This is a genomic window from Prosthecobacter sp. Pr1 (assembly GCF_057652315.1).
In genome coordinates this window covers 57,672-114,485 of the sequence record NZ_JBYFBS010000008.1, presented here as the reverse complement: position 1 = coordinate 114,485, position 56,814 = coordinate 57,672, and the positions used below count along the sequence as shown (strand labels likewise).

General features: G+C 59.7%; 52 protein-coding genes and 1 tRNA gene (2 of these 53 running past the window's edge). 32 read left to right on the top strand and 21 right to left on the bottom strand.

All coding sequences use genetic code 11. The features are described from left to right. Positions 1–615 carry the 5' portion of a D-alanyl-D-alanine carboxypeptidase family protein gene (locus AC24GY_RS14975; protein WP_422321962.1) on the bottom strand. 354 nt of this gene lie to the left of the window's left edge, so the window shows 615 of its 969 coding nt (coding positions 1–615); its start codon is at positions 613–615; the stop codon falls past the left edge of the window. 107 nt (positions 616–722) lie between these two features. Here AC24GY_RS14975 and AC24GY_RS14970 point away from each other — a divergent pair, with 107 nt between their 5' ends. Next, positions 723–1,139: a ketosteroid isomerase-related protein gene (locus AC24GY_RS14970; protein WP_487684457.1), complete on the top strand. Its 417-nt coding sequence runs from the start codon at positions 723–725 to the stop codon at positions 1,137–1,139. An 827-nt stretch (positions 1,140–1,966) separates the two neighbouring features. Here AC24GY_RS14970 and AC24GY_RS14965 read toward each other — a convergent pair. Continuing rightward, positions 1,967–4,162 (bottom strand): prenyltransferase/squalene oxidase repeat-containing protein, encoded by a 2,196-nt coding sequence (locus AC24GY_RS14965; RefSeq protein ID WP_487684454.1) that lies wholly within the window; start codon positions 4,160–4,162, stop codon positions 1,967–1,969. A gap of 245 nt (positions 4,163–4,407) precedes the next feature. Between AC24GY_RS14965 and AC24GY_RS14960 the strand changes: the two genes are divergently transcribed. Continuing rightward, a complete protein-coding gene (locus AC24GY_RS14960) occupies positions 4,408–4,587 on the top strand; it encodes a hypothetical protein (RefSeq protein WP_397386004.1) in 180 nt (59 codons plus the stop codon). A gap of 9 nt (positions 4,588–4,596) precedes the next feature. Next, positions 4,597–5,214, top strand: coding sequence for a hypothetical protein (locus AC24GY_RS14955; protein ID WP_487684451.1), 618 nt, complete (start codon positions 4,597–4,599; stop codon positions 5,212–5,214). A 29-nt stretch (positions 5,215–5,243) separates the two neighbouring features. Here AC24GY_RS14955 and AC24GY_RS14950 read toward each other — a convergent pair whose 3' ends face one another. From AC24GY_RS14950 to nuoF, 5 genes are all read right to left on the bottom strand, one after another. Further along, the gene (locus tag AC24GY_RS14950; protein ID WP_487684448.1) at positions 5,244–5,690 is read right to left on the bottom strand and encodes a hypothetical protein; all 447 of its coding nucleotides are present in this window, start codon (positions 5,688–5,690) and stop codon (positions 5,244–5,246) included. Between the two features lie 269 nt (positions 5,691–5,959). Further along, positions 5,960–6,592: a hypothetical protein gene (locus AC24GY_RS14945; protein WP_487684445.1), complete on the bottom strand. Its 633-nt coding sequence runs from the start codon at positions 6,590–6,592 to the stop codon at positions 5,960–5,962. A gap of 110 nt (positions 6,593–6,702) precedes the next feature. Next, positions 6,703–7,071, bottom strand: a complete 369-nt coding sequence (locus AC24GY_RS14940; RefSeq protein ID WP_487684442.1) for a hypothetical protein — start codon at positions 7,069–7,071, stop codon at positions 6,703–6,705. Between the two features lie 350 nt (positions 7,072–7,421). After that, complete coding sequence (locus AC24GY_RS14935; RefSeq protein ID WP_487684439.1) at positions 7,422–7,736, bottom strand: hypothetical protein; 315 nt, start codon at positions 7,734–7,736, stop codon at positions 7,422–7,424. A 301-nt stretch (positions 7,737–8,037) separates the two neighbouring features. After that, entirely contained in the window at positions 8,038–9,432 is a 1,395-nt protein-coding gene (gene nuoF, locus AC24GY_RS14930) for an NADH-quinone oxidoreductase subunit NuoF (protein WP_487684436.1), read from the bottom strand. Positions 9,433–9,609: 177 nt separating this feature from the next. On the opposite strand from nuoF, the gene AC24GY_RS14925 reads away from it, so the two are divergent. The 4 genes from AC24GY_RS14925 to AC24GY_RS14910 all read left to right on the top strand — a co-directional run bounded on the left by AC24GY_RS14925 (position 9,610) and on the right by AC24GY_RS14910 (position 14,983). Then, positions 9,610–11,562 (top strand): DUF1549 and DUF1553 domain-containing protein, encoded by a 1,953-nt coding sequence (locus AC24GY_RS14925; protein WP_487684433.1) that lies wholly within the window; start codon positions 9,610–9,612, stop codon positions 11,560–11,562. Between the two features lie 150 nt (positions 11,563–11,712). Then, positions 11,713–12,225, top strand: coding sequence for a hypothetical protein (locus AC24GY_RS14920; protein ID WP_487684431.1), 513 nt, complete (start codon positions 11,713–11,715; stop codon positions 12,223–12,225). Beyond that, positions 12,222–13,523, top strand: coding sequence for a ParA family protein (locus AC24GY_RS14915; protein ID WP_487684428.1), 1,302 nt, complete (start codon positions 12,222–12,224; stop codon positions 13,521–13,523). Before AC24GY_RS14920 ends, AC24GY_RS14915 begins: the two co-directional genes overlap by 4 nt. 2 nt (positions 13,524–13,525) lie before the next feature. Then, entirely contained in the window at positions 13,526–14,983 is a 1,458-nt protein-coding gene (locus tag AC24GY_RS14910; RefSeq protein ID WP_487684425.1) for a hypothetical protein, read from the top strand. A 173-nt stretch (positions 14,984–15,156) separates the two neighbouring features. Here the strand turns inward: AC24GY_RS14910 and AC24GY_RS14905 are convergent, their stop codons facing one another. After that, positions 15,157–16,761: a sialidase family protein gene (locus AC24GY_RS14905; protein WP_487684422.1), complete on the bottom strand. Its 1,605-nt coding sequence runs from the start codon at positions 16,759–16,761 to the stop codon at positions 15,157–15,159. Between the two features lie 368 nt (positions 16,762–17,129). Here AC24GY_RS14905 and AC24GY_RS14900 point away from each other — a divergent pair, with 368 nt between their 5' ends. Next, positions 17,130–18,527 (top strand): hypothetical protein, encoded by a 1,398-nt coding sequence (locus AC24GY_RS14900; protein ID WP_487684419.1) that lies wholly within the window; start codon positions 17,130–17,132, stop codon positions 18,525–18,527. 117 nt (positions 18,528–18,644) lie between these two features. Here the strand turns inward: AC24GY_RS14900 and AC24GY_RS14895 are convergent, their stop codons facing one another. After that, positions 18,645–21,809 (bottom strand): NACHT domain-containing protein, encoded by a 3,165-nt coding sequence (locus AC24GY_RS14895; protein ID WP_487684416.1) that lies wholly within the window; start codon positions 21,807–21,809, stop codon positions 18,645–18,647. A gap of 109 nt (positions 21,810–21,918) precedes the next feature. On the opposite strand from AC24GY_RS14895, the gene AC24GY_RS14890 reads away from it, so the two are divergent. From AC24GY_RS14890 to AC24GY_RS14875, 4 genes are all read left to right on the top strand, one after another. After that, a complete protein-coding gene (locus tag AC24GY_RS14890) occupies positions 21,919–22,689 on the top strand; it encodes a hypothetical protein (RefSeq protein ID WP_487684413.1) in 771 nt (256 codons plus the stop codon). 192 nt (positions 22,690–22,881) lie between these two features. Next, positions 22,882–23,520: a histidine phosphatase family protein gene (locus AC24GY_RS14885; RefSeq protein WP_487684409.1), complete on the top strand. Its 639-nt coding sequence runs from the start codon at positions 22,882–22,884 to the stop codon at positions 23,518–23,520. 124 nt (positions 23,521–23,644) lie between these two features. Further along, positions 23,645–24,313 (top strand): hypothetical protein, encoded by a 669-nt coding sequence (locus AC24GY_RS14880; RefSeq protein WP_487684406.1) that lies wholly within the window; start codon positions 23,645–23,647, stop codon positions 24,311–24,313. A 58-nt stretch (positions 24,314–24,371) separates the two neighbouring features. Next, positions 24,372–25,727 carry a DUF1501 domain-containing protein gene (locus AC24GY_RS14875; RefSeq protein WP_487684403.1) on the top strand — a complete coding sequence of 452 codons (1,356 nt, stop codon included), beginning with the start codon at positions 24,372–24,374 and terminating at the stop codon, positions 25,725–25,727. 524 nt (positions 25,728–26,251) lie between these two features. Here the strand turns inward: AC24GY_RS14875 and AC24GY_RS14870 are convergent. The 5 genes from AC24GY_RS14870 to AC24GY_RS14850 all read right to left on the bottom strand — a co-directional run bounded on the left by AC24GY_RS14870 (position 26,252) and on the right by AC24GY_RS14850 (position 29,835). Beyond that, a complete protein-coding gene (locus AC24GY_RS14870; RefSeq protein WP_487684401.1) occupies positions 26,252–27,118 on the bottom strand; it encodes a hypothetical protein in 867 nt (288 codons plus the stop codon). A gap of 49 nt (positions 27,119–27,167) precedes the next feature. Beyond that, complete coding sequence (locus AC24GY_RS14865; protein ID WP_487684398.1) at positions 27,168–27,704, bottom strand: dihydrofolate reductase; 537 nt, start codon at positions 27,702–27,704, stop codon at positions 27,168–27,170. Then, the gene (locus tag AC24GY_RS14860; protein ID WP_422320141.1) at positions 27,705–28,682 is read right to left on the bottom strand and encodes an MBL fold metallo-hydrolase; all 978 of its coding nucleotides are present in this window, start codon (positions 28,680–28,682) and stop codon (positions 27,705–27,707) included. It abuts the gene before it with no gap. A 127-nt stretch (positions 28,683–28,809) separates the two neighbouring features. Further along, entirely contained in the window at positions 28,810–29,667 is an 858-nt protein-coding gene (locus tag AC24GY_RS14855) for a 50S ribosomal protein L11 methyltransferase (RefSeq protein WP_487684394.1), read from the bottom strand. A gap of 93 nt (positions 29,668–29,760) precedes the next feature. After that, positions 29,761–29,835, bottom strand: a tRNA-Gly gene (locus tag AC24GY_RS14850). Positions 29,836–29,961: 126 nt separating this feature from the next. Between AC24GY_RS14850 and AC24GY_RS14845 the strand changes: the two genes are divergently transcribed. After that, positions 29,962–30,810 (top strand): aminotransferase class IV, encoded by an 849-nt coding sequence (locus AC24GY_RS14845; RefSeq protein WP_487684391.1) that lies wholly within the window; start codon positions 29,962–29,964, stop codon positions 30,808–30,810. A gap of 25 nt (positions 30,811–30,835) precedes the next feature. Here the strand turns inward: AC24GY_RS14845 and AC24GY_RS14840 are convergent, their stop codons facing one another. From AC24GY_RS14840 to AC24GY_RS14830, 3 genes are all read right to left on the bottom strand, one after another. Then, the gene (locus AC24GY_RS14840; RefSeq protein WP_487684389.1) at positions 30,836–31,237 is read right to left on the bottom strand and encodes a hypothetical protein; all 402 of its coding nucleotides are present in this window, start codon (positions 31,235–31,237) and stop codon (positions 30,836–30,838) included. Between the two features lie 256 nt (positions 31,238–31,493). Next, complete coding sequence (locus AC24GY_RS14835; protein WP_487684387.1) at positions 31,494–32,411, bottom strand: hypothetical protein; 918 nt, start codon at positions 32,409–32,411, stop codon at positions 31,494–31,496. Between the two features lie 95 nt (positions 32,412–32,506). Further along, positions 32,507–34,822, bottom strand: coding sequence for a glutamine amidotransferase (locus tag AC24GY_RS14830; RefSeq protein WP_487684384.1), 2,316 nt, complete (start codon positions 34,820–34,822; stop codon positions 32,507–32,509). A gap of 54 nt (positions 34,823–34,876) precedes the next feature. Here AC24GY_RS14830 and AC24GY_RS14825 point away from each other — a divergent pair, with 54 nt between their 5' ends. The 7 genes from AC24GY_RS14825 (at position 34,877) to AC24GY_RS14795 (ending at position 41,334) form a co-directional block, all read left to right on the top strand. Next, positions 34,877–35,212 (top strand): hypothetical protein, encoded by a 336-nt coding sequence (locus AC24GY_RS14825; RefSeq protein ID WP_487684381.1) that lies wholly within the window; start codon positions 34,877–34,879, stop codon positions 35,210–35,212. A gap of 98 nt (positions 35,213–35,310) precedes the next feature. After that, positions 35,311–38,538, top strand: coding sequence for a preprotein translocase subunit SecA (secA, locus tag AC24GY_RS14820; protein WP_487684378.1), 3,228 nt, complete (start codon positions 35,311–35,313; stop codon positions 38,536–38,538). 60 nt (positions 38,539–38,598) lie between these two features. After that, on the top strand, positions 38,599–39,021 hold the full coding sequence (locus AC24GY_RS14815; RefSeq protein ID WP_487684375.1) for a DUF6979 family protein: 423 nt from the start codon (positions 38,599–38,601) through the stop codon (positions 39,019–39,021). Positions 39,022–39,096: 75 nt separating this feature from the next. Then, the gene (locus AC24GY_RS14810) at positions 39,097–39,957 is read left to right on the top strand and encodes an alpha/beta hydrolase (RefSeq protein WP_487684372.1); all 861 of its coding nucleotides are present in this window, start codon (positions 39,097–39,099) and stop codon (positions 39,955–39,957) included. A 166-nt stretch (positions 39,958–40,123) separates the two neighbouring features. Further along, positions 40,124–40,555, top strand: a complete 432-nt coding sequence (gene rplM / locus AC24GY_RS14805) for a 50S ribosomal protein L13 (protein WP_422320131.1) — start codon at positions 40,124–40,126, stop codon at positions 40,553–40,555. Positions 40,556–40,577: 22 nt separating this feature from the next. Next, positions 40,578–40,970 (top strand): 30S ribosomal protein S9, encoded by a 393-nt coding sequence (gene rpsI / locus AC24GY_RS14800; RefSeq protein ID WP_300932163.1) that lies wholly within the window; start codon positions 40,578–40,580, stop codon positions 40,968–40,970. Positions 40,971–41,073: 103 nt separating this feature from the next. Beyond that, the gene (locus AC24GY_RS14795; protein ID WP_487684368.1) at positions 41,074–41,334 is read left to right on the top strand and encodes a hypothetical protein; all 261 of its coding nucleotides are present in this window, start codon (positions 41,074–41,076) and stop codon (positions 41,332–41,334) included. A gap of 259 nt (positions 41,335–41,593) precedes the next feature. Here the strand turns inward: AC24GY_RS14795 and AC24GY_RS14790 are convergent, their stop codons facing one another. Next, positions 41,594–41,866, bottom strand: coding sequence for an HPr family phosphocarrier protein (locus AC24GY_RS14790; protein WP_395734000.1), 273 nt, complete (start codon positions 41,864–41,866; stop codon positions 41,594–41,596). Between the two features lie 23 nt (positions 41,867–41,889). Next, positions 41,890–42,858 carry an HPr(Ser) kinase/phosphatase gene (gene hprK, locus AC24GY_RS14785; protein WP_487684365.1) on the bottom strand — a complete coding sequence of 323 codons (969 nt, stop codon included), beginning with the start codon at positions 42,856–42,858 and terminating at the stop codon, positions 41,890–41,892. A 133-nt stretch (positions 42,859–42,991) separates the two neighbouring features. Here hprK and AC24GY_RS14780 point away from each other — a divergent pair, with 133 nt between their 5' ends. From AC24GY_RS14780 to AC24GY_RS14745, 8 genes are all read left to right on the top strand, one after another. Beyond that, a complete protein-coding gene (locus AC24GY_RS14780; RefSeq protein WP_422320127.1) occupies positions 42,992–44,206 on the top strand; it encodes a bifunctional 3,4-dihydroxy-2-butanone-4-phosphate synthase/GTP cyclohydrolase II in 1,215 nt (404 codons plus the stop codon). Between the two features lie 4 nt (positions 44,207–44,210). Further along, positions 44,211–44,714, top strand: coding sequence for a 6,7-dimethyl-8-ribityllumazine synthase (gene ribH / locus AC24GY_RS14775; RefSeq protein WP_422320126.1), 504 nt, complete (start codon positions 44,211–44,213; stop codon positions 44,712–44,714). Between the two features lie 4 nt (positions 44,715–44,718). Beyond that, a complete protein-coding gene (nusB, locus tag AC24GY_RS14770; RefSeq protein ID WP_487684362.1) occupies positions 44,719–45,183 on the top strand; it encodes a transcription antitermination factor NusB in 465 nt (154 codons plus the stop codon). Positions 45,184–45,271: 88 nt separating this feature from the next. Next, on the top strand, positions 45,272–46,117 hold the full coding sequence (gene ftsY / locus AC24GY_RS14765; protein ID WP_487684359.1) for a signal recognition particle-docking protein FtsY: 846 nt from the start codon (positions 45,272–45,274) through the stop codon (positions 46,115–46,117). A gap of 186 nt (positions 46,118–46,303) precedes the next feature. Beyond that, complete coding sequence (locus AC24GY_RS14760) at positions 46,304–47,725, top strand: MotA/TolQ/ExbB proton channel family protein (RefSeq protein WP_422320123.1); 1,422 nt, start codon at positions 46,304–46,306, stop codon at positions 47,723–47,725. Positions 47,726–47,759: 34 nt separating this feature from the next. Then, positions 47,760–48,683: a hypothetical protein gene (locus AC24GY_RS14755; protein ID WP_487684355.1), complete on the top strand. Its 924-nt coding sequence runs from the start codon at positions 47,760–47,762 to the stop codon at positions 48,681–48,683. Between the two features lie 6 nt (positions 48,684–48,689). Further along, positions 48,690–50,231: a hypothetical protein gene (locus tag AC24GY_RS14750; RefSeq protein WP_487684352.1), complete on the top strand. Its 1,542-nt coding sequence runs from the start codon at positions 48,690–48,692 to the stop codon at positions 50,229–50,231. A gap of 129 nt (positions 50,232–50,360) precedes the next feature. Further along, positions 50,361–51,569 carry an aminotransferase class I/II-fold pyridoxal phosphate-dependent enzyme gene (locus AC24GY_RS14745; protein ID WP_487684349.1) on the top strand — a complete coding sequence of 403 codons (1,209 nt, stop codon included), beginning with the start codon at positions 50,361–50,363 and terminating at the stop codon, positions 51,567–51,569. A 26-nt stretch (positions 51,570–51,595) separates the two neighbouring features. Here AC24GY_RS14745 and AC24GY_RS14740 read toward each other — a convergent pair whose 3' ends face one another. After that, positions 51,596–52,462: an SDR family oxidoreductase gene (locus tag AC24GY_RS14740; protein WP_487684346.1), complete on the bottom strand. Its 867-nt coding sequence runs from the start codon at positions 52,460–52,462 to the stop codon at positions 51,596–51,598. A 168-nt stretch (positions 52,463–52,630) separates the two neighbouring features. Then, positions 52,631–53,371 (bottom strand): hypothetical protein, encoded by a 741-nt coding sequence (locus tag AC24GY_RS14735; protein WP_487684343.1) that lies wholly within the window; start codon positions 53,369–53,371, stop codon positions 52,631–52,633. A gap of 651 nt (positions 53,372–54,022) precedes the next feature. On the opposite strand from AC24GY_RS14735, the gene AC24GY_RS14730 reads away from it, so the two are divergent. The 4 genes from AC24GY_RS14730 to AC24GY_RS14715 all read left to right on the top strand — a co-directional run. Beyond that, positions 54,023–54,448, top strand: a complete 426-nt coding sequence (locus AC24GY_RS14730; protein ID WP_422320987.1) for a hypothetical protein — start codon at positions 54,023–54,025, stop codon at positions 54,446–54,448. Positions 54,449–54,514: 66 nt separating this feature from the next. Next, positions 54,515–55,756 (top strand): NupC/NupG family nucleoside CNT transporter, encoded by a 1,242-nt coding sequence (locus tag AC24GY_RS14725; RefSeq protein ID WP_487684339.1) that lies wholly within the window; start codon positions 54,515–54,517, stop codon positions 55,754–55,756. A gap of 13 nt (positions 55,757–55,769) precedes the next feature. Further along, positions 55,770–56,438 (top strand): ABC transporter ATP-binding protein, encoded by a 669-nt coding sequence (locus tag AC24GY_RS14720; protein ID WP_487684337.1) that lies wholly within the window; start codon positions 55,770–55,772, stop codon positions 56,436–56,438. Beyond that, positions 56,435–56,814, top strand: the 5' portion of a protein-coding gene (locus AC24GY_RS14715) for an FtsX-like permease family protein (RefSeq protein WP_487684334.1). It continues 787 nt past the right edge of the window; only the first 380 of its 1,167 coding nucleotides appear in the window; its start codon is at positions 56,435–56,437; its stop codon lies beyond the right edge, outside the window. Before AC24GY_RS14720 ends, AC24GY_RS14715 begins: the two co-directional genes overlap by 4 nt.

Here is a 56,814-nt window from a genome sequence, read left to right as displayed (position 1 = left end):
GGTGTAAAAACGCATGGCTGGCCGTGAGACGGCATAGATGGCCAGGCGGGCGATGTCCGCAGCGCAGGAATAGGGCATGGGGCGGGAGTTTTCCAGGCCATGGGGATTGGTGAAGCGGGTGGCGCGTGCGCCTTCGCGCTTGGCCAGCTGGTTCATCTGCTTGACGAACTCCTCCATGGGATGTCCGGCGCGTGCGAGGCGCGAGAGGTGGTCCTTTCCGACGAAGTCGCCGAGGGTGATGGCGGCGACGTCATCGCTGCCCATCATGGTGGCGTAGATGAGGTCACGCAGCGTCACCTGGTCTCCGGCCTGCAGACCGATGCTGCTGGCACCCGTCATCTGGAAGGCGTAGGCAGGAACGGTGGCGAGCACGCCGACGCCGACCTTGGAGGCCTCCGCCCAGTCAAGCGTGACCATGGCCGTGGCGATCTTGGCAAGGCCGCCAACGGGCCGCTTTGACTGCGCGTCTGCGGCGACGTGAACTTTTTTGTTGAAGGCATCGACGACCAACACGGCTGACTGCGCCTGCAGGGCAGCACCACCGGTGACGAACGAGAAACAGATGCCAAGGATCAATGCGCGGGAGCTTAACCACGCCATGCTGGGGGAAAACATAGACGTGTGATGTTTAGCTGTATGAACCATTATCGCAACCGTGGATTTCCCCCGATCATTTTCTAATTTGACGCTGGCGCTGGTGAAATTCATGCTCAGCCCCTCCCATGCCAACACTCCAGCAGCAGGCCCACGCCCTCATCCAGACCTATTACTCCACCTTCAATTCCGGCGACCGTGAGGCATTCCTGGCCCTGCTGACGGAGGACGTGGTGCACGACATCAACCAGGGTGGCGTGGAAACCGGGCGGGCGGCGTTTCGCGCGTTTCTTGAGCGCATGGACCGCTGCTATCGTGAGCAGGTGTGTGATCTCGTGGTATTTGCCAATGAAGACGGCGCCCGCGGCGCGGCGGAGTTTTACATCGAAGGCGAATACCTCTCCACCGATGAGGGTCTGCCCCCTGCCGCAGGCCAGCACTACCGCCTGCGCGTGGGCGCCTTCTTTGATCTCCAAGACGGCAAAGTCCGCCGCGTGACCAACTACTACAACCTCGAAGAATGGCTGCGGCAGGTGGGGGCTTGAAAAAAGTACGATGGGCGCTCCTGCCCTTCGGCCAGCGTTGTCGCAACGCCCAAGTCATGTGCAGACCTCATCCCTGCCTGCCATAACACCCAGAACAGCCAAGTCCTTCGCATGACGAACCTCGGCCCCCTGGAACAATGAATGCGCCAGATTGATGTCCGGTGACAGAAGGCCCATGCAAGGCCACGACGTGGGCGCTTAGAGCCGGGGCGGTTGAAAAAGGGGGGGGGGCGGTGGGGCAGCACCCCACGCTGGGACGAAGGATTCCACGGACGCGCACAGCGCATCCCTACCATCCAGAGCAGCGCGTGCCGCAGGGCTGGTAGGGAACCGCTGCGCCGGGTCCGAAGTTTCGGGTCTGCAGCGTCGCCGGCGCTCAAAAAGGTCCGCCGTCCTTGCAACTCTCGACAGCACAATTCAGAGGCGCTTTGAAAGGGGGGACGCTTTCCCTTGCTTGCCCACGCAGGGACGAAGGAATCTACGGACGCGACACAGCGCGTCCCTACCATCCGGCGCGGCGCATGAGGTGGTAGGGAACCGCTGCGCCGGGTCCGAAGTTTCGGGTCTGTGTCATTGCGCTCAAAAAGGTCCGCCGTCCTTGCCACGCGGAAAGGCAGCCGATGTGGGCCGTTGCCACGATGCTTTGCGGGTATGGGGAAATACCATCATCGATGCAAAACCACCCAGCATCTCAGTCTCTCCTCCAGAGCGTGCGCACAAAAAAAGGGGGATCGTATTGATCCCCCCCTGGTTTGATAATGTGTAGCGAGAGCGATAGCAAAAGGTGGCGGGATCAGGCCGATCCCTCTCCTGTCGAATGCCGAGTCTTACTTGTCCTTGTCGAAGAAGGACGACTCTTCGCGGTCGCCCACTTTCAGGTAACGGTAATACACTTCAAGCTGAAGGGTGCAGAGGCACTGGCGGTAGATGGGGTCGGCGGCATCACCGGCGGGCCAGTTCGGGCGGCCGGCCTTGAAGGAGCCGTCCGCCTGCTGGGCGCTGAGCACCTGCGGGAGGAACTGCTGGTTGTAGAACTTCCAGTCTTCGCCGCCCTGCTGGAAGAAGGCCTGGGTGTAGTAGTACCAGCAGTAGAGATTGCAATTTTTGTTCCAGTCGAGGGGTTCGGCGGTGAGGAAGTCGCGGAGGAATTTGATGCCCTTCTTGATGGCGGTGGTCTTGCCCTTGGCCATGGTCTGGAGGCCGAGGATGCCGACGCCGGAGAGGCTCCACTGATTGTAGTGCGCGTCACGATTCGGGCCGCCGAAGCCGCCGTCCTTGGTCTGCATTTTTTCCAGGTAGTCGGTCATCTTGCCGATGCAGCTGTGGAGGCCGTCGATCTTCAGACCGGTGTTCTTGGCGGCTTTGAGCGCCTGGAACTGCCAGCCGACCACGGAAAGGTCGGCGCCAGCGGCCTTGTTGTAAACGATCTGCTCCTTGCCGCCGTAGGCCCAGGCACCTGCCGGGGTCTGGTTTTCGATGATGACTTTCACACCTTTTTCGAAGGCTTCGCGCATGCCGGGGAGGCTCTTGCTGCCGAGACGGGCCAGGGTGTACATTTCGCCGAGGGCGTAGGTGGCGATGCCATGCTCGTAGGTGCCTGCGCCACCTTTGCCGCCGGCGGCTTCGCCCTTCCAGCCTGTCTCCGAAAAGATGCCGTAGGGGTTCTTTTTGCCGGCTTCGATGAGGAACATGATGCCCTTCATGACGTTTTCACCGTAGAAAGGGGATTCGGGCGTTTCGCAGCGGCCGAGGAAGCACAGCAAGGCGAGGCCGGTGAAGGCGCACCTGTTGCTTTTGCCCCAGGAGCCGTCGGCGTTCTGCTTGGTTTTGAGCCATTCGAGGGAGGCGCTCACAGCAGCTTCACACTCGGGGGAGCCGCCATTTTGACGGAGCTTCTCAAGTCGTTCCTGCGTGGAGCAGCGGCTGCGCATGGAGGGTGGCAGGGTCACGAAACCGCCTGCGGCTCCGAGGCCCTGGCCTTTGCCAAAGCCGCCACCGGCTCCGCCCATGCCGAAACCACCTGCACCGCCGAGGGCACCGCCGCCCATCATGGCGCTGACGTCGGGCATGTCGAGCGAGTCGGGCGGGGCTTCAGGCAGGGTGATGGCCGAATTCGTGCTCGCGCTGACCAGCTTCTTCATCGGCATGGTCTTGTTGATCGAGCTGCGCTTCTTCTGCTGCACCTTGTGCTGCAGATCCGCACTGGCCTTCGCACCCTGCGCGGTGCCGCCACCGGGCAGGAAGTCGACCTGCTTGTCCATGACACCGCTCTGGAAGACGATGAACAAGGCCAAGACGCCGAGACCGGCATGGATCAAGATACTGAGAAGAAGGGAGCTGGCACCGGCCTTCAGCCAGAGCTGCACAAACTTGTTTGGCGGCTTGCCCACTTCGATGTGGGTGAGGGCTGGCGGGTGATAGACCTGGCCTTCGACGTGCTCGGCCACGACGGCGGCGGCAACTTCACCGGCATCGTCGGTCGGGACGGCGGCTGCCACGGGCACGGCCACGCTCGGTGCGGGCATCACGGGAGCACCGGAGGGGGAAGGCATGGAAGGAGCCACGGCGGCAGGCACGGGCATGGCCACGGGGACAGCGGCGCTGGCGGGCTTGGGAGCCGGAACTGGTGCTGGAGCGGCGGTGGGAACGGTGCCGGTGGAAGGTGCGGGCGGCGGCATCATGGCCGGCATGGGCATCTGCGGCATGTAGCCGGGCGGATAACCGGGCATCTGCGGCGGGTAGCCCTGGGGCATGGGGTAGCCTGGGGGATAACCCGGCATCTGCGGCGGGTAACCCTGCGGCGGCGGGTAGCCCTGGGGATAGCCCGGCATTTGCGGCGGATAGCCCTGCGGCATGGGGTAGCCAGGTGGGTAACCCTGCGGCGGTGGGTAGCCCTGAGGATAACCCTGCGGCGGAGGATAACCCTGGGGATACCCCTGCGGCAGCGGCTGTGTGACACCAGGAGGTGGTGGCTGCTGCGGATTTTGAGGATTCTGCGGGTTACCAGGCTGCGACGGATTCATTTCAATAAAAACTGTTGATGCACATGTATATACACGGTGGCCAGCGCTTCCGACAAGATGAATTTACAGCTCGCATGAACGAACAGTGCGGACGCGCTGAAGAGGAAACGCTCCGGGTGGCCGATTCTTAGCCGGCAAGACCGCCCATGGGCCCCCTTTGGACCCGCCGAAGGATGCCCACCGGAACGCGAATTGTCATTTGCACGACGAGCCTCTTCCGATAGGATGCCGGACCCCGATCTCACATGAAAACCGCCTCGTTCATCCTCTGCGCCGCCGCCCTCGTCCTCGCCTCCACTTCCTGTGGAAAGCACTCCTGGAAGGAAACCCAGGTGCTGCACGAAGGCATGCACAAGGCGCACGACGAAGGCCATGGCGAATCCCATGCCAAGGAAGCCGAGCACGGCGAGAAGAAGGCCCACTAAGACTCCTGCATGCGCCGCTACGCCTTCATCGGGCTGCTTGTTCTGGTGATCGTGGCGACCAGCTGTGTGATGCTGCGTACCTGCTGGGCGCGCATCGCTCCCGCCATTGCCTCCACCGGCGGCAAAACCCTGCACGTCCGCCTGCCGGATGCCGGGAAGACGCACCTGCAAAAGGACAAACGCTGGGCGGCGGATCAGCTCGGCACCTCCACCGGCACGCTGGGCAGCCACGGCTGCCTCGTCTCCAGCGTGGCCATGGCCTGCTCAGACCTCGGCGTGGAGCTCACGCCCAAGGAACTCAACACTCGCCTGAAAAAAGCCGAGGGCTTCCTGCCGCAGGGCTGGGTGGTGTGGAACGCCATCCCCCGCGTGACGGACAAAAAACTCGCCGCCGAATACCACCCCGCCGCCAGCCACGCCGTGATGGACGCGGCCCTGGAACGCGGCGCCTACCCCGTGGTAAAATACTTCCTCCTCGGCGGCATCCAGCACTGGTGCGTGATCGTCGGCAAAGACGGCCTGGAATACCTCGCCCGCGATCCCCTGCGTGACGACGAGAAGCCGGTGAAGCTCTCCGAATTGACCGCCAAGGTCTACGCCGTCCGTGTGATCCGGCGGGTGGAGTGAGGGCTTGGCGGGTGCTTGATGGAACCGACTCAGGGAGCCTCCGGCTGCGGTTCTCGCTTCAAGTGAGGATAAAGATCGCTGAATTTGAAGTGGAGGGCGGCCCGCAGGTCGGTGCGAAATTGCATGAGGCAAAAAATGGCCACCACCGTCAGCGGTCTCCAATCCCACAGACGAGACGCCAGGCCTGAGAGAAAGGTCTCGGCCTCCGGTTGATCAAGAATCCACCGCGCGATGAGGTAGGCGCAGAGAGCTCGAATAAAGCTGATCCGGTTGGCACGCCGCCGGGCTTCTTCATCCTCGACTGGATCAATGCGCAAGGACGGGAGAACTGTGATGAAAAACAAGGCCGCGATGACGAACAGCCAATGGACCGACTCCACCTTCGATGAGAGGCGCAGATAGATGGCCATGACCAGCAGCGGCTTCGTCACAGCGGCCAGGATCATGGAATAGCGGATGACGGTGTATCGGCTCATTGGTTGGGATGGCGCTTTTGCGGTGCGCAGGGAAACGAGGGGCGAGCCAGTGTCCCAGCGCGCTCAAGTTCGACATTCTTGGCGGTTTCGCCTCGGCTGTCGAGTTCCGAATGAAGGCGAGGCACCGCGTCATTGCGCCGTCCACAAGGCGGTGAAAGGCACCACGCATGGGCCTCGCGGATGCGTGGCAGCATCAAGCCCACGGCACGGCGGCGCTGACCGCCAAAAACGCTGCGCTGCGGGTGATGAGGCGGGTGGAGTGAAAATGCTCAACGTGAATACCACGAGCACATATTGTCCTGCCACGTCTTGGGATTCCGGTCTTTGCCTGAGGAGTAGATGAAGACGCGCAAAGGCAAGGTCGCCGGAGGCGGATTGTTCCTGCATCGCTCGGCGTACCTGGAGTCCGACTGATCCGCTCCGTACTCGGGATTGGCGAGACTGCCGTCGCCGTTCGTGTCGAGGACGATGTAATAGGGCTCGCCCCAGAGATCACTGAGCACCCATTCCGCGCCGTCCTTCCAGAGGCCGAATTTGCGGTCTTTGGCGGGAGGGAAGTCGGTGAATTTGATCTCGTGGGGATTGAGAGTGGTGTCTTTGCCCGTGAGGGCAGAAAGAATGACGCCGCGTGTGCGGAGTGTTGCATCAGGCCCGTGCCAGCCGGATTCCGGAATGGGAAAGTGCTGGTATTCCGCCTCATAGCTTAAGAGCCCGTATTTGATTTCTCTGAGGACTGTTGCCGGCTGAAGCTTTGGACCTTGTGAAGACACCCAGAGATCGATCAAGACTGGCGAGGCCAGAACGATGAGTGCGGCAATGATGCCCAGCGTGAGCAAGACCCGGGTGCAGCCGCTTTTTTTCAGATTGAGCGGATCATAGTAGGGCGTGGTGGCTTCGCTCATGGTGCTGTTTTACCTGAGAGACGTTTGCTTTGTCGAGCACCGAGTGGGTGAGGGCAGCGGACCGGCTTTGACTGGAAAAGCCAGGGGCTTGTGGAGGGCTCGGAGGCTGCTCAGCGCGCTTGCCACGAGCACACATTGTCCTTCCAGGTCTTGGGATCGCGGTCCGGGCCGGAGGAGTAGATGAGCACCTTCAGTGGCAGCGTCGCAGGCGGCGGAAGCATCCGGCATCGCCTCTCGTATTCGGCGTCCGACTGATCCGCGCCAAACTCGGGGTTGGCGATCTTGTCATCGCCGTTCGTGTCGAGGACGAGGTGATAAGGCTCGCCCCAACGATCACTGAGCACCCATTCCGAGCCGTCGTGCCATAGGCCGTTTTTGCGGTCCTGGGCTTGAGGCAAGCTGAGGTAAACGATGTCTTTGGGGTTCATCGATGGAACGTTTTGCGGAACGCTCTCATTGCCGATGAGTATGGGCAGCATCGGGCCTCGCGATCGGATGGAAGCATCATTCGGACTGTGCAAGTCAGACTCCGGGATGGGAAAGCGATTGTAATCAGTGTGATAACATTCAATCGCAATTTTAAGATCTAATGTCGTTTGTCGAACTTGCATGCGAACGCTGCCACGGTCGGTGGCATAGAAGCATTGGTTTAAGTTGAGAGCGTAATAGACGGCCAAAGCCGACACGGCTCCGCCCAAAAGTAACTTTCCCAGACATGAACATCCCGCCATGCGGTCAATGCGCCGTTCATCACTCATGCCTCCGTTTTACCCGAGCGAGGCTGTGGCTGTCGAGTTTCAAATAAACATCGACACACGCGCCTTGGCTCCTACCACCCCTTGAACGTCGGTGGATGATTGTCCTCCCACGTCGAGGGGTCTCCGTCAGGGCCGGCGGAGAAGATGGCGATGCGCACGTTGAGTTCCTTCTGCGTCGCGCCGGGTTTCGGCGGCACAGTCATCAGTTCGGGATTGGGGACTTTGCCGTCGTTGTTGAAGTCGCAGACGATGTAGTAAAGCGAGCCCCAGCCGTCTTTGTTGGGCGTGGCGATACTCCATGGCATGTTGATCTTTTGCACCATGGCGTCGTCGAATTTCCAATCCGTGCGCAGGGAACCAAGCAGCAGTGCAACGAAGCTTTGCAAAACCCCTCACCCAGCCTTTGACTTCGTCTATCTTCGCTTCGCTACGGTTCCCCGAAGAGACCTGGCACCAATCATGCCCTCGGCGGGGAGAGGGGGGACGCGTTGCGACTCCGATTGAGCGTGAAAGCGTCCCAGCACGAATCCCCTCTCCCCGCCCATGGCCTCGCAGCTCCAAACATCCTTCGGGGAGAGGCTGGGTGAGGGGCGCAGCCGAGCTTTCATGGGCTGCCGCCCACTTTCCCAAAGACCTGAATATTCACCATCCGCCGTCAGAAGCTCCACAGCTTCTCGCTGAACGAACTCACCCCACCAAGCCCGCAGCCGCCACCAGCGTCTCCTCATTGACGATCTTGCCCGTCAAATCGGGTTTGCAGTCGGCTTTGAGCTCGTCGCGGAATTTCTTGATGAAGCTCTGGGTGGGCCAGGAGGCGGCTTCGCCGAAGGCGCAGATGGTCTTGCCTTCGATCTGGTTGGCCACGGTTTCGAGGGTGTCCACGTCATCGGGGCTGGCGTCACCGGCCACGATGCGGTCGCTGATTTTCTTCATCCACAGGCTGCCTTCGCGGCAGGGGGTGCACTGGCCGCAGGATTCGTGCGCGTAGAAGGCGTTCAGGTTGTTGATGACCCAGGTCATGCTGCGGCTGTCGTCCATGATGATGACGCCGCCGGATCCGGCCATGGTGCCGCACTGGGCCATGGTGTCGAAGTCCATGGGGATGTCCATGATGCCGAGTTCGCGACCGTCCTTGAGCTTGAATTTTTCATCGGCACGCAGGACTTTGGAGGAGCTGCCGCCAGGGATGATGGCCTTCAGTTTGCGACCGGGTTTGAGACCACCGCAGAGCACGTCGATGACTTCGCCCATGGTGACCTTGCCGACTTCGACTTCGTAGTAGCCGGGCTTCTGCACATCGCCGCTGACGCAGAGGATGCGGGTGCCGGTGTTGTTCGGCGTGCCGAGCTTGGCGTACTCCGCGCCGCCCATCTCGATGATGTGCTTCACGTGGCAGAGGGATTCCACGTTGTTCACGATGGTCGGGCTCATGTAGAGGCCGAGCGCCGCAGGGAAATACGGGGGCTTGATGCGCGGGTAGGGGCGCTTGCCTTCGAGGGATTCGATGAGGCCGGTCTCTTCACCGCAGATGTAGGCGCCTGCACCGCGATGCACGTAGATCTCGCAGTCGAAACCGGTGCCGAGGATGTTCTTGCCGAGGAAGCCTTTTTCGTGCGCTTCAGCGATGGCCTTCTCGAGGATCTTCGCCGCGTAGGGGAATTCTTCGCGCACATAGATGTAGGACAGCTTGGCGCCCACGGCGAAGCAGGCGATCATCATGCCTTCGATCAGCTGATGCGGATCCTGGTGCATGATGTAGCGGTCCTTGAAGGTGCCGGGTTCGGATTCGTCCGCGTTGCAGATGAGATAGACCGGCTTCGTGTTCGTCGGCGGGATAAAGCCCCACTTCACGCCTGTCGGGAAGCCTGCACCGCCACGGCCGCGCAGACCGCTGGCTTTGACCTCGTTGGTGATGGCGCTGCGCTCCATGGTGAACGCCTTTTTGAGCTGCTCATACCCGCCATTCTCCAGGTAACACTCGATGGACGGATTGTAACCGGCGCGGTCGATGTTCTTGAAGATCAGGCGCTTTTCACGCGCATGGGGTTCTTTTCCGGGAAGATACTGGACGGGGGAGGCCATGGTTCGCAGTATCCGAGTGTGAATAAGGTGGGCAACTGGGATTTGTGAAAAATTTCACAAGCGGACGGGGGAGGGGGTGGGTGGAGGCCGGGTGCGGGGCACTCCTGAATAGGTCGTATAGGTCCTATAAGACCTAATTTCTGGAAAGCTTCCCGCCCTAGGCGCTGTACCTTGCAGGTGCGTTTCTCCGCTCCCATCTCCTTCTGCCTGACCCTGCTGCTCCTCGCAGCGGCCGGGATGGCCTTGGCCAAAAAGGACGAGGGGCCGAAGCCTGTGCCATGGTCGTTTGCGCCGCTGAAGCGTGGCGGGCTCCCTCAGGTGAAGGACGCCGCGTGGCCGAAGACGCGCATCGATTACTTCATCCTCGCCAAGATGGAGGCCGCAGGCATGAAGCCAGCCCCACGGGCGGACGAGCGCGTGCTGCAGCGCAGGCTGGCCTTTGATCTCACCGGCCTGCCCCCTGCCGAGCAGGCCGCCGCCGACTGGAGCCGCACCGTGGATGAAACCCTGCGCAGCCCCCACTACGGCGAGCGCTGGGCACGCCACTGGCTGGATCTGGCGCGCTACACGGACCAAACCCCCGACTGGCTGGACTCCACCAAATACTCCTACCTCTACCGCGACTGGGTGGTGCAGGCGCTGAACGAGGACATGCCGTATGACCGCTTCGTGCTGCGTCAGCTTGCCACGGATTTCCTGCCCGAGTGCGGCCCGCAGGATCGCGTGGCGCTGGGCTTCATCGGCCTGAGCCCCACGTATTTCAAAGAGCTGCAGCTCCCGCCGGAGATCATCAAGACCACCGTCGCGGATGAATGGGAGGAGCATGTGGATGCCATCGGCCGCACCTTCCTCGGCCTCACGCTGGCCTGCGCCCGCTGCCATGATCACAAGTCCGACCCCATCTCCGCACAGGATTATTATGCGCTGGCCGGGGTCTTCGCCTCCGTGAAGCTCTCCGAGCTGCCCACGATGAAGGACGAATTCTGGAAGCCCGTGGCCAAGGCGCGGGCGGAGGTGGCGGCCATGGAAAAGCAGATGGCCGACCTCAAGAAAAAGAAGCCGAAGGATCTGGCGGAGCAGGCCAAAAAAATCGAAACCGTCATCGCCTCCATCAAGACCGCGACCCCGCACTACAACATGCCCATGGCCAATGCTGTGGAGGATGCGGCGCTCTACGTGGTGAACAAGGAAAAGGAGCACGGCACCAAGCTCGACTACAAGATGGGCATGGCCCGCGATCTCGAACTCATGAAGCGCGGCAACCCGAATGACCTCGGCGCCGCGGTGCCGCGCCGCTTCCTTTCCATGTTTCCCTCCAAGACCGGCCTGCCGCGCAAGTTCACCACCGGCAGCGGCCGCCTGGAACTGGCGCAGGCCATCGTGGAAGACGCCGCACCGCTGACCGCCCGCGTCATCGTGAATCGCGTGTGGAAGCACCATTTCGGTCGCGGTTTGGTGGATACCCCCAGCGAGTTCGGCAACCTCGGCGAAGCCCCCACGCATCCCGAACTGCTCGATGATCTCGCCGGTCGCTTCATGGAGCACGGGTGGTCGCTCAAGTGGCTGCACCGTGAGATCTTGAACTCCGCCACCTGGCAGCAGAGCAGCGTCGCCGCCGCCTCCGAGCAGCGCGATCCGGAGAACAAACTCTACGCCCGCATGCTGCGCCGTCGGCTGGACTGGGAATCCTGGCGCGATGCCATCCTCAGCGCCACCGGCCAGATCGATCTCAAAATTGGCGGCCCCGCCTCATCCATCAGCGATGCGGCCAATCACCGCCGCTCCCTCTACGGCGCCTCCGACCGCCAGGACATGGACCCCATGCTGCGCATTCACGACGTGCCCGATCCCGGCGCGCACAATCCTTGGCGCACGGAGACGATCACCCCTCTGCAGGGCCTCTTCGCGCTCAATTCCCCCTTCATGCAGCAGCAGTCCGAAGTGCTGGGGAAATGGGCCATGCAGCACCGCGTGGACGCCGTCTATGCCCGCCTCTTCGGCCGCAAGCCAAGCGCCCATGAGGCGTCAGTGGCGCAGGCGTTTGTCAGTGGGCGCGAAAACGATGCCGCCGTGTGGGCGCAGTACGCCCAGGCCCTGCTGGCAGGGAATGAGATGCTGTTTGTGGATTGAGCGGGGGGATTATTATTTAGGGATGCAGACCTTGTTGTTCTCGCTTTATGAGTTTTGGTAAGGGGCATCCCGGGCAGGAGGCGAGTTCAATTGAACTTGCGTCCACATCTATCCAAGATTAACCGCCAGAAACTTGTTCTCCCATCCGCTATGCCATTTTCGTGGTGTAACGTTGCTCGTGTTGAACAATTGTCAATTCAGCCAAATTTTACCATGCCGACTAGCTATCTTGAATCTGCAAGACGCCACCTAAGAGATGCCGATTATCTATGGGCCTCTGCTGAGCCGTCGCGCGTCCCGAATGCCGGTTTATTTTATGGATTTAGTGCAGAGTGTGCACTCAAAGCTGTCCTGGTGGGTTTGGGTGTTCCGACGCATTCTCACGGGGGAGTTCAAAACACAACTCAATATGGACATCTTCCGGCACTGTGGCAGCAGTTTACGGTTTATGCAGGAGGTCAACTTGGTGGGAAGTATCTTGCGCCACTGCAACCGGCACCGGGTGCCTCCTTGCCCTTTGCGACGTGGAGTATTCATGACCGATATGCACCCGATGGTTGGCTCATTGCTCGGAATTCAAGTGTGGCCGATCATCAAAAAGAAGCGAGAGATTGCATGGCGCTGCTTGAGCTTGTACAGGAGGATGGAATTGTATTATCATGAGTGTTCGATTTTCAACGGCGCTGGAGGTTGCAAAAAAATGGGTTGAAGCACATGTGGGGATCCTTCCGCAAAAATTGGTACTTGTACGTGACCTTTATGGGCGGATCCGCATTGCTCTACCACAAGGTTCTACGGTTGATTCCACAATTGCGTCAGTGGCGCTAAACTTGCATGCAGCGCTCGGTCCCTATAGTCCAGGTGCTGAGAATATTTTCCTGCTAGGGGATGCTTTAATTTCCCCAAATGCGATTTTCCAATCACAAGATTTGGTGCCATTGCTGGATCCAAGGCAATCTGATGGCCCATACTTTTTAGATCGGTTAATCACTGGAGGAGACTGGTTGCGCCCTCAATTTGAGGGGGCTCCGACGCATGTTCGTCGTGTTACTTTTTATGGGCTGAAAGGAGGTGTGGGCCGGTCTACAGCACTAGCATTATTTGCACGATATTTAGCTGAAAAAGGGCGAAATGTACTTGTTCTTGACCTTGATCTTGAATCACCCGGTATTGGTTCTCTTTTATTGCCGCCGGATGCATATCCTCCAAGAGGTCTAGTCGATTGGTTTGTTGAAGACTCAGTGGGCGCGGCAGACACAGAGTTGCTTAACGAAATCACTGCTATTAGCCCGCTTGGGGCCTCTTCTGCAGGTCAGATTCGTGTGGCGCCAGCGCATGGTTTTGGCGAAACTGCTTACGTGCCTAAACTTGCACGTGTGACGCTCGATATTCGTAAGGCAGATGGAATTGAATCATTCGCAATGAGGCTTCATCGATTATTGGAATCGTTGGAAGATCATTTCAAGCCAGATGCTGTTCTCTTGGATAGTCGCGCAGGATTGCATGATGTGGCGGCGGTTGCGTTGACTCGGTTGCGGGCTTTGGCTTTATTATTTGCTGCCAATGGGGAACAGACTTGGCAAGGATATCGCCTTCTTTTTCGGCATTGGCAGACGCACTTCAGTGTTCTTCCTTATTTTAGGGATAACTTGCGGATGGTTGATGCACTAGTGCCAGAAATTGGTCGTGTTGAGCATCGTGCAACGGCTCTCGCCGCATCTCATGCTTTATTCGAGGAAACAATTTATGAGGAAAGTGCAGCAGGAAGTGAAGATGCGTTTAATTTTGCATTGGATGACCCCGATGGTCCACATCACTCCATTCCAATTTTATGGAGTCGGGTGTTTCAAGGACTTAATCCAGTTACAATGCCCACTGCTGTCTCTGAGGCGGAAATTACTGCTGCCTATGGCGATTTTCTAAAAACTTGTGAACGGTTGTTGTTTGATGCAGGGAGCTAATTATGAGTGAATATGTTTTCCCCTCCCATGCTTTAAGGCAAGCCCTCCTATCGGCCTTGCCCGAGCAAAGCGCACAGTTTGGAACAGAACCTCCTGATCCAAGGTACTTGTACGCTCCGTTGCGGCATGCGCAGGCTCTTGATCCCGACACTATGTTGGTAGAGGGTAATCGTGGTGTGGGAAAAAGTTTTTGGTGGGCGGCGCTTCTTTCCGAAGAGCATAGACGTGTGGTGGCCAGTATGCTGCCCAAAGCGAGAATTTCTTCGCCTATGCTGGTTTCAGCTGGGTTTGGCACTGGTTTGCCGACGCGGCAATGTCCGAGCAAAGACGTATTGGCTGATTTGCTGCGCGATTTAGAACCTCGGCAAATTTGGCGAGCCGTTATTGGGACGCAATTGTTGGAGGATTCTGTTGGAATTTTGGGGAGCACATGGCGTGAAAGAGTTACCTGGATTCGTGATCATGCCGAGCAGTTTGAAACTGCTGTTGATAATTCTGGAGAGAAACTTATTAAATCTGGGCGGATGCGTCTTTTTCTTTTTGATGCATTAGATACAGCGGCTGATTCTTGGGAGGATTTGCGCCGTTTATTGCGCGGACTCTTACAAGTGGCATTGGAATTTCGTGCGCGGCGCGGTATTCGCGTAAAAGTATTTGTGAGGCCTGATATGCTTCAAGATGTGGACGTCACGGCGTTTCCTGATGCCTCAAAACTAACTGGTACAAAAGCTTCTTTGACGTGGTCTCGAGCTGATCTTTATGGTTTGCTTTGGCAGCATTTAGGGAATGCTCCTGATGGGGGGGATGTTTTTCGTCAAGAGACCCAGAGCGTGGGTGGGCATGTATGGCAGAAGTTTGAAAATACTTGGGCCGTGCCGATGGCCTTACGCACAGATGAAGAATTACAGCGGCGTATTTTCGAAGCTCTTGCAGGACCCTGGATGGGACCTAGTCACAAGCGCGGGCTTTGTTATACATGGCTCCCGAACCATTTGGCTGATTCTTTTGGACAGGTGAGTCCACGTTCTTTTCAAGTTGCTTTACGAGCTGCTGCAAATTATCAGCCGCCGAACGATTGGAAGTTTGCATTGCACCATGAAGGTATTCGAAGGGGGGTTCAGGAAGCCTCCAGTATTCGTGTCCAAGAAGTCACGGAGGACTATCCATGGATTAGTCCGGCTATGGAAAGCCTGCGAGGCCAAGTTACCATTCCTTGTTTCTCGTCTGATTTGCAAGAGAGATGGGCAGCTAGCAATACTTTGGATGAAGTGCGAAAGACGGCGCGCTTTTCAAATAAGCTAGGTCCTAGACGAATTGAAAGGGGGTTTGAGGGGTTGACTCAAGACCTTGCGGGTTTAGGAATTCTTCAACCACTGCCAGATGGTCGATTACAGATGCCAGACGTGTATCGTGTTGCGTTCGGTTTGGGGCGCAAAGGTGGCGTAAAGCCTTTGAGATAAGCCTGAAACATCAGAGATGTTCAACATTACTGCGTTTATGAATCGGAGGCGCGGAGCGCCTTGTAGAACCTTTCTGCGAACACTCGAGTATTATGGGGTGAGGCCGCACCTGATTTATTTGCGGGTGCCCTGAAGTGATCCGATATCTGTTGATTGCCCAGTACTCACTCACACTATTCCCTCCTTTTTCGCTTCTCACCGCTAGGCACTGGTCCAGAATGCCTCCCCCCACCCACCGGTGCCTTCAGTTCTGACACCAGCACTGCCGTATCCGGTTTCTTCCCGGAGTAAAACGAGAGGTAATGCGTGTCCCCGATCACCGTGGCGTTCACGTTGCCGGCGTCGATGGTGCTGCCGCTGCCCACGGCCACCGCTTCGCCCACGGGCCAGCGGAGCGGATTCGCGATCACGCTTTTCGGATCCACCACGCGGCGCCACAGGATGCCGGCGCGACCACGCTGAAAATGGTAGTTGCTCAGCAGCCCGGTTTTGGCATCGAGGATCAGGCTCGGCGTGGAGATGAGCACATCGGTGATGTTGGTCTGCGCACGCGTCCATGTTTTGCCGTGATCGGTGGAGAGCATCTGGAACTGGGAGCGCGCCGTCGTGGAATCTCCCGCCTCCGTGCGGCCGATGGCGAAGATTTTGCCATCACCGAGGTAAACGGCGGAGGGCTCGGTGGGCCACTGATCTTTGGTCAGGCCGGACTCGATGGGCGTTTGCGTCCAGGTCTTGCCATCGTCCTTGCTCGTCAGCATGCCCCAGGAGTGCGTCGGGCCCGCATCGCCATAATCGCCCGCGAACCACAGCGCCATGAGGCCCACCGTGGGCACCGCAAACACATCCGTGATCTGCACCGGGCGCACGGCAAGCTCCGGCGTGGTCACCAGTGTGAACTTCACCCCATCCGTCGTGCGGTACAGATCCTGGTGCCACTGCGCCCCGACCCGGCGCACCCAGAGCAGCATCGCCCCGGTGGAGTCCAGCCCTTTGCCCACGGGCACATCGCCGTAGCCAGGGGAGTTCGCCACCAGCGTCTCCGCCGTCCACGTTTTGCCGCCATCCGTGGAGGTACGTGCGTAGGTGGCGCGGGAGTCTTCGCCAATGGTGTGCCCGGAGCCCCGGCTGTACACGCAGACCAGCTTGTTGCCGATGGCCTGCAGCATCGGCCAGGAATTGTAGCCCTTGGCTTCCTGCACCAGGTGGGCCTCCGGCGGAGCGCTCAGCGGCGTCACCTTGACCACCGCCAGACCGGTGGGGCTGGTGAAGGTGTCGGCGGGGTCCGCAGGCTCGCGCTGAATGCGCACGCACAGCGGGGCATCGGGGACCACCTGGTAGTAGGACTCCAAAACGATGGTGCGGGAGTGCAGCGGCGCGGCAGGCAGCGCCGTGCGAATGGGATCTCCCTGCAGATGCCGCTCCGTGAAGGGCGCCCCCTCCACCATCTGGGAAAGGTGCACGCGGTAAACATCCTCCAAGGTGGGGCTGGTGGCCGCGTCCGTGGTGGTCACCGTGATCTCCACCCGTACGCCGCCGCAGTCCTTGGGCAGACCGGTGACGACACCGCTGACCGACTGCCCGTCCGTGCCCCCCGACAACGACCACACCGGGATGTGCGTGGAGCCGCTGGACATCATCACCAGCGAAGGCTTGCCCGTGGCGATGGACAACTGGTTCGCACTCAGGAAAAGCGGGGCATATTCCGCCGCGAAACTGGTGACGGTGGAGGCGAGGAGGACCAGAAAGGAGATGCGCAGGGGCAGGGAGTGTTTTCGCATGACCGCAGGCTTGCGCAGCCAGCGCCGAGGTCAAGAAGCCATGCACTCATGACACGCAGTTCAGCCCACATTTAACAGCCCCGTAAGATGCGTGTGGCGAAAGCCCGCCCGTCTGCCTTGGTTGTTCGTAAACCTCATTTCCGGCTGAGCACGCCCTTCCTCTGCTCCCTCTGCCTCTCTGCCCCTTTGCGGCAAAAATCGAAAGTCCCTTCAACTTCGAAATGTCCTGCTGCCGAGAGTGCTCCAGGCCATGGCACCACCCACCGCCCCCAAATTCCCTCCCCAGCCTACTCCCACTGCTCCGCATCTGTGCTTTACACCCAGCCATCTCTGACCATGATTCACGCCCCTTTTTCCGACCTATCGCAATGACTCTGACCACCAAGCTCGATCCCAAATTCCTCGCCCTTCTTGCTGACACCGCGCAGAAACTTCAGGCGCTCGAAATCCAGCCCCGCGTGCTCGATGACGCCGCCCCGGCGCTCACCGCCACCGCGGCGGAGCTCAGCCAGCAGATGATCGATTTCACCACCTCGCTCACCGCCGCCATGGAGGCGAAGGTCGCCGCCGACATCGCCGCCCGCGAAGCCGCCAAGGCGCAGGCGCTGGCCGAGAAGGAAGCCGCACGCCTGGCCGCCATCGAGGCCAAGGAAGCCGCACGCATTGCCAAGGAAGAAGCCGCCGCTGCCGCCAAGGCGCAGGCCCTGCTGGAGCTCGAAGCCATGCGCGCCGCCGCCGCCGCCGTGAAGGCCAAGGAACTCGCCGACAAGGAAGCCGCAAAGGCCCGTGCGCTGGCCGAGAAGGAGGAGGCGCGTCTCGCCAAGGAACGCGAGGCCGCCGAGAAGATCGCCGCCAAGGAGCGCGCCCAGGCCGAGAAGCTGGCCGCCATGCTCGCCGCTGCGGAAGCTAAGGCGAAGGAACTGGCTGAAAAGGAAGCCGCGAAGGAGGCGGAGCGTCTCGCCAAAGAACAGGCCGCCATTGAGAAGGCCGAAGCCAAGGCCCGCGAACTGGCCGAGAAGGAGGCTGCCAAGGAAGCCGCCCGGATCGCCAAAGAACAGGCCGAGGCTGAGAAGGCTGCCGCGAAGGAAGCCGCACGTCTTGCCAAGGAGCAGGCCGAAGCTGAAAAAGCCGCCGCCAAGGAGGCCGCCCGTCTGGCCAAAGAGCAGGAAGCCGCCGAGAAAGCCGCTGCCAAGGAGAAGGCCGAGGCCGAGAAACTCGCCGCAATGCTCGCCGCTGCAGAGGCCAGGGAAGCCGCACGTTTAGCCAAGGAGCAGGCCGAAGCTGAAAAAGCCGCCGCCAAAGAAGCCGCCCGTCTGGCCAAGGAACAGGAGCTCGCCGAGAAGGCCGCTGCCAAAGCCCGTGAACTCGCCGAGAAAGAAGCCGCCAAGGAAGCCGCACGCCTCGCCAAGGAACAGGCCGAAGCCGAGAAAGCCGCCATCAAAGCCCAGGCCGAAGCCGAAAAAGAAGCCCTCCGCGCCGCCGCCGCCGAGTTGAAAGCCAAGCAGTTCGCCGAGAAGGAAGCCATCCGCCTCGAAAAAGAAAAACGCGCCGCCGAAGCCGCCGCCGCCAAAGCCGCCCAAGACGCCGAACGCCAAAAACTCTCCGCCGCCGAAGAAGAAGCCAAAGCCCGCCGCGCCGAAGCCCGCGCCAAATCCCTCGCCGAGTACGAAGCCAAACAAAAAGCCCGTCAGGCCGCTGCGCTCGCGCAGCTCGCTGCGGATAAAGCCGCGCTGCAGGCCGAGAAACAGAAGACTGCGGGGATGTGATGTGTTTTTCTAAAGCTTTCTAAACGGAATCTAGAGCCGTAATTCAACATGCTCAAATTGCCTGCAACTTTCCATTTATAAATACTAGTTATGAAAGTGGATAGAATATATGCTATATTACTTAGCTGGATCAAAAATAATCACGCAATCTTTTCCCAGTTTCTGCCTCAAATTCGCAATATCCGATTCCCTTAGAGTCGAGCAGCCATCAAGCAGGAGTTGTTCCAAGTTCGTAAACTGAGTTAGACCCTTGAGAGCCTCAGGGAAATCCAGTCCAGAGCAGCCACCCAAGTCAAGTACTCGGAGACTTTTCAATGCGCGAAAGTCTGGCAGATGCTCCACGCCAGTGCAACCATAGAGATAGAGTATATCTAAAGAGGATAAAGATGTAAGACCATTGAGCGCCTCTGGGCCATGAAGTCCGGTGCAGCCAATCAGAGAAAGTATAGCGAGACCTTTCATCGCGGAGAGGTCTGGGAGGCGCTTCAGACTTGTACAGTTATCGATTGCAAGGTCGGTGATTTGGTCATTGCTTGCTATCAGTTCCAGTGCACTAAGTAGTTCCGTACTTCCGTAATGCTGGTCTAGAATTCTTAGGGCAGCGCCCCTTATTCTTGAACCAATGAATGGTTCAACGGCTATTTTTTTTAGGAGGGGGAGAGCTCTTCCGAAGGGATCTGGCAGCATGGAGAGTTGATCCATCAGAATTATACGAAGGTTCGGAGTTTGCTCGGGATCGCCGATCAGCTCGAACATCTTTCGTTCAACTTCTGGCTGGGTGCCAAAGAATTGCACCCAATAATGGGCGGCTTGATGGCAGCGTTCTTTGTCCGAACGATCTTGAGAGGTTGCCATTTGCTGCTCTGATTCCTGCCAGCACATCAGTTCCAACAATCGCTGACGCAACTGAGTGCCGAAGTTAGCGTGCTTGCGATCGCGCCCGGTGATTTCGGCCCAGACTTGGGCGGCGAACAAGACGGCGTCGTGCCGGATGGCGGTGTCTGTCTCATTGGCTGGTGCCAGGTCCCACAATAGTGGCAGGCGATAGCGGCGAAAATTGTCCGGTAGGAGGCCGAAATAAAATGGTAAGATATTGGCCATTCGCGCACTACGCCAGTTTGGAGTGCCGTCAGAGTCCTGCTCTAGTAGGAAGCGGTGCGTATGCTCTGTGTTGGTGGCATTCTCGTTGTCCACCTCTTCCACCCATGCCAGCGCGATAAAATATTCGAGAAAGGTTCGGTGGATAAAACTGAAGAGCCGCTCCTCTGTTTCCGCATGCTGGCCAGAATAGCAGATGACACTGTGGCGTTCATTGAGGTAGGCCGGTAATTGGTTGGCCGCCATATTCGCCGTACCAGGGTTTGCACGGGAGGGATCGATAACTTCACGGATAGCGTCCTTGAATATCTCGATGCCAAATAGGTTTTCGGCAAAGCCTTGGCCATCTTCCGTTTCGTCACTCACAAGCTTGAGCGCGAGGCGGCGCACAATTTCACGCCGTGTGTCCGCATCGCAGGGAATGTCGGCATCAAGAGGTAAATAATCGGCGCCAAAGTGCTCAGCTTCCCACTGGTCAAGAAGGAGTTCGGCAGCCTCCTCATAAAGAGCGATGCGGTTATCTCCCAGACGCCCAGTACGTAGCAGGACAGTAATGAGCGTGAGCAATAGTGGATTAGTGCTGAGTTGACCGATTGCCGGCTGTTGTTCAAAGCGTCGCTCCAGCTCTGACTGTTTCTTTTTCCATTCGCCTTCACTGGCATATAGTCTTGGAAGAATCAGACCAATGAAGTCCGCCCGCTGCTTTGGGCTGAACTCTTCGAGTATCCAGCCAGTCCACAATACTGTTTGTTGCTGCCAATGCTCCGCAATGAAACCCTCGCGGCGTGAGGTTACGATGACACGAACGCCAAGACGCAGCAGACGGCTGGCTCCGTTGGCAATCGCACTTCGTGTTTCCCGTTGGCTGACTTCGTCCAAGCCATCGAGAATCAGTATTGCCGCACCGGTGCGGAGATAATGCAAGCACCAGATGCGATCGAGGCGGTCGATGGATTCCTCACAGCCGTCGAGGAAACCAAGAAGTGAAAGTGTAGGATCTCGACCAAAGGCATTGGCGAATGTTTTCAACTCGATGAGCAGAGGTAGCGGCTCCGGATACTTTTCGATGGAAGGCTGCTGCATCTGAACGGCCCAGCGCAGTGCCATGCGACGGACAAGTGAGGATTTTCCCACGCCCGCATGGGCTAGGATGATATGGCCGGACTTCTGCGCTTCATATAGGGCATGGAATGCCGGCTGCGGCGTATTGGACAGCTGCCGAGCCTCTAGCTTACGGGCGATCTGTTGTTGTTCCGGAGTGAGTTGGTCGATGGTGCCGTCACGTACTGCATGGGCAATATCTCGACTGGCGGCGAGGAATTCAGGGTCCAGCTCTGGATAAGCCCGCAGTGAAGGCTCGACAAACACGGTGCTGAGCTTGATAGGAGCTACTCCCTTGTTCTCCGCTTTTGCTGAAAATGGAATGCGCTCGCAGTGTAGCACTAGTTTTTCGGCGTAGTGGCGCAGGTCAAAACCGGGAGAGTCACGCAAGTCTTCGATCCATTCGCCGTGTTGTTGAAGCTGATCCTGAATATTGCGGAGCACTTTCCGAATCTCCTGGACTCCAGTGAGGAGGATTTGCTTGTAGGCCTGCTGGGCTTCCTTGTTGTCATCGAGCAGAAGCACATGCAGAGCACTGTCGAGATTCTGCTTTAGATATGTGTCGAGTTTCTGCTGCGTTTCCTTCGGCAGACGGACGTGCCAGTTGATGAATGTGATGAAGGGCACGTTGCTGATTGGAGGCAGTACTCCATCACGAGCCATGCATTCGGCCATCTGACGCAGGAACATATCCTGTTGTACAGGCATGAGTCCGGGTGATCCCTTCTGCACAAAGGTGATCCATCCTTCGGGAGCCTGGGCTGCAAATTGTTCGAGATCCGCCTTGTTCGCTTCAAACTGAGGCTTTGACGCGAACTGGCGGATGAGCTCACCAAGTGCCCAGCCAGTGTAACGCATGAAAACCTGATGGTTGATGGCGAGAGCTACGTCCGGCTTTTTCTTCAATGCTTCTTCAAGGTTGTTCTTGGTATTGTCAGCTGCCTCGTCGATGAGCGTTTCGAGGAGGTCTTTGAAGAGTGATTTATTCTCGCCGAGGTAGTGCTTCGCCAATGTGGCAGCGACCGGAATCAAAAGGGGAGCTGCTTTTGCAAGCAGTGGAATAGAGACGAGAGATTCGATCATGATAAGACGCAGTCTGTCGCGTAACCCGTGGGGGTGACAAGGAAATCGTGTAATGGAATTGCGGATTTGCTCAGCTCATTCCAATCCCCGCCCCAGACTGTCATTGCCAATGCTCGGCGAATCCGTTTCACTCGGGGGCATGCTGAGCTACCGGTTTTGTTTTTATGCGATTCACACGGCCCCGTGGGTGCTGGTGGGGGGTGGGGTCTTGAACATGCTGTTTTATTCGGGGAAGCCGTGTGGGTACACGTCGCCGGTGGAGTGGGTTTTTATGGGGCTGTTTGTGTTTTATACGCTGGTGGGAATGGTGCTGGGGGTGAAGATCATGCGGCGGCAACTGGTGCTGATGTGCCCGTTTTGCTCCCGGCCGGGGCTGGCGTCTTTGGAGCGCTCCGAAGGGCTGAAGATGGAGTGTCCGAAGTGCGGGGAGATCCGTGGCGGCGGGAGGCTGGGGTGGAAGATCGTGAGGGACAAGGAGGAGGACTGCGGGCCGAAGCCCAAGGTGCCGGTGGGGAAGTTTCGGTTTCAGTTTCGGTCGCCGTGGTTCTGGGTGCTGTTTGGCGCGTCGGTGGTGTCGGCGGTGGCCGGGGGGGTGATCCATGAGTTCAGCTTCATGACGGTGTTTCCGCCGCTGTGGTGTTTCTTGGTGGCGAGTCATTTGATCGAGACGCTGCGCACAGGCTGCCTGAATGACAATGCGGGGCCGACCTTCCGCAGCCGGCAGCCGGTGAAGTACTGGGCGCGCACCTGCTTCTGGCTGTGCGGCTACGCGCTGGCCGTGTACATGCCGGTGGGTTTTGCGCTGCAGGAGCGCGGCAAGATGGAGGAGAATGCGAAGGCGGAGGTGCGGGCTGGGGAGAAGGCCGAAGTGAAGCGTTGATTTTAGCAAAGGAATGAACAGCAAAGGAATGTGACTGAAACTTCATTCCATTGATCCTCATTCCCTTGCTCAATATGAAGCATCCGCAGGGGGGAGCGTGCTGTTTTCGGCCAGACGCACGGTCCCCATTTCCAATCTAAACGCACCTGCATTTGCTACTGCCTCTCAGAGCGCCTATGGCGGAGGTGAAATATGAAAAAGATCTGGTTCATTCGTCATGCCGAAAGTCTGAGCAACGCGGGGTTTCCCACGGACACGCCGCATGCCATCGGGCTGAGCGAGAAGGGGCTGGCGCAGGCTGAGGCGGTAGCCGCGCAGTGGCAGACGGACCCGGATCTCATCGTGGTGTCGCGCTACTCCCGCACGGTCTACACGGCGGTGCCGCTCTGTCGGCGGCACCCGCAGGTGCAGGTGGTGGAGCTGCCGGTGCATGAGCTCACCTTCCTGGCGCCGGGCCGCTACATCGGCACCACGGAAACCACACGCCGCGAGCCCGCCCGCCAGTACTGGGAGCGCTGCGACCCCGACTACTGCGATGGCGAGGGCGCGGAGACGTTTCGGCATTTCTGCGAGCGCGTGGATGCCTCACTCAAAGCCCTGCAGGAGCGTGAAGAGCAGCGCATCGCAGTGTTTTGCCATGCCTACGTCATCAAGGCGATCCTCTGGCGGCAAATGCACCCGGACGCGGATTTCACGGCGGACTACATGCGCGAGTTCTTCGATTTTCACCTCAACTGCGTGGTGCCGAATGTCATGGTGTATCCCTTTGAAAGCGCCCAGGGCGAGGCGCTGAAGATGCTGTCGCCGTTTCAGATTGAGATGGTGGATTGAGTCAACGCGGCGGTGAGTGGAAGGAAGGTTCCACGAACGCTCTGAAAGTGGAATTGCCAGGCATGAAGAAAACTGATTCACTGGCCGGGTGACTGACAGCTTGTGCTTTTATCTGCCCCAAGGGATGCCTGTGTGTTCAGTCGCCGACCTGTTTTCGTCTCTTGGGGCTTACTTGAATCAGGTGCCCGGCGGTGGATCGTCGGAGCAGACGGTGGTCATGGTTTTGCAGATCATTGCTGTGGCGGGGTTCTTGGTCGTCGGCATTCAGATTCAGCGGCGCTGGAAGTCTCTGTGCTGCCCCTTTTGCCAACGCCCCGGTGTAGGAAGAAGTCACCGCACCAAGGGCGTGGCGGTCCAATGTCCGGGCTGTGGCGGGATCATCGACAGTGGACTGCCGGATGGGGCATCTCAGCCTGAGGTGGTGCTGACGGCGCAGCGGCAAAGCGTGCCGATGAGGCGGATTGAGCTTCGCTCACCGTGGGTCTGGCTGCTTTTTTTGCTTTCGGTTTTGTCGGCGGTTTATGGGGCGGTCATTCATTCGTTTGGCTTGGTGACGGTGCTGGTACCGCTCTGGAGCCTTCTCGTGGCGAGTCGTCTGGTTCAGACGCTGCAAACAGGCTGTGTGAATGGGTATTGGGCGCTGACGTTTCGGGCGCGGCAGCCGGTGAAGTTCTGGCTGCGCATCGGCGTTTGGTTTCTGGCCTACGGCTTTGCTTTGTATCTGCCCCTCGGTTTTGGGCTGCATGCGCGCATGAATGCCAGTGCCCCGGCTGCTGCGGGGGCAAAGCCCTGAGTCCGAACTTGGATGCAATGGCGCGCAAGCGTCGGCGCTTTGGCTGCGTACACTCCGCATGTCTGATTTCTCCGCACTCTCGCGTCGCGAACTGCTCTCCCGCATGGGCGGCGGGCTGGGCGCGCTGGGGCTGGCTTCCACGCTGCATGCCGCTCCGCGCACGAACTTTGTGCCGAAGGCGAAGCGGGTGATCCAGCTCTTCATGAACGGCGGGCCGTTTGGGCCGGACTTCTTTGATCCGAAGCCGGGGCTGACGAAGTATGCGGGGCAGAAGCCGGCAGGCGCGGACCTGCGCACGGAGCGGCCCACGGGCGGGCTGCTGGCGTCTCCGTATGCGTATTCCAAGCATGGGCAGAGCGGGCTGGAGATCAGCGAACTGCTGCCGAATCTGGCGCAGCATGCGGATGAGCTGTGCGTGCTGCGCTCCTGCCACACGGACAATCCGAATCACGGTCCCGCGCTGCTGCTGATGAATAATGGCACGATGACCGAGCGCGTGCCGAGCATGGGCTCATGGCTGAGCTACGGCCTGGGCAATGAGAATGCGAACCTGCCTTCCTTTGTGGTGCTGTGCCCGGGCAAGCCGGTGCGGTTTTCGGTGCTGTGGACGAGTGCGTTTCTGCCGGCGCAGCATCAGGGGGTGTACATCAATCACTCCAACCTGGAGCCGCAGAAGATGATTCCATGGCTGACGAATGAGAAGCTGGGCAAGCTCGATCAGCGCAGGCAGATCGACCTGATGCAGTCGCTGAATGCGGAGCATCTGGCGGCACGCGGTGGTGCGGATGTGGCGCTGAACGGCCGCATCCAGGCGATGGAAACGGCCTACCGCATGCAGTCGGCGGCGACGGATGCCTTTGATGTGAATCTGGAACCGCCGAAGGTGCGCGAGATGTATGGCAAGAGCCATTTCTCCAACGGCTGCCTGATGGCTCGTCGATTGGTGGAGCGCGGTGTGCGCTACGTGCAGTTGTACTATGGCAACGGCCAGCCGTGGGACACGCATTCGAAGCACGATGAGCAGACGCGCAAGCTGGGCGCGGACATCGACCGGCCCATCGCGGCGCTGATCGGAGATCTGAAACAGCGCGGCATGCTGGAAGACACGCTGATTGTCTGGGGCGGAGAATTTGGCCGCACGCCGGTGAGTGAGAACGGCAACGGGCGGGATCACAATCCGCATGGCTTCTCCATGTTCTTTGCCGGTGGTGGTGTGCGCGGCGGCACGGCCTATGGAGAGAGCGATGAGTTTGGATTCAAAGCGGCGGTGGACAAGATGCACGTGCATGACGTGCATGCGACCATCCTGCACCTGCTCGGCATGGACCACGAGAAGCTGACGTATCGCTACGCAGGACGTGATTACCGCCTGACGGATGTGCATGGGCGTGTGCCGCAGGCGATCGTGGGGTGAGGGGGCTGGATGCTGGGTCGCGCTGAAGGCACCAGTTCTCACGCGGGCGCGGCAGCGTCTTGGAACCGGAGCGCAGCGGAGGTAAGACAGCCGCAGGCTGCCCGAAGGGTGAGCGCAGCGAATCATACCATCAACCGTTGAAAAGGAGTCTGGGAGCGCTGTGGAGAAATGCGCCTGAAATCCATCGAGGCCCGCCCCTCCTTTCGACATTCCAAGGACGGCGTACCTTTTTCAGCGCCTGCGACGCCGCAGACCCGAAACTTCGGCCCCGACACAGCGGAGCCCTACCAGCCCTGCTGCACGCGCCGCGCATGCAGACCCGGTTTCAATGGCTCATGATATCAATGCGTGCGGCAAGCCTGGGCGCGACGCCGCTTTTTGCAGGCCGGACGGCGCGCTAGGGCCAAAGAAAATTCATCACCCCACGAAAGCGGTGCCGCCGATGCAGGCTTGCGCCTTGCATCTCTGTCACCGCAGTCCAAGACGCTGGCGCGCACTTGCAGGCACCTGCATCAGTCGCTGACTCACGCCCGGCTCTTGTCCGTCTTGAAGCGGTGCCAGAAGGAAGGCTTGTTCGGCACGGCGCGGCGGATTTCCACGGTGGGTTTTTTGGTGACCGCAGGGGGCGGTGCAGACTTGGGTTTGTCCGTTGCTTTTTCGGGCTGCGCGGGTGCTGGGGTTGCAGGCGGTGCGTCGGCGGGGCCGTAGAGTTCGCGTGTTTTCTGGTGCAGCATTTCGGCCTCGGCGGCGCGCTGCATGGAGTCGCGGATGCTGGAGGGGACGGCGCTCTCAGTGAGCGGCGGCAGCAGCGGATTGGGTCCGGCGGCCCAGGTGCCGAGCGTGGGCATCATCGAGGCGATTTCGTTCTGATTGTTCACCTTGTGCAGGCCGATGACCCGCAGTGAAGTACCGAAGAGGTAGAAGATGGTGCTTTCATCCAGACCTTCGACCATGCTGCCGCCGCGCTGCAGAATGGGGCTGCCGCGCAGGATGATTTCATCTCCGGTGATGAAGGCTTCCTGGCAGAGCGCCTTGGCGGGCTCGTTGAAATTCATTTCAATGAACACCTTGCCACGGGCGCGTGCTTTGAGCGGCTTGCCATCGGGCGAGTACTTGAAGACCTGGATCGAGTCTGCGGCGATCTTGATGTAGGGCGGGAACTCCAGCTGCTGCGTGGAGATGCTCTTGGCCTCCACGAAACTCATGCTGAGCAGGAAGCTCAAATCAGTGGGAGACTTCACCAGAGAGATGTCTTTGGTGCCGGTTTTGTCAGCGGTCGCGGACTTGTCGGCCGTGGCTGCGGTGTTGAGGCTGGTGCAGCCAGCGCAGAGCACGGCGGTTGCCAGCAGGGCGACTGCTGAGCCGGGGTTGAACAAGGAGGAAAGGTTCATCTGCAAGGCTTAGATACACCCAAACGTGAATTTGCTCATCTTGAAATTATTATAATGTGCCGTCCGAGGCCTGAGCGGGTGGCTTGAGGCGATCGTAGGTGGAAAACCTGATGGCGTGGGCATGAGTGGTGTCGGCGGGAAAATCCTGCCGGTCGGTCTCCTGCCAGTCAGCGGGATTCACCGTGGGGAAGGGGACACCGCTGCCGAGTGGGGAGTCCACGTGGGTCAGGATCAGGCGGTCGGCGCAGGGCATGGCGGCGGCGTAGGCCTCTCCGCCTCCGCAGACAAACAGTTCTGCGGCCCCCCCTGCGGCGGCGACTTGCAGGGCCTCGGCCACGCTGGCCACGACCTCGCCGACAGGCGGGAGATACACGGGGCTGCGCGTGAGCACCAGGGGGTGATGATCCTCAAACCAGCCATTCATTTCCTCATAGGTGCGGCGGCCAATGAGCAGCCACTGGCCGCGGGTGATGCGGCGGAAGTGCTCTTTATCCCGTGGCAGCTGCCAGGGCACACCGGTGCCGGTGGAGATGAAGCCATCCGCTGAAACGGCGGCGATGAGGAGCAGTGCCGGGCGTGGACTCACTCAGTAAATGGCGGACTCGCCTTCGCGCAGGAGGCGCACGCGGTTTTCCAACTGCCGTTCGATGGCGGCTTTCACGAGGCGCTCGGCTGGCTCATGGAGAGGCTCGCCGCCGAGGGGGAAGGTGTCATGATGCATGGGGATCATCGACTGGGCGCCCATCATTTGAAAGGCGTCCAGGGCTTCCTCGGGATTCATGTGCACCTGACGGCCGCTGGGGGCATCGTAGGCACCGATGGGCATGAGCGCGAGATCGATGCTGGCGCGTTTGCCGATCTCCTGAAAGCCGTCAAACATGGCGCTGTCGCCGCAGTGGAAGAGGCAGCGGTCGGGTGACTTGATAAGATAGCCGCCAAACTGGCGGTGCGTGTCATGAATCATCCGCGCGCCCCAGTGGCGTGCGGGGGTGAGGGTGATGCGCAGATCCTGAAAGGTGGCGCTCTGCCAGGTCTTCAGCTCCACAATGCGCCCGAAGCCGCAGTTCCGCACCACTTTGCCGACGCCTTCCGGGACGATGATGGGCTGGGCGGCGGCGAGCTTGCGCAGGCTGGGCAGGTGCAGGTGGTCGTAGTGCGCGTGCGTGACCAGCACGAGATCGATGTGCGGCAGGTCATGCGCCCAGACGCTGGGGTGGCGGACGCGCTTCACCGGGCCGTGCCAGAGCGCCCAATTGGGGTCGATGGCGATGTTCACGCCGCCGACCTGGCAAAAGAAGCCGGCATGACCGAGCCACGTCACGGCGATCTCGTTGCTCGTGGCCACAGGCAGGAGGCCGAAATCCTCGCCCGGCCGACGCGGGGCAAACAGGGTGGGGATGAGCACCTCATTGAGGAACTGGATGTTGCGCTTGCGCCAGCCTTCGGTGGGGAGCAGGCCGATGCGATTTTCCTGCGTCTGAGCTTTCTTGAGCAGGCCGCGCTTTTTGAGAGGGCTGGAGGAGGATCCAGCCCCGCCGGATGAGGAAGCGGGATCGAAAAGCATGATTGGCTGCTTGAATCTATTGATAATAAATCGCCCGGCTCCTCAAATACAAGAATTAAGTGCAGGATGTTGTGGCGGCAGGGATGACGCCCCTGTCCGGGTTGCTTCACGCAAGACCTGCGCCAGATCAGCGGCTTTTCACCGTGCCCAGAGCGGTCACCCATTTGCCTTTGGTGACGATCTTCTCCACCACAAAGCCCGCGCGCTTTCCAGCGGCGAGGCAGGCCTTGGCCTGAGACTTCAGAATGCCGGAGAGCATCAAGATGCCACCCGGAGCCACGGAGCGCACCATCTGCGGAAACGCCGACTCCAGAATGTCGAAGAAGATGTTGGCGGCCACGATGTCCCAGGTCTGCTTGGGCTCCCACTTGAGGACATCGACCTTGGTGAAGCGCACTTTGGGCGTGTGGTTGCGCACCGCATTTTCCTGCGAAATTTTCACAGCGGCGGGATCGTAGTCGCAGCCCCAGACGCGGGAGGCACCTAGTTTATCCGCAGCGATGGCGAGGATGCCGCTGCCGCAGCCGAGATCTGCCATGGTCCATTTCTTGCCGGCGGCCCGGCGCTTTTCAGCCTCATCCACGAGCAGGCGCAGCACGGTGGCGGTGGTGGCATGGTGGCCGGTGCCGAAAGCCATGTCGGCCGGTACGGCAATGATTTCGCGGTTGGGAAATTTGGCGCTGGCCTGCTTGATTTCCGCTTCTGTTTTGGCGGCGCAGATGACGAAGGTGTCTCGCACCTTTACCGGCGGCGGAGTCTGGGATGAATGTGCGGCCCAGTTCTGCGATTTTAACTTGGACACCTCGCCGCCGAATTCTTTCTGGATGGCCTTCGCGCGAGACTGAGCCTCACAATAAACCTCCAGGCGGATCATTTTACGACCAGGGAAGCTGGTGATGACGAGAGTGGCGTCCGTGCTCTGCGCGAAACGTTCCTCCCAGATATCAGCCGAACGTGAAGCAGTGAGTTTGGACCAGACAAACATGAATGTACAATCGTGAGGAGGGAGGTTTTGGGGCACCAATCAAAGCCTTAAAAGGCCAAGGTTACTTGATGCCATCAATCTTTCGGAGATTGATGGAGCGGGTGACGCGATTCGAACGCGCGACATCTTCCTTGGCAAGGAAGTGCTCTACCACTGAGCTACACCCGCAAATTTTTCGGTTCGTTTTCGGTTCGATCCGGAAAGTTTGAGGGCGAGATTCTGGCGCATGAAAAAGATCCTGCAAGCACAAAGTGCATATGTTGAGAATGTTTTTATTCAAGCCATGCTGCCGCTGTGAATCTTCCCTCCCATACTTGGATCAACGGCCGCATCGTCAGCACTTCTGAAGCCCGCATCTCTCCCTTCGATCATGGCTTTCTGGTAGGTGATGGTGTCTTCGAGACACTCGTGGCACGCCATGGCAAACCCTTCACACCCACGCGGCACTGGCGTCGGCTGGTGGCTTCGTGCCAGGCGATGAACATCGTGCCGCCCGAGTTTGAGACTTATGTGAATGCGATGCTGGCAACGATGCAGGCGAATGAACTCACCGATGCGCGCATCCGTGTCACGCTCACCAGTGGTGATGGTCCGCTGGGATCAGATCGCGGAGAGGCGCCTGCGACGATGATCGTGGCGACGACGCCTCTCAAACCCTGGCCACCCACGGATACAGTGATGATGGTACCGTGGACGCGCAACGAGCGCAGCGCACTGGCAGGCATCAAATCCACTTCGTATGGCGACAACGTGCGCGCCCTGGCGCTTGCGCACGGGGAAGGGGCGGGGGAGGCGATCTTTGCCAACACCCGCGATGAACTCTGCGAAGGCACGGGCACGAACATCTTCATCGTCAGCGCTGGTGTGGTGAAAACACCGCCGCTGAGCTCCGGCTGTCTGGCAGGCGTGACACGTGCGCTGGTGCTGGAGGCCTGCGCTGCCGCAGGCATTGCCGTGGAAGAAACCCCGCTGCCCATCGAAGCCCTGCATGCCTGCGAAGAAGCCTTCCTCACCTCAAGCACGCGTGATGTACATCCGCTGGCTCGCGTCGATCAGCGTGCGATGCCCGGTGTTGATGGTCCCGTGACGCAGCGCGTGGCGCAGGCATTTCAGGACTTTGTGGCGGGGCGGGATGATCCGTGAATCTCCTGTCGAAAGATGAGGTCTTTCAATGTGGCTGCAAAAGATGGTCCCCAACCGTACTCGCAGGCGAGGAAGCAAATATGATCTCAGTGGACTGTTCGGTGGTTTGGTTTGACCGGATCACATCCCATGCCTTTTTCAGCCATTGCAGCGCTCCGGCTTCATCTTCAGTGGTTCCCAGTACATGAGATTTTTGGTCGCCAAATCTCAGGCCTACCGCCCGGGTTCCCTCAGGGGTCGCGCTAAGCGTAAAACCATGACAAAAATCAGACGTGATCAAAGCACCGTTAAACCGGTCCTCACCTGCTCCTTCCTGCAAGACCAGATTGCCAGTTTTCCGGTCAACACTCACACTGCTCATGGCATCCGTCAGGTCGATGAACATGCCGTAGTCCTTCTCGCGAAAGCCCTGGATTGTTTTGCTCATGATGTGATATGCAGGTGCTAAATTGAACCCCGAAAGCGTCAGACTGCGGCGGCGAGCTGGGTGGGTAGCTTGCAAGTTTTGGGGTTTTGGTGAAGCGCTGGCCGACAGACAAGAGTGTCTATCGTACTGATTGATTGCGGCGCGGTTTTCCCAAGTACGACAGACACTCTTGTCTGTCGGCCAGCGGCACCGAAATCAATTGGCATGCACCGAGTTTCGCAGTCCACGTTCGACGGAGAAAGATGAACTTTGCAGGTCATGACTTCGTCCCATAAACCTCACCCAGCTTGCGCAGCAGTGATTCGAGCTTCGTATAATAATCGTCCTCCTTGAGCTTCGCCCGCTGCTCCTTCAAGGTTTTCAAATCGCGCTCCAGCGCATCCCGTGTGCTTCGCTGGGCATCGGTGAGCTGCTGCTCCTCCGCACTTAACACGAGCACCATTTGCGCGGCGCGTGCGCCATCGACGGCCATGCCGGCAGGGACGGGCGCGTCTGAGCCGAAGACTTCGCTGCGGGTGCCCACGCCGTCGCCGTTGTCTTCGAGAATTGCGTGCTCGGTGGCGAGGCGTCCGTCATTCTCATAGAAGGTGGCGGTGGCTTTGCTGGCGTGGCGGAAGGCTTCCAGCAGGGAGACCTGCTTGTCCTGATCGAGATCTGCCTCGGGCAGTCCGCCGATGGCATCGGCAAAGAATTCACCGAAGCGCGCATAGAAGACTTCGTCCGGGCTTTTGGTGGAAGTGATGATGACGCGGTTCTTGCCGGAGAGCGGTTTCAAAAAGCCGCCGCTGGCCGAGGCGGTGTGAATCACGGCGACCTCCTGCTTGAGCGGCTTGATCCACTCAGCGAATTGCTTGGCATCAAAGTCGGGTCCTTCCGCGCTGAACTTGGCTTCGCGTCCATCAAAGGTGCCGTGGCCGATGAGCACCAGCCACAAGGAGTGAGCAGGATCTGCAGCGGTGAGGCGTTTTTCGAGTTCTTCGGTGGTCTTTTCACCACGCAGGACTGACGGGGTGACACCCGCCTTGGTGCAGGCGTTTGTCCAGGCATCCACCTGCGTTTTGAATTTCTTGCCGTACTCCTCCGTGCCGGGTGCGCCGAGAACGATGAGGACATCGAGCTCACGCGGGGCGGCGTGGAGGGAGCTTGCGAGCAATGCGAAGCATAAAGTACTCACGAGCTTTAGCTCGCTCTGGAGGCACCGCAGGCAGAGGCGGGGACTTTTCGTCAAAACACGCCGGAACGAGCTGAAGCTCATCAGTGCTTTCTTCGTCATGCCATCCCTCCCTTTCTCCGCAAAAACCACTCTGTGCCGATGAAAAACAGCAGGGCCAGGAAGATCCAGGGCGTATGCCAGAGCGGGGTGGAAAGCGTGACTTCGATGGGCACGCGGATGTTCTTCAGCAAGTCTGGCAGTTTGGTGATTTCATCAAGAGCGAGCATCTGGCCGCTGGTCTCGGTGGCGATGCGTTGCAGAAAGGCGCGGTCCGGGGCCAGACGGCTGAATTCCTCGGCCTGCGGGCCGTAGGTCCAACCGGTGGTTTTGATGCCGAGCTGCGTGTGTTTCTCCATGTCTTCCACGGTTGCTGTGGCGCGGTAGTTGCCGGTGGCGGAGGAGAAGAACTCGGTTTCAAACAGCCCGGATTCTTTAAGACTCGGCTCGGCGAAGAGCTGGGATTTTTTGCCGTCGGGCTGCGTGACTTCGATCTTCACCAGCGCATCGCCATGCGGCTTGAAGGCGCGGTCACGCACGCGCACGGAGAGCTTCACGCGCTCGCGGTCGGCGGGATCGGTTTCGGCGGAGAAAGAGATGCTGTCGGCCACATCCACCACGAGCCAGCGCATGAGCTGCCTCCATGCGCGCTCCATGTCCTTGCGCGAATCCGCATCGTTCATGCCCCAGCGCCACAGGTCGGCCACCAGCACGCTGCCCACGCGGCCCTCACCGAAACGCTGGGACACGATGGCGGGCATGGTGGTCTGCGCTGAATCGGAAACCGTGGCCAGAATGCTGGCGCCGGGTTTGATGGCGAAGGTTTGATTGATGGCATAGAAGGAAGGCATGGCGGAGAGGCGCTTCTCATCTTCCTCACGATCTGTGCGCAGCCGCATCCAGGACTCCAGCCAGCCCTCACGCGTCAAATTGAAGCGCGCATCCAGCATCGGGCCTGCCGTGGTGGTGCGGTCAAGATAGACTGGGAGCATGCTGCCGATGGGCGTGTGATCATAGCCGCCCGCCTGATAGCACTCCTGCCCGCCGAGCATGAGCAGCGCGCCGCCGCGCTCGCTGACAAAGCGCTGGATCAGGTGCATCTGCTCCTGCGTGAAGAAACCGGCTTCGAGGTCATCGATGATAATGGCGCGGTACTCGCTGAACAAATCTTCGGCAGCCTTGGGGAAGCCATCGCTGAGTTCCTTGGCATCGCGCGTGCCGAGGCGGATGAGCACGGGCTGATCATAGCGCTGCGCTTCTTCGCCTTCCTTGGCACCAAAGCCGCGAAACAACGGATTCGCGTTCTCACCGGCATGGCCACGCCATTCAAACTTGGGCTCGCGTTTGGCGATGCGCACGAGGCTGGGCATCTGGATGTCGTCATCCGCTGCGATGGCGCGGCGCAGGAATTTGTACTCCCAGTTCGGCCTGCCGGCGATGTAGAGCACGCGGTAGGGGCCGGAGCCGCGATCCGCCTCTAATAAGCGTGTGTTGTTGGCCAGGGTGGCTTCACTGACGCCTTCGCCCTTGAGTTCGAGCTTGTGGAAAGACACTCCGGGCTTGGCCACCGGAATGCGCAGACGCACAGTCTGGGGAGAGCTGCCATTGAAGGTGACTTTTTCGGTCACGATGGCTTTGCCCTGTTCATCGAGCGCGGAAAGCGTGGCCTGTTTGCCATTCAGCCCCTGGGCAGACACATGGGAGGTGATGGTGATGGGCGCGTCTTCAAAGGGACTCGTCGCCACCGTGGCATCGAGGATCGCCAGATCCGGGGTGGGGGCATTCTTGCCGGCCAGCACGGTGAAAATGGGGGCACCCTTGGCCTCCGCCTTCCAAATGGAGGCATCGGTGGCATTGCCATCACTTATTAATACCACAGCTGCCAGATTCGAGCCGCCGCTGCGCAGAGTTATCAGCGTGCGGCAGAGATCCGAGCGGGAACCGTCAAACTTCAAGGCGCGGAAATGCGGCACGCTTTGCGTCTGTGATCCGACGGTCATGAGGCGCAGGCGGAAGTCCTCGCCCAGGGACTTGATCCACGCGGCATCCTCCGCGCCGGAGTTCAACGCGGCCGTGACTTGAGCCGCGCGCGTGACCTCGCCCGGTTTTTCCGCCGTTTCTAAAGAGGCGCTGGTGTCCACCAGCACAATGATTTCGTTTTCACCCTTCTTCGGCTGCTGCTGCGTCCACAGGGGATCGAGAAGGCAGAGCGCCAGCAGAGCGAGGGCGGCCAGCTTGCAGGACATCGCCGCTAATTTTCGCCAGCCGCGCAGCGGAGAGCGTCGGTAGCCCAGCCAGAGCAGCCCGATGACAAGAAGAACCACCAGGGCGGCGAGCCAGGTGATGTCCGTGTTTTGCCAGAGGATGCGGGGCATGAGGTGCCAGTTAAACGTGAAGCGCGGCGAAAAGCTACATCACAACCGCTGTCAATGGCACTCGTTGCCAAAAAAATGAAGATGGAAGCGCTTGTCGAATCACGCATTCTCGATTTGGTCTGCGACCGTTCCAAGACCGCAGCCGCCATGCCTTTATACGATCCCTATGCGTTTCAGCTCGCTGGCTTCAGCGAGGGCGATGTCGATGAAATCCTCGCCGACCTCGACTACCTGCACCGCAATTCGCGCTGGACGCACCGGCGTGATCAGATCGAGCGTATGATCGTGGAATCACCGGTGATTTTGCTCGATTTCCTGCGCAGTGTGCAGCCTGAAGTGGTGCGAAATGCCATGATTCCGCGCCGGGTGAAGGATGTGGTGCTTCGGTAAGAGGCCTTTTTGAGTCCTTGCGCGTTGGCTGACATCCGCCACATTCGGCCTCCCCCCGACCCGGCCAATGTGAGCCGGGCGGCGTATTCTCATTTCCCATGTTCAACTGGATCATCAAAAAAATCATCGGCACCAAGAACCAGCGCACTGTGCGCAAGCTTCAACCTACGGTGGCCGAGATCAACCGCATCGAAGCCCTGCTTCAAAACGAGCCGGAGGAAGCGCTGCGGGAACGCACCCAGAAATGGCAGGCCCAGTTCCGCGCCTTTCACACACCGCCATTCCTCGGCGGGGTGAGCCTGCGCATCGCGAATGAAGCTGAGGTGGACGCCTGCCTTGAAGCAGTGGAGAAATATTTCACCGCGCTGAAGCCGCATTTCCCGGCGCTGGAAAATGATTACCTCGCCAGCTCTGCCTGGAACGGCGCCGCCCTGGATGACAAGAAGGCGCGCATCGACCGCGCACGTGAAGCCTGGAACGCCATCCAGCCGGACTTCGCCGCTATCGAGGCGAAGATGCTCAATGACATTCTCCCGGAAGCCTATGCCGTGGTGAAAAACGCCGCCCGCCGCATGTGCGGACGCGAGATCATCGTCTGCGACCAGCCGCTGGGCTGGAACATGGTGCACTTTGATGTGCAGCTTGTCGGTGGTGTGGCCTTGCACCGCGGCATGATCGCTGAAATGGCGACCGGGGAAGGGAAGACGCTGGTCGGTACGCTGCCGGTGTACTTGAACGCGCTCACCGGACGTGGCGTGCACGTGATCACGGTGAATGATTACCTCGCACGTCGTGACAGCGAGTGGATGGGCAGCCTTTATAAGTACCTTGGTCTCACGGTCGGCTGTATTCAAAACGACCAGCCAAGCCACCTGCGCCGCGAGCAGTATCAGGCGGACATCACTTATGGAACGAACAGCGAGTTCGGCTTCGATTATCTGCGCGACAACGGCATGGCCTCCAGCAAGGAGCAGCAGGTGCAGCGCGGCCACTACTTCGCCATTGTTGATGAAGTGGACTCCGTCCTCATCGATGAAGCACGCACGCCTTTGATCATCAGCGGTCCTGTCATGGCTGCGGAGAGCAATCACCAGTATGAGCGTTACAAGCCCCTGGTGGACCAGCTCGTGCGCCGCCAGAACACGCTTTGCAACCGCCTGATCACGGAGGCCAAGGAAGCCGCTGCCGCAGGTCATTTGGAGCAGGCCGGATTGAAGCTCTTCCAGGTGCAGATGGGCCAGCCGAAGAACCGTGCGCTGACACGCTGCATGGAGGATCCCGAACTCCGCCGTGCCATGGAAAAGGCCGAGCTCTCGCTCTACGCCGACACGCAGAAGGTGGAATTCTTCCGTCTCAAGGAAGAGCTGTACTACTTCATCGAAGAAAAATCCCACGACGCCGATCTCACCGAGATGGGGCGCAACTTCCTCAGCCCCGACGAGCCGGACGCCTTCGTGCTGCCGGACATCGCCACGGTGTACTCTGAGATCGACGGCGACATGACGCTCTCCGAAGAAGCCCGCACCCGCAAGAAGACGGAGATGCAGGACCGCCTTTCCCACCAGGGTCAGCGCATTCACCAGATCAGCCAGCTTCTGCGCGCCTTCTGTCTCTATGAGAAGGACGTCGAATACGTGGTCGAGGAGAACAAGGTCGTCATCGTCGATGCGCAGACGGGCCGTAAAATGGCCGGACGCCGCTGGAGCGATGGTCTGCACCAGGCCGTGGAAGCCAAGGAAGGCGTGCAGATCGACGCCGAGACCCAGACGCTCGCCACCATCACCATTCAGAACTACTTCCGCCTCTATCAAAAGCTGGGCGGCATGACCGGCACGGCTGAAACCGACGCCGCCGAGTTCCATGACATCTACGCACTCGATGTGCTCACCATCCCGACGAACCGTCCGGTGAAGCGCAAGGATCACAACGACAGCATCTACAAGACACGCCGCGAGAAATTCGCCGCCGTGATCGAGCTGATCCAGGAGCTCAACGCCAAGGGCCAGCCGATTCTCGTCGGCACCGCCAGCGTCGAAGCCTCGGAAATGGTCTCGCGCATGCTCAAGCTGAAGAAGATCACGCACAACGTGCTCAATGCGAAGTATCACCGCCAGGAGGCTGAAATCGTCGCCCGTGCCGGACATCGCGGCGCGGTGACCATCTCCACCAACATGGCCGGTCGTGGTACGGACATCAAGCTGGGTGAAGGCGTCGCCGAACTCGGCGGCCTCTTCGTGCTGGCCACGGAGCGCCACGAAAGCCGCCGCGTGGACCGCCAGCTGCGCGGACGTTCCGCCCGTCAGGGTGACCCCGGCGAAAGCAAATTCTTCCTCAGCTTTGAGGACGACCTCATGCGCAACTTCGGTGCCGCCGAGCGCATGACGAAGATGATGGAGCGCTTTGGCATGAAGGAGGGTGAGGAACTCCAGCACCCCTGGCTCAACCGCAGCGTGGAAACCGCGCAGAAGCGCGTGGAACAGCGCAACTACGTCTGGCGCAAGCGCGTCCTCGAATACGATGACGTCATGAACCAGCAGCGCGAAGTCGTCTACGAATGGCGCAACGACGTGCTCAACAGCAACGACACCCGCATCCTCATCAATGAGGCCGTGGAAAAGGGCGTCACCGAACGCCTTGGCGCCTTCGTGCCGAAGGACATCAAGGGCGATGACCTGGCCGATTATGAAGGCCTGCTCGCCTGGGTGAACATGACCTTCCCCGTGGGACTGCGCACGCTGGATGATGACTTCAGAAAGCTCGATTTCGAAGCCAAGTCCGCCTACTTGAAGGACAAGATCCTCGGCGCCTACGAAGTGAAGGTGGGCACCGCCAATCCGACCGCCTTGCAGGAGATCGAGAAGATGATCCTCCTCAATGCCATCGACCGTCTGTGGCAGGAGCACCTGTATGCGCTGGATGCGCTGAAGGAAGGCGTGGGTCTGCGCACCTACGGCCAGAAAGATCCGCTCATCGAGTTCAAGCAGGAAGCCTTCACGATCTTTGCGGAACTGATGAACAACATCAACGGCGAAGTCCTCGGCAACCTCTTCCGCAGCACCCAGCAGCTCGCCGCGTTTGAGCAGTTCCTGGCCCAGATGGCCCTGCAGGGCGGTGAAAACGAAGCGCCGCAGCGCCGTGAGGAAGAGGAAGAAGAAGAGAAGCCCCAAGCCGCCCCCAATCCCGGCCGCGACGGCCCCCGCCTCATCCTCCCCAGCAGCGCCGCCAAACCCAAGCCCAAAGCCGCCCCAAGCACCGTCGGCCGCAACGACCCATGCCCCTGCGGCAGCGGGAAGAAGTACAAGCAGTGCTGCGGACGGATGGCATAAAGCAGACCAGTTGCGCCGCAACTGGTCTGGTTCAGGCGTTCAGTGTCCAAGCCTCCTCCCATGAAAGAAGTGAAAAATCAATATGGGAGGGCGGCTCTGGCTGCCGTCGAACTATGCAGGAGTAAAAAAATCAGTCCCATCTCTGCTTGGGAAGAAGCCATAGTGTCTATTACAGACCGCAAAACCAGTCAGGAGAAGTCATGTCCCAAAAGCACCTTTCTCGGCCTATGTGAAGACGGCTACATTGAGGGGGTTGCATCCGGCTCTTACCTCAAAAAGAAAGAAGACGTAGCCAACAAGACATACGCCATCGAGGCGGTCAGGCTCCTGATTGAAAATTCGTCTCATTGCAGCAGCCTCACAGCACTTTGGCAAAAAGTAATGCAAAGCGTGGGAGTAGAAGGCAAAGTGCAGAACAACCAAATGGCCGTAGTGGTCTCTCTTTGGAACAATGGTGAAATTCGCGGGTCCGTCAGTGTCTGACGCATGTTGTAGGTGTGAAGCTTGCGCCATCGTTCTTGACGCCTTCGGAGCTAATCCCCATCTTGGCTCCCAGCCATGACCCCGCGCCTTCTCCTCCCGCTCCTCTTTTCACTCTCCCTCTCCGCCCTCGCGGTGGATGACTACAAACTCGGACCTCTCTCCCAAGAGAAACCGGACGTGCCAAAAGGGAAGGTGATCCCGATGCCGGCGCATGCATCCAAGATCTACCCTGGCACCAGCCGTGACTGGTGGATCTACGTCCCCGCCCAATACAAACCTGATCAACCGGCGAACCTCATGGTGTTTCAGGACGGCCACGACTACGTCGGCCTGAAGGGCGCGTGGCGGGTGCCGGTGGTATTTGATAATCTGATCGCCAGCGGGGACATGCAGCCCACCATCGCCATCTTCATCAATCCCGGCCACAGCGGTGAAACGAAGCCGCCGAGCGCGTGGAAGAACAACAACCGGGGCAAGGAGTACAACACGCTGGGGGATGTGTATGCGCGCTTCCTGCTGGAAGAAATCATCCCGCAGGTGCAGAAGGATTACAAACTCACGGAGAATCCCGAAGGATGGGCCATCGCCGGAGCCAGCAGCGGGGCCATCTGCGCCTTCACGGTGGCGTGGGAGCGTCCGGACAAGTTTCGCAAGGTCTTCTCCACCATCGGCAGCTATGTCGATCTCGCGGGCGGGCATGTCTATCCTTCCATCATCCGCCTCACCGAGCGCAAACCGCTGCGCGTCTATCTGCAGGATGGCAGCAGCGATCTGGACAATCCCTATGGCAACTGGCCGCTGGCAAACCAGCAGATGGCCAAGGCGCTGGCCTATCAGCAGTACGATTACACCTTCACCTTTGGGGACGGCGCGCATAACAGCAAACACGGCGCGAGCATCTTCCCAGAGGCGATGAAATGGCTGTGGCGGAAGTGAAAATCATGGGTTAGCAGCCTGCTTGGACCGGGCAATCGGCCAAAAATGCGTGCCAAGGCCAATTTTCATTGTGAATAACTTGGTTTCCACCTTGACACATTCTCCAATCCTCTTACCATCGCGGCCCCTTCTTTCCCAGTCGGAAGATATTTCGTACACAGCACTAATGAAGACGTTTTCAGCAAAAGCCCAGGAGCAGAACCCCACATGGTGGGTCATCGACGCCAAGAACCAAATTCTTGGAGACGTCGCAGTTACCGCAGCCAACCTCCTGCGCGGTAAAAACAAGCCTATTTTCACCCCACACGTTGATACGGGTGATTTCGTGGTCGTCCTGAACGCCGCCGAAGTCCGCCTGACCGGCAAAAAGGAGATCCAAAAGATCTACACCTCGAAAGCTGGCTACGTCGGCAATCAGAAGATCGAAAACGTTGAGCGCGTCCGCGCCCGCCGTCCAGAGCTTCTCGTTGAGCGCGCTGTGAAGGGCATGGTCCCTCACAATCGTCTTGGCCGCGCTGTCATGGGCAAGCTGAAGATCTATGAGGGTGCCGCGCATCCGCATGAGGCGCAGAATCCAAAGCCTGTCGTCATCGCCTAATTTTTTCCCTGTTACCTATCGCATGAGCAAGCCTCTCAAAACCACCACCGGCCGCCGCAAGACCGCCATCGCCCGCGTCTTCATCACTGAAGGAGCCGGAAGCATCACCGTCAACGGACGTGACTTCGAAGAGTACTTCCCGACGGTCGCCCTGCAGAATCAGATTCTGTTCCCGCTGGCCCTCACGAACTCCCGCCAGACGTATGACTTCAAGGTGAACGCCAGCGGCGGTGGTTGCACCGGCCAGGTGGGTGCTGTTCGTCTCGGCATTGCCCGCGCTTTGATCGGCGTGAATCCTGAGCTTCGCGGCGTCCTCAAGCAGAACGGTCTGCTGACCCGTGACTCCCGCGCCAAGGAACGTAAGAAGCCAGGTCGCCCAGGCGCCCGCAAACGCTTCCAGTTCTCCAAGCGTTAATCGACTCTTTTTTTCAGCTCGATGTGTGCAAAACCCCGCCCTGTGCGGGGTTTTGTTTTTTCTGTCGCTGGCGGCGGGATTTCGCGCCAGAATCATCCTCCTTATGTCCTCAGGTCATCTTCTCGTTCTCGGCGCCAGCGTCATCTGGATCTTGTTCTGCATGCGCTTCTGGTATGCCATTGATCAGGAGCATACGTGGCAGCGGCGTTTCATCGCCATCGGTGCCGGCATCGGCGGCGGCCTGATCTACCTCATCGGCACGATGATGCTGCAGATGCTGAAAGAGCCGCCTCCGCCCGTGGTGGATGAGGAGACCGAGATCCGGGTCTCCGCAGGGAAGCCGGCGGAAAAGTCCAAGAAGTAGGACTGAAAGGGGGGGGGGCTGCGATGAGGCAGCAGCTTATGATGAGGTCTTCAGGGACACGCACAGCGCATCCCTACCATCCAGAGCAACGCGTGCCGCAGGGCTGGTAGGGAACCGCTGTGCGGGTCCGAAGTTTCGGGTCTGTGGCGTCGCTGGCGCTCAAAAAGGTGCGCCGTCCTTTGAATGTGGAAAGGCAGGAGCTGTGGGGGCGTTTGGTACGCTGGTTCGCAGCGTGTGATGAAATGCCAGGCCCGCGCCATCACTCCGCGTCGCCAAAGCCGGAGGTGACGAGTTCTTCGAGATCGGCCACGGCAGCCTCGGCGTCGTTGCCGTCGGCGATGATTTTGATCGTCTCGCCACGGCCTGCGGCCAGCATCATGAGTCCCATGATGCTTTTGCCGTTCACGGGCTCGTCGTCTTTTTCCACCCAGACGTCACACTGATACTTGCTGGCACGCTTGACGAACTGCGCCGCCGGGCGTGCGTGCATGCCCATTTTATTGCGGATCGTCAGTTCTTTTTGAATGCTCATGGTGGTGAGGGAAGGTGCTGCTGTTAACCTAATTGATCATCCGTCATCTTTTTCAACAACCTTTGGTCAAACTCTACGGCGCTGTTGTATCCAAAGGTGCGTAATTTAAAATTGATGGCGGCCAGTTCGATGAGTCCGGCCACGTCGCGGCCCGGCTCCACCGGCAGCGCCACACGGCCGATCTTGAGGCCCATGATCTCGCGGGTGTCGTTGTTCACCCCCACGCGCTCCAGGTCTTCGGTTTTGGCACCGCGCACGAGTTCCACGATCAAATCCAGCCGTTTGCTGAGGCGCACGGCGCTTACGCCAAAGAGCGCCGCCACATTGAGAATGCCCAGGCCGCGGATTTCGATCATCCCGCGGGTGATGTCCGGGGCGGAGCCGATGACCTCCCGGTCTTCGATCAGGCGCAGCCGCACGGCGTCATCCGCCACGAGGCTGGCGCCGCGCTGGAGCAGGCCGATGACGCTTTCGCTCTTGCCGCAGCCGCTGTCCCCCTGGATCAGCACGCCGAGGCCCTGCACGTCCACCAGGCAGCCATGCACCAGCAGGGTGGGGGCAAAGGCCCACTCCAGCTTGATGGTGGCCGCATTGAGGAACTTCATGGTCATCATGCTGGTCTGGAAGACCGAAATGCCCGCCTCATTGGCGATCTGGATCAGGTCATCGTCAATCCGGTGCCCGCGCGCGATGACGACGCAGGGGATGTCCCAGGAGCAGAGCTGGCTGAAGCGCGCCGCACGCAGCTTGGGGTCCAGGCCTTCGAGGAAGGAGCACTCCGAGTTCCCGATGACCTGCACGCGTTTGTAAGCGAAGTAGGTGAAGAAGCCGGACAGCGCCAGACCGGGGCGGTTCACCGAGGGCTCGCTGATTTTGCGCGTGTAGCCCGCATCGCTGCCGATCAGCTTGAGCTTGAGCGATTTTTCATTCAGGCTGAAAAACTCCCCCACCGTCACGGATGACGGGCGTTTGACTTTGGTTGGAGGAGGCATGACTTGACATTACGCGAAGCCCCTCAAACACAGCAACGAAAAAGCAACTCGCACTGGAAAACAGTCTCCAACCGTTTAAATCATCCGACCCTGACGCCGCAACCCGCGGCACTGGCTCTTTTACACCTCTCTCATGCCCCGCAAAAAGGAATCCGCTTTCGACTCCGTGGAGTCTGTCCTCGCAGACATTCGCGCTGGCCGTATGGTCATAGTCACCGATGACGAAGACCGTGAAAATGAGGGGGACTTGATCTGTGCCGCCGAAAAGATCACCGCTGACATGGTGAACTTCATGGTGCGGCAGGGCGGGGGCATGCTCTGCGTGCCGGTCTCCCTTGAAATCGCCGAGAAGCTGAACCTCCCCAGCATGGTGCCGGAGAACCGCGAAGCCTTCCGCACCGACTTTACCGTGACCGTGGATGCTGCCAAGGGCATCAGCACTGGCATCAGCGCGGCCGACCGCTGCCGCACCATCCGCCTGCTGGCGGATGCCAAAAGCAAGCCGGAGGATCTGGTGCAGCCCGGCCACATCAATCCACTGGTGGCCAAGCCGGGCGGCGTCCTGCGCCGCGCGGGGCATACCGAGGCCGCCGTGGATCTGGCCCGTCTGGCGGGTCTGCGTGAAGCCGGGGTGCTGATTGAGATCATGAACGCCGACGGCACCATGGCGCGTCTGCCGCACCTGAAGAAATTTGCCAAGAAGCACGCCCTCAAGATGTGCAGCATCGCCGACTTGATCGCGCACCGCCGCCTGAGCGAGAAGCTGGTGGAAAAGATCGAGGTCGTGGACATGCCCACCGACTTCGGAGTCTTCAAACTGCACCTCTACAAAAGCAGCCTGGATGGCGTCCACCACGTGGCTCTGGTCATGGGAGACGTCACACCTGATGAGCCCGTGCTCGTGCGCGTGCACAGCGAATGCCTCACCGGAGATGTGTTTTCCTCCCGCCGCTGCGACTGCGGCAGCCAGCTGCATGCCGCGATGAAGCAGATCGCCACTGCAGGGAAGGGGATCATCGTTTACATGCGCGGCCACGAAGGACGCGGCATCGGTCTGCACGGCAAGATCATGGCCTACAAGCTCCAGGAGCAGGGCTTTGACACCGTGGAGGCCAATCTGAAACTCGGCTTCCCCATGGACCTGCGCGACTACGGCATCGGTGCGCAGATCATCTCCGATCTGGGGGTGCGCAAACTTCTGCTCATGACCAACAACCCGCGCAAAGTCGTGGGCCTTGAAGGCCACAAGCTCGAAATCGTCGAACAAGTCCCCGTTAAATCCACGCCAAAACCCGAGAACGCCCGCTATCTCGAAACGAAGAAGAAGAAGATGGGCCACAAGCTTTAGTCACATGTCCAATTACGCCTCCAGCCGTCCACGCCCCACCCAGGATCCGATCAACATCGCGATCGTCGCCTCATTGTACAACAACCAGTTCGTCCAGGGCCTGCTCAATGCCGCCAAGGAAGAGATCGAAGTCATTGCTCCCAATGCTTCCATCGATGTCTATCGCGTGCCCGGCGCCTTTGAGATTCCCGTCTGCGTGGAGCACGTGCTGCGTGGCAGCGCACCGGATGCCGTCATCACCCTGGGAGTCATCATTCGTGGCTCCACGGAGCATGCCGATCTCGTCGGTGCTTCGGTGACCGATGCCCTGCAGCAGATGGCGGTGAGGCACTGCATCCCGGTCATTCATGAGGTGCTGCTCGTCAGCACGGAGGAGCAGGCGGAGGAACGCTGCCTGGGCGCCACCATCAATCGTGGCACAGAGGCCGCGCAGACTTGCGTCAAAATGATCAATCTGTTCGGCAAGATGAAGGCCAGCTTTGCCGGCGAACCCCTTGACCACGCCTAACATCATGGGAAGACGCCGCGAAGGCCGCGAGGCCGCCATTCAATTTCTCTTTGCCCGTGATCTCCAAGGAACGGAAAAGCCCGGGGAACCGGAAGACTTCTGGAGTCTTCATAGCGCGAGGGCTTCCACCCGTGCGTTTGCTGAAAACTTGATCAAGGGGGTCATCGGCCATCAGGAGCAGATCGATTCAGGGATCACCGGACTGCTGGAGAACTTCAGTTTCGAACGACTCGCCGCCGTGGACCGCAACGTGCTGCGCGTGGCCTCCTACGAGCTGCTCTACTGCCCGGAGGTGCCCACGCCTGTCATCTTGAACGAGGCCATCGACATCGCCAAGGCCCTCAGCGCCGGGGAGTCCGGCTCCTTCGTCAATGGAGTGCTCGACAAGCTGGCCAAATCCCTGCGCAAACCTGAGCCCAAAAAGGTGGAGCATCCCCTTGGCACCACCACCGACACCTCTGGCGCCTAGGCGGGCGCGGCTTCAAATCTTCAACACGAATGCGTCGTCATCATGGCGCATTCCATATTCGTCCTTCTGATTTCGTCCTTCTTTCGCCATGGCCGGTTTTTTCAAATCACTCATCCAGCGCTTCACCAAGCCCGACATTGACTGGGATGACCTGGAGGCCTCCCTCATCGGTGGAGATCTGGGCCCGCGTCTGGCGCTGCAGATCGTGGCAGACCTGAAATCCCGCCAGCGCACGCTGCACGGGGCGGACATCGTGCAGGTGGCGCGTGAGCATGTGCGCAAAATTTTGCCCGAGTCGGTGCCTGCGATCGAGCCGATCCCCGGCAAGCCCAAGGTCCTCCTCATTGTAGGAGTCAACGGCACCGGCAAGACCACGAGCACAGCCAAGCTGGCGCACCTTCTTCACAAGAGCGGGCACAAGGTGGTGCTGGCTGCCGCAGACACCTTCCGCGCCGCTGCTGTGGAGCAGCTCACGGTCTGGGCTGAGCGTTTGCAGATCCCTCTTGTCAAAGGGCCGCCGAATGGCGATCCGGCATCCGTCTGTTTTGAAGGCTACGAAAAGGCGCTCAAGACGGAGGCTGACTACCTCATCTGTGACACCGCCGGGCGGCTGCACACAAAGCACAACCTGATGGAGGAGCTGAAGAAGATTCACCGCATTCTCGGGCGCAAGGATGCCGAGTCTCCGCATGAAGTGCTGCTGGTCTGTGATGCGACCACCGGCTCCAATGCATTGCAGCAGGCGCGTGAGTTTAATAAGGTGATTCCTTTGACCGGTGTCATTGTCACCAAGCTGGATGGTAGCGGCAAAGGCGGTGTGCTTGTGGCGATTCAGCAGGAACTTGGCGTGCCCACCCGTTTCATCGGACTGGGGGAGCGCGTCGAAGATTTTCAGGCGTTTGATTCGAAGCGCTTCGTGGAAGAACTGCTCTGAGCAGAGTCGAGTGGACAAAAATGATACCTTTGGCCGATACTTTGGTATCTTTGTGGCTGAAGTTTATTTTCATCCCAAGAAATCTATTGTCGAATGGGTATGTCTTTCGCTAAGTAGCAGCGCCCACTTTTTAAATCACACCTTGGAGGAAAATCACCTGTGACGTTCAAATGCCCCTCATGCGACATGCAACTCAAAGCCGAGCCGGAAATGGCAGGCAAAATAGTCCGCTGTCCTGGCTGCAATACCAAGCTGAGCATTCCGGCCATGGCCCCTGCTTCGCTGCCAGCACCTTCGGGGCTGCCGGCTCCCAGCGGCGTATCCGCGCCTGAGCAAGCCTCAGCGCCTGCTGAAAACGACGCATTCGGAGCTGAATATGAGCATGGGGCCTCCGCCCCTGAGCAGCCGCCCGCCACCGGCACGCCGGAGCGTGGAGAGCGCGGCGGCTGGGAGGAAATCGATCCGACAAACCCCAATGGGTTTCTGAGCTTCGGCATCGGCTTCGTGCTGTTCCTCGCATGGGTGGGTATTCTGTTCCCGTTCAAGGCGCCGGACAGCGTCTCTCCGGCGACGTACACGACCATGCAGTTCATCGCGTCGCTGTTCTTCAAGCACATGCTGGTGAGCTTCATGAACACGCTGTTCTTCACGTGGGCCATGTCGATCTTGTATTTGAAAATGCAAAAGCTCAGCCATCAGCGCAAGGCGCTGCTGCTGGATGTGCTGCCCTGGGAGCTGGGTGCGGAAATCAACCGCGACAACGTGGGCCAGTTCATCGACCACGTTTACAAGCTGCCGCATCGCCTGCGTGACAGCATGATGGTCAACCGCATCCGCAAGGCCCTGGAGCTCTTTGAGGTGAAGCAAAATGTGGGGGATGTGACGAACATGCTCTCCAGCCAGTCTGACATCGACAGCATGCGCATTGGCGGCAGTTACTCGCTGCTGAAGGCATTCCTTTGGGCCATCCCGATTCTGGGGTTCATCGGCACCGTCATCGGTCTGTCACACGCCATCGGCGGCATGAACTTCGGCAACATGACCGATCTCAAGCAGGTGACCGCGACACTGGGCGCCGTGACCGGCGGTCTCGGCACCGCATTCGATGCCACGCTGCTCGGCCTCGTGCTGGCCATGACGCTGAACTTCCCGCTCAACGGCATGATGAAAGCGGAGGATGACTGCCTCAATGACATCGACGCCTTCTGCAATGAAGTGCTGCTGCCCCGCCTCAATGACGGCGGCAGCATTGCCGGTGGCGAGACGGCGGGGGTGATGGACACGCTGGTGAAAGCGGTGGCCAATGCGCAGAAGGATTTCCTCGTGGATCTCAACGCCCTCTCCAAGCAGATCAAGGAGCAGGCTGACAACCTCGACAAACGCGCCGCCGCGCATCAGCAGCGGGTGGACGCCGAGTTTGCCATGACGCTGAACCGCATGCGTGAAGACATGACCAATGCGGTGAAGGACAGCGTGAAGACCACCACGGACTACACGCGCGCTCTGGCCAGCGGCATCCAGTCTTTGAACACCCTGCTGTCCGAACTCGGCGGCAAGCAGATCATGATTCATCAGGTGAAGAAAAAGGGCTGGTTCAGCAGCAAATAGCCGCCTCAACCTCAGCTCATTCCTATAGAAAATCATGGCAAAGCGCCGACATGCCGCCAAAGACGAGATCCTGCTGGTCCCGTTTCTGGACATTCTGTGCTCGCTGATCGGGGTGCTGATCCTCATCATCGTGGTGCTCTGCGTATCGCAGACCCAGCAGACGGAAGGACGCACACCGGAGGACGTGCAGATGGCGCAGGACGCCAAGCGCTTGCGGCAGGAGATCGTGGAGCGCAAGGCGCAGGACGTCATTCTCAAGGAAAAGCTGGCATCCCTGGAAGCGCTGCAAAAGCAGATCGAAGAGAAGGAACAGCGCTTCATCAAGCTACGGAAGTTGATCAACACCTCCAAGGACCTCCAGGAGGAGAACCTCAAGATCAGCCAGAAGATGCAGAAGGAGCTGGATGATCTGATGCTCGAAATCGAGGGCATGAAGCAGCAGCAGGCGGAGAGCAAAAAGGAAATCGCCACCCTCATGGCCGAGCTCAAGAAGCGCGATGTGCCGCCGGACAAAAAGATCCCGCCGGTGATCGTGCAGCCTTCCGGCACCGGCATGCCGGCGGATACGAAAGTCTATTTCGTTGAGGCAGGCGGCGGAGCCTTGAAAATCCTCGGTGCCTGGGGTGAAGACTATCGCCTGAGCGCCACGGCCTCGGTGGTGGTCGCTGATGCCGCCTACAATCACTTCCTCACCGAACTCGCCAAGGATCCCAAGTCGCTGATCCTGTTCCTCATCCGTGACGATGGGCAGGGGGCCTTCAACAACGGTGCTGGCCGCGCGGAGAACGACTACAAAGTGCGTGTGGGCAAGCTGCCCATCCCTGGTCGCGGCGTGCTGGATCTTAATTTGTTTGCCAAATTTCGCGGCAAGATCCCGCCACCGCCCGCTGCGCCACCCACCACGCCAGCACCTCCTGCGCCCCCCGCCGGAACTCCTCCACCCAAGAAAGCTGCCTGACACGCCATGGCAAAACGCAAACCACATGAAGAGCAGGAGCTGCCGTTCGTCGCCTTGATGGACACGATGACGAACGTCGTCGGTGTGCTCATCATCGTGCTCGTCATGGTCGGCCTGAGCGTGGCCAGTGCGGTGAAAAAAGTGCTGTCCGATCTGCCGCCCGTCACCAAGGAGGAACTCCAGCAGATCCAGGAGCAGGTGAAGCAGCTGCCTGAAAAGATTGATCCGGTGAAAGTCGAGGAGCAGCAGAAGCAGGCGGAAGCCCAGCTCAAGCGCGCCATCGAGGATCTCAAGACCGTCGATACCGCCGACTTGCAGCAGAAGATGAAGTTCATGGATCTCGACGCTTTCCAGAAGCAGCTGGACCAGCGGAGAAAAGACCGTGAGGCAAGCAAGGTCGAGACCGATAAAATTCTGGCAGAAGTCGAGCGCCTCAAAGCGCTGCTGGACAAGACACCTGTCTACCAGCCGCCGCCGCCGACCTACGTGCGCCTGCCAAATCCTCGCGCCTATCCTGAGAAGCCTAATGAGACGCGCGTCCTCGTGGCCAAACAAGGCGTGCTGTTCTTCAACCAGACCAAGTTTTTGCAGCCAATCATCGAAGGCATGGACAAGGTGAAGTCACAGCTCGAATACCAGAAGGTGGAGTACGCCCCGTTTGCCAAGCTGCTCGAAGGCATTCTGGGATCACCTGCCAACGCGCAGAAAGCATGGCCAGACATCGCCGGCCTGGTGGACCGGGTGCAGTTGGAATATGTGGCCCTGGCGTACAAGGCGCTGGTGGCCGGCGGCATCTCGCCCACCAAGGCTTTGCTCAGTGACATCGCTGACATTGCCATTCCCACGCGTCAGACCATGGCGGTCGTGGCTGAAGCCATCGTCGCCGCTACCAAAGGGGACGTCACGGCCTGGGTTAAACTTGATCCCGCCCGTCCTCCTGCGCCGCCGGTGATCAAGGCCAGCGCCGCCGGTGGCAAAATCACCTTCTCCTGGGGGGCTGCCACCAAGGAAGTCAAAGCGATACCGAAGGATGTGCTCGGGTACTTCCACGATCTCGCCAAGATGCCAGGCATCGAAAACGTGAGCAAGGCTCGTACCATTTACGATGCCACGCGGATCCAGGCTCTGCTGCAACGCGCGGCCTCCAGCCCGCTGCTGGCAGGCTCTTACGGCTTCGAACCGAAAGTCCTGCCCACGCTGCCCTACGTGCAACTGGCCCTCACGCCCAAAGGCGGCGGCGGCGAGACCATTGAGGCCATGAAGCAGCCCAACTCCGGCTACATTCGCCTCATGCGCGACATCAAGGCGGATCCCAACGGCGTGGCCGTCTTCCAGGTCATGCCGGATGCCTTTGAAGCCTATCTGGAAGCACGAAAATTAGCCGATGAAGTGGGGGTGCCTGCAACGTGGGAATTCCTCGCCAAGCTCGACCTCGCGGTGAACATCTCTGGCTACGAAGTCCAGCGCCTGGCCCCCACACCGCCGCGTGCCGGTTCGGGGGCTCCTGGTGCTGTGACCATCGCTCCGCCGAAACGCTCGCTCGATTGAGGTTGGGTAGGCTTTTCGCCTATTGATTACCAGTTGTTTCTGAACAGCTCCTCATAATCCATCCACTTTATAAGGAGTTCATGGACAGCAGGTTTTCCAGTGCCACTGTCGCGCCTCATTTGCGCTCCGATGCTCTCTGCTTCTTCGCCCAGTCCTCTCCCGTTGTTCGACAAGGTTCGTAAATTTCGCGCTCTGGATGAAGTCCGCGCCGCAGGCATTTACCCTTACTTCCGGGAGATATCATCCGCCCAGGATACAGAGGTCATCATCAATGGTCAGCAGGTGCTCATGCTGGGCTCGAACAGCTACCTCGGCCTCACCAATGATCCGCGCATCAAGGAGTCCATCTGCCAGGCCGTGCAGAAATATGGCGCAGGCTGTGCAGGCTCGCGCTTTCTGAATGGCACGCTCGACATCCATGTGCAGCTGGAGGAAGAACTCGCTCAGCTCATGAAGAAGCCGGCCGTGCTGCTCTACAGCACCGGCTTTCAGGTCAATCTCGGCGTCATCAGCGCCATCGTGGGACGTGAGGACTGCATCCTGGCAGACCGTGCGAATCACGCCAGCCTCGGAGCGGGCTGCCAGATGGCCCCCGGGAAGACTTTTCTCTTTTCGCACAATGACATGACGTCACTGGCGCGCCGTCTGGCGCACCTCCCGCCAGAGTCACCCAAAATCATCGTGGTGGATGGTGTCTTCAGCATGGAGGGGGACATCATCAAGCTGCCCGAGCTGGTGGCGCTGGCCAGGCAGTACAACGCCGCCGTCATGGTGGACGACGCCCACAGCATCGGCGTGCTCGGTGAGCACGGCTCCGGCACCGCCTCGCATTTCGGTCTCGTGGATGACGTGCATCTCATCATGGGCACGTTCAGCAAATCGCTCGCCAGTCTCGGCGGCTTCATCGCCGGGGAAGCAGACACGATTGACTACCTCAAGCACCACTCCCGCCCGCTCGTTTTCAGCGCCAGCATGAGCCCCGCCAATGTGGCAGCCGCGCTCGCTGCGCTGCGCATCATGATCGCCGAACCCGAACGCATGGTGCAGCTCTGGGCCAACACGAATCGCATGAAGCAGGGGCTGCTCGCCCTCGGTTTCAAACTCGGTGCCACCGAGACGCCCATCCTCCCGGTCTATGTGAATGACACGCTGAAGACCTTCATCTTCTGCAAACGCCTGCAGGATGAAGGTGTCTTCGTCAATCCCGTGATCCCGCCGGGTGTTCCTCCCGGCGAAGAGCTCATCCGCGTCAGCCTCATGGCCACCCACACCTTCGCGCAGATCGACCGCGCTCTGGAGAAATTCGAGAAGATCGGCAAGGAACTCGGCATCATTTAAAGTCGCCCGGTTGCGCTGCAACCGGTCTAAATCCCCATCACCTTCCGGATGACCCAGTCCAGCAGGCGGTCTGGCACGATCCGCACCAGCAGCGAACCCACCACGGAATCCAGCCCGACGGGGTAGCGGGTGCGCGGTCGGCGGGATTCAAGCGCATGCGTCACCGCCTTGGCCACCCGCTCCGGCGGAATCGCCATGGAGGGGACTTTCTCCACCATCTTGCGCAGCGCGATGATGGGGGCTGAGTACAGCTTTTCGCACTCGGGAGGCATGCCCACGAAGAGCTGCTCCGCCGCCTCTCGCGATTTGCTCCAGATCGGCGTCTTGATCGCCCCAGGCTGAATCAGCGCGACCTCGATCCCCCATGGCCGCAGCTCGATGCGCAGCGAATCCGCGATGGCCTCCAGCGCATGCTTCGTCGCCCCATAGCCCGCCAGAAACGGCTCGCACATGAATCCCGAGTTGGAGCCCGTTAAAACGATGCGCCCCCGGCTCGCACGGATCAGCGGCATCACCGCCTGTGTCACCGCGATCAGGCCCAGCACGTTGACATCAAACTGCTTTTCAAAGGCCTCCATTGGCATGAATTCCAGCGGTCCCGCCAGCGCGATGCCGGCATTGTTCACCACGCCCTGCAGCCCCGCCGCACCGCACTGCGTGCTGAGGTCCTGCACCACGGTTTTGATTTGTTCGCGGTTGGTCACATCGAGGATGACCGGGATGATCTGCCCCTCGGCTCCCGCCAAAAGTGCCTCGCCATCGGCCACCTTGCGCACTCCGGCAAAGACCCGCCAGCCGCGTGCCGCCAGCATGCGTGTGCAGGCTGCACCGATGCCTGTGGAAGCTCCGGTGATGAGAACGTTGCGTGGCACGGCGGTGCTGATGGCGGGCATGAGGAAAGGAGTGAAAAAGGGGGGGCGGGAAGCGCCGTTTAGTGCGGTCGGGCAGGGCCGGAGGCCAAGGCCCGACGCTTGACCCATCTTGCCCAAAAAGCGAGTTCGGGCCGCTCTTTTCACCGCGCCTCCTTCTGGGGAATGCCCAGCGCCTCAACCCACCAGCGCTTAACGCAGAGCATGCAGGGCAGGGGGCCACTGCGCCCGGAGGGTGCCCTGACCCACGGCGGTGAGCATGACCTGCGCCACCGACTCCGGCCGCGACTCGCCTGCGGGCGGGTTCAGACCGAAGCGCCGCCAGCGCACATCGTCAGCCGGTAAAAGCTGACCCAGCTCTTCGATCAGGCTGCGCAGGCGCTGCCGCAGCCGCTTCAGCGCCGCGTTTTTCTTCTGCACGGCGGCTTCCAGGACGGACTTGTGGTGATCCACGGCCTCACGCACCCGCGAGAGGGATTCATGGGTGACCTCGCAGATCGCCGCCGTGGCCCGCATGTCCTGGCTTTCGTGCAGCGGATTCGCGGTGAAGTGGGCGGCCAGTTGCGCGAGCAGCGCCAGACGTTTGGCGAAGACCTCGGGCACCCTCGTGGACCGGTCAGGAAAGCCTGCCGCTTCCCACTGCTCATTGAAGCCATGGCCAAACAGGGCTGTCAGTCGGAGGCGGCAGTGGCTCAGGATTCGTTCGCTTTCCAGATCCCGCTCCCGCAGCTCCCGCCGGAGTGCACTGCGTTCAGTCTTCTGTTTGTCGACCTCGAAAAGGGAGGCATGGGCGTTGTCCAGCAACTGCTGGAGTAACGCTGCTGGCGTATGCTTGATCCCGATTTCGCCCTCAAGCTCCAAGCATCCCGGCACAACCTGCCCGCAGAGAACCATCAGCTCCGCATCATTCGTGGGGGTGGGGTTGGTAGCCATTGCAGGAAGCCTGAGGGTTTCTCCAAGTCGGTGCTTGCTGGGAGAGCCAATCGTGCGCTCACTCCCAGTTCTTTCTCGATGATCATTAAACGACAGTCGGCGACTGATCATTGATAAAAAAGCGACATCCCTAGGCTCTCTCAGGAAGTTCACAGCTTGGCTGATGTAAACTTATTGGTAGTCAGTGAATTATTGAGAAAGAGATACGGTTCAAGCGTTACGGTTTATCGGTTTCACTGCTCAGTAGTTACTCACCGATAATCGGTGAGCGATTTGTAATCGATTCGCATCTTCGATGCAAGACGACCGCAGGCGAAGAAATACTATCGGCTCATATTAAACGCTTCAATCGTTACAAAATTCCTTGGTCGCGATCAGATCGAAAGAGCCAGTTCGCCAAGGTGAAACGACCAGATCGTTAAGTTTGTGTCATGTGTTAACGATTTAACCGTAAACTGACTTGGCACATGGCTCACCCGTCATCACTTGCTTTTCGGCACCTGCAATTTCAAAGATGAAACAATGCGAACGTTACAAGCTGGGAGGCTGAATTGCCGAATCTACTTCTAGGACTCCTCTCTTTATCCTCGCGTATTTGTGATTCCGCCTCCGCTCCATTGCCTGCCGCCGGAATCCCGCTAATCATCGGCCATGCACTCACGCTCCGCCTTTTGCTTCGCGCTGTCCCTTCTGCTCCTTCTCCCGGCATGCAACATCCAGTATGGTCTGCCGACACGGGGTTACGGTTATCCGGCGGGTTTGTCGGTTTTGGCACCCCGGCTCGGCAATTCTGGCAATTACACGTACTACCCGCGTTACGAGGCCTACTACCATCACGACTCGAAGCAGTTCTATTACCCGAACGGCAAGAACTGGGATGTGAAGCCAACCGTGCTCAACAATTCCGCCCAGGAAATTCGTGCCACCCCCGGAGTGCCTTTTCATCTCGACGCTCATCCATCGAAATACCACGATCAGATCAAGCAGGCCTTTCCCATCGACTGGAGCTCCGGCCAAGGCCGCGCTGATGAACCCTACGAGTTTGGCCGCAGCGGCTGGGATCTGGACAACCGGTAGAGTGGGATCGGGTTTCGAGTTGAGCGCTTGACCCATCCTCCCCGCTGACCCACTCTCGCCCGCATCATGGATCGTCTCATCTGCCTGCTTGGCTTGGTCGTGTTTGTGGCGCTGGCCTGGGCGCTCTCGGAAAAACGTCGGCTGTTTCCATGGCGGGCGGTGCTGAGCGGACTGGCGCTGCAGATGGTCTTTGGCGTGCTCATCCTCCGCACTCAGCTGGGGCATGATTCGTTTGCTCTGCTCGACAAGATGTTCCGCCGCCTGCTGGGCTTTGCGAATGAAGGCGTGGGCCTCGTCTTTGGCCCGCTGGGTGGGGCGACCACGCTGCAGGCCGCGTTTGGTCCGGCGAACAGCTTCATCCTCGCCCTGACGATCACCGGCAGCATCATCCTCGTCTCCGCGCTCTCCTCCTTTCTGTATCATTACGGCGTGCTGCAGTGGGTCGTCAAAATGGCCGCCTGGGTCATGCGCCGCGTCATGCGCACCAGCGGCAGTGAAACCCTCGCCGCCGCCGCGAACATCTTCATGGGCCAGACGGAGGCCCCCCTCGTCATCAAGCCCTACCTCCCACGCATGACCCGCAGCGAGCTGCTCTGCCTCATGGTCGGCGGCATGGCGACCATCGCCGGCGGGGTGCTCGCGGCCTACGTGTCCTTTGGCATCTCCGCCGGGCATCTGCTCACCGCATCCGTGATGAGCGCCCCCGCCGCGCTGATGATGTCGAAAATCCTGATCCCCGAGACCGAGGAAAGCGAGACCGCCCACGGTGCCAGCAAAGTCATCGAACGCGAAACCGCCAACGGCATCGACGCGCTCTGCACGGGAGCCAGCGACGGCATGAAGCTGGCCATCAACGTCGTGGCCATGCTCATCGCCTTCGTCGCGGTGGTGGCGCTCTTTAATTACATGCTCTCGCTCGGCCTGCGCGCCTTCGGTCAAAATGTGCCGCAGCCCATGCAGCTCGCGCTCGGCTGGCTCAATGCCCCTTGCGCCTGGCTCATGGGCGTGCCGTGGGCCGAGTGCGGGCAGGTGGGGGCACTGCTGGGAGAGCGCGTGGTGTTGAATGAATTCTTCGCCTACCTGCACCTCAGTCAGCAGGGCGGCACCCTCTCGCCCCGCAGCGCGGAGATCGCCACCTACGCGCTCTGCGGCTTTGCCAATTTCGGCAGCATCGCCATTCAGATCGGCGGCATCGGCGCTCTGGTGCCCGAGCGCCGGGGAGAACTGGCGCAGCTCGGCGTCAAATCCATGCTCGGCGGCCTGCTCGCCTGCTATTGCACCGCTTGTGTCGCCGGATTGCTGCTTTAAAGAGTGAGCCTGCATGTCCGCAACCACCGGCCTCCATGTCTCCGACCTCCGCTTTGCCTACTCGGCCGAGGGCTTTCGTGTGCATGTGCCGCAGCTTGAGCTCGCCTCCGGCAAGGCCCTCGCACTGGCCGGGCCCAGCGGGGCAGGGAAGTCCACCCTTCTGCGCCTGCTCACCGGACTGCTGACTCCCACGGCGGGCAAGGTCAGCCTCGGCGCTGCACAGATGGAAACGATGACCCCCGAAGCACGCCGCGCCTTCCGCCTGCAGCACATCGGGCTTGTCTTCCAAGACTTCGCGCTGCTCGATTACCTCACCGTCACTGAGAACATCCTCCTGCCGCATCAGTTCCGTGGAACGGCAAATGCGGCGGTCCGCACGAAGATGCTCGATCTCACCCAGCGGCTGCACATTGACCGCTACTTGGACAAGCGCGTCTCGCAGCTCTCTCAGGGCGAGCGCCAGCGCGTCGCCGTGGCGCGTGCGCTCGTACACGAACCGCAGTTCGTCTTTGCCGATGAGCCCACCGCCTCACTCGATCCCGCACGTGGTCGCATCGTGGTGGACATGCTGCTCGAAGACACGCGCCGACGCGGCGCCTGTCTCGTGATGGTGACGCATGACCCCAATCTGCTACCGCTCTTTGATCAAACCGTGCGCATGGAGGACCTCGCCGCCGCATGAGGACCGCCTTCCATCTGGCCGCACGCTACGTACTGCGGCATCGCATCCAGAGCGCGCTGCTCGCCGGGGCACTCGGCCTCGTCTTTGCGCTGCCGCTTTGCCTGCGTGTGCTGATCGAACACGCCCAGCAGGAACTCCGCGCCCGCGCCGCCGCCACACCGCAGATCGTTGGCACACGTGGCAGCGCGCTCGATCTCATGATGACCGCGCTCTACTTCAAGCGCGAGAACCTCCTGCCACTGCCCTTTGGCATACTCGCTGAAATACGGCGCAATCCCACGGCCACCGCCATCCCGCTGCACGTCCGCTATCAGGCGCAGGGAGCCCCCATCGTCGGCACGGAGCTCGAATACTTCCCCTTTCGCGGCCTGCATCT

Bases quoted from the DNA above. Each gene is read 5' to 3' on its own strand.
- AC24GY_RS14970 (WP_487684457.1), top strand. From the start codon at position 723: ATGCCAACACTCCAGCAGCAGGCCCACGCCCTCATCCAGACCTATTAC.
- AC24GY_RS14965 (WP_487684454.1), bottom strand. From the start codon at position 4,162: ATGAATCCGTCGCAGCCTGGTAACCCGCAGAATCCTCAAAATCCGCAG.
- AC24GY_RS14960 (WP_397386004.1), top strand. From the start codon at position 4,408: ATGAAAACCGCCTCGTTCATCCTCTGCGCCGCCGCCCTCGTCCTCGCC.
- AC24GY_RS14955 (WP_487684451.1), top strand. From the start codon at position 4,597: ATGCGCCGCTACGCCTTCATCGGGCTGCTTGTTCTGGTGATCGTGGCG.
- AC24GY_RS14950 (WP_487684448.1), bottom strand. From the start codon at position 5,690: ATGAGCCGATACACCGTCATCCGCTATTCCATGATCCTGGCCGCTGTG.
- AC24GY_RS14945 (WP_487684445.1), bottom strand. From the start codon at position 6,592: ATGAGCGAAGCCACCACGCCCTACTATGATCCGCTCAATCTGAAAAAA.
- AC24GY_RS14940 (WP_487684442.1), bottom strand. From the start codon at position 7,071: ATGCTGCCCATACTCATCGGCAATGAGAGCGTTCCGCAAAACGTTCCA.
- nuoF (WP_487684436.1), bottom strand. From the start codon at position 9,432: ATGGCCTCCCCCGTCCAGTATCTTCCCGGAAAAGAACCCCATGCGCGT.
- AC24GY_RS14920 (WP_487684431.1), top strand. From the start codon at position 11,713: ATGCCATTTTCGTGGTGTAACGTTGCTCGTGTTGAACAATTGTCAATT.
- AC24GY_RS14915 (WP_487684428.1), top strand. From the start codon at position 12,222: ATGAGTGTTCGATTTTCAACGGCGCTGGAGGTTGCAAAAAAATGGGTT.
- AC24GY_RS14910 (WP_487684425.1), top strand. From the start codon at position 13,526: ATGAGTGAATATGTTTTCCCCTCCCATGCTTTAAGGCAAGCCCTCCTA.
- AC24GY_RS14905 (WP_487684422.1), bottom strand. From the start codon at position 16,761: ATGCGAAAACACTCCCTGCCCCTGCGCATCTCCTTTCTGGTCCTCCTC.
- AC24GY_RS14900 (WP_487684419.1), top strand. From the start codon at position 17,130: ATGACTCTGACCACCAAGCTCGATCCCAAATTCCTCGCCCTTCTTGCT.
- AC24GY_RS14895 (WP_487684416.1), bottom strand. From the start codon at position 21,809: ATGATCGAATCTCTCGTCTCTATTCCACTGCTTGCAAAAGCAGCTCCC.
- AC24GY_RS14890 (WP_487684413.1), top strand. From the start codon at position 21,919: ATGCTCGGCGAATCCGTTTCACTCGGGGGCATGCTGAGCTACCGGTTT.
- AC24GY_RS14885 (WP_487684409.1), top strand. From the start codon at position 22,882: ATGAAAAAGATCTGGTTCATTCGTCATGCCGAAAGTCTGAGCAACGCG.
- AC24GY_RS14880 (WP_487684406.1), top strand. From the start codon at position 23,645: ATGCCTGTGTGTTCAGTCGCCGACCTGTTTTCGTCTCTTGGGGCTTAC.
- AC24GY_RS14875 (WP_487684403.1), top strand. From the start codon at position 24,372: ATGTCTGATTTCTCCGCACTCTCGCGTCGCGAACTGCTCTCCCGCATG.
- AC24GY_RS14870 (WP_487684401.1), bottom strand. From the start codon at position 27,118: ATGAACCTTTCCTCCTTGTTCAACCCCGGCTCAGCAGTCGCCCTGCTG.
- AC24GY_RS14860 (WP_422320141.1), bottom strand. From the start codon at position 28,682: ATGCTTTTCGATCCCGCTTCCTCATCCGGCGGGGCTGGATCCTCCTCC.
- AC24GY_RS14855 (WP_487684394.1), bottom strand. From the start codon at position 29,667: ATGTTTGTCTGGTCCAAACTCACTGCTTCACGTTCGGCTGATATCTGG.
- AC24GY_RS14840 (WP_487684389.1), bottom strand. From the start codon at position 31,237: ATGAGCAAAACAATCCAGGGCTTTCGCGAGAAGGACTACGGCATGTTC.
- AC24GY_RS14830 (WP_487684384.1), bottom strand. From the start codon at position 34,822: ATGCCCCGCATCCTCTGGCAAAACACGGACATCACCTGGCTCGCCGCC.
- AC24GY_RS14825 (WP_487684381.1), top strand. From the start codon at position 34,877: ATGGCACTCGTTGCCAAAAAAATGAAGATGGAAGCGCTTGTCGAATCA.
- secA (WP_487684378.1), top strand. From the start codon at position 35,311: ATGTTCAACTGGATCATCAAAAAAATCATCGGCACCAAGAACCAGCGC.
- AC24GY_RS14815 (WP_487684375.1), top strand. From the start codon at position 38,599: ATGAAAGAAGTGAAAAATCAATATGGGAGGGCGGCTCTGGCTGCCGTC.
- AC24GY_RS14810 (WP_487684372.1), top strand. From the start codon at position 39,097: ATGACCCCGCGCCTTCTCCTCCCGCTCCTCTTTTCACTCTCCCTCTCC.
- rplM (WP_422320131.1), top strand. From the start codon at position 40,124: ATGAAGACGTTTTCAGCAAAAGCCCAGGAGCAGAACCCCACATGGTGG.
- rpsI (WP_300932163.1), top strand. From the start codon at position 40,578: ATGAGCAAGCCTCTCAAAACCACCACCGGCCGCCGCAAGACCGCCATC.
- AC24GY_RS14795 (WP_487684368.1), top strand. From the start codon at position 41,074: ATGTCCTCAGGTCATCTTCTCGTTCTCGGCGCCAGCGTCATCTGGATC.
- AC24GY_RS14790 (WP_395734000.1), bottom strand. From the start codon at position 41,866: ATGAGCATTCAAAAAGAACTGACGATCCGCAATAAAATGGGCATGCAC.
- hprK (WP_487684365.1), bottom strand. From the start codon at position 42,858: ATGCCTCCTCCAACCAAAGTCAAACGCCCGTCATCCGTGACGGTGGGG.
- AC24GY_RS14780 (WP_422320127.1), top strand. From the start codon at position 42,992: ATGCCCCGCAAAAAGGAATCCGCTTTCGACTCCGTGGAGTCTGTCCTC.
- ribH (WP_422320126.1), top strand. From the start codon at position 44,211: ATGTCCAATTACGCCTCCAGCCGTCCACGCCCCACCCAGGATCCGATC.
- nusB (WP_487684362.1), top strand. From the start codon at position 44,719: ATGGGAAGACGCCGCGAAGGCCGCGAGGCCGCCATTCAATTTCTCTTT.
- ftsY (WP_487684359.1), top strand. From the start codon at position 45,272: ATGGCCGGTTTTTTCAAATCACTCATCCAGCGCTTCACCAAGCCCGAC.
- AC24GY_RS14760 (WP_422320123.1), top strand. From the start codon at position 46,304: ATGCAACTCAAAGCCGAGCCGGAAATGGCAGGCAAAATAGTCCGCTGT.
- AC24GY_RS14755 (WP_487684355.1), top strand. From the start codon at position 47,760: ATGGCAAAGCGCCGACATGCCGCCAAAGACGAGATCCTGCTGGTCCCG.
- AC24GY_RS14750 (WP_487684352.1), top strand. From the start codon at position 48,690: ATGGCAAAACGCAAACCACATGAAGAGCAGGAGCTGCCGTTCGTCGCC.
- AC24GY_RS14745 (WP_487684349.1), top strand. From the start codon at position 50,361: ATGCTCTCTGCTTCTTCGCCCAGTCCTCTCCCGTTGTTCGACAAGGTT.
- AC24GY_RS14740 (WP_487684346.1), bottom strand. From the start codon at position 52,462: ATGCCCGCCATCAGCACCGCCGTGCCACGCAACGTTCTCATCACCGGA.
- AC24GY_RS14735 (WP_487684343.1), bottom strand. From the start codon at position 53,371: ATGGCTACCAACCCCACCCCCACGAATGATGCGGAGCTGATGGTTCTC.
- AC24GY_RS14730 (WP_422320987.1), top strand. From the start codon at position 54,023: ATGCACTCACGCTCCGCCTTTTGCTTCGCGCTGTCCCTTCTGCTCCTT.
- AC24GY_RS14725 (WP_487684339.1), top strand. From the start codon at position 54,515: ATGGATCGTCTCATCTGCCTGCTTGGCTTGGTCGTGTTTGTGGCGCTG.
- AC24GY_RS14720 (WP_487684337.1), top strand. From the start codon at position 55,770: ATGTCCGCAACCACCGGCCTCCATGTCTCCGACCTCCGCTTTGCCTAC.